The 47641-nt window shown below is 35.8% G+C and carries 51 protein-coding genes and 1 pseudogene; 23 read left to right on the top strand and 29 right to left on the bottom strand.

The features are described from left to right. The 11 genes from COU51_04995 to COU51_04945 all read right to left on the bottom strand — a co-directional run. The coding region (locus COU51_04995; protein ID PIR66284.1) for a formamidopyrimidine-DNA glycosylase at nt 1-542 on the bottom strand (542 nt) is incomplete at its 3' end. Between the two features lie 11 nt (nt 543-553). Beyond that, the gene (locus COU51_04990) at nt 554-2128 is read right to left on the bottom strand and encodes a 2,3-bisphosphoglycerate-independent phosphoglycerate mutase (GenBank protein ID PIR66283.1); all 1575 of its coding nucleotides are present in this window, start codon (nt 2126-2128) and stop codon (nt 554-556) included. 6 nt (nt 2129-2134) lie between these two features. Then, nucleotides 2135-3370: a phosphopyruvate hydratase gene (locus COU51_04985; protein PIR66282.1), complete on the bottom strand. Its 1236-nt coding sequence runs from the start codon at nt 3368-3370 to the stop codon at nt 2135-2137. Nucleotides 3371-3403: 33 nt separating this feature from the next. Next, nucleotides 3404-4186 carry a hypothetical protein gene (locus COU51_04980; protein ID PIR66281.1) on the bottom strand — a complete coding sequence of 261 codons (783 nt, stop codon included), beginning with the start codon at nt 4184-4186 and terminating at the stop codon, nt 3404-3406. 46 nt (nt 4187-4232) lie between these two features. Next, nucleotides 4233-5423, bottom strand: coding sequence for a phosphoglycerate kinase (pgk, locus tag COU51_04975; protein PIR66280.1), 1191 nt, complete (start codon nt 5421-5423; stop codon nt 4233-4235). Between the two features lies 1 nt (nt 5424). Continuing rightward, on the bottom strand, nt 5425-6432 hold the full coding sequence (gene gap / locus COU51_04970; GenBank protein PIR66279.1) for a type I glyceraldehyde-3-phosphate dehydrogenase: 1008 nt from the start codon (nt 6430-6432) through the stop codon (nt 5425-5427). Nucleotides 6433-7211: 779 nt separating this feature from the next. Next, nucleotides 7212-7898, bottom strand: a complete 687-nt coding sequence (locus tag COU51_04965) for a hypothetical protein (GenBank protein ID PIR66278.1) — start codon at nt 7896-7898, stop codon at nt 7212-7214. Beyond that, nucleotides 7891-8073 carry a hypothetical protein gene (locus COU51_04960; GenBank protein ID PIR66277.1) on the bottom strand — a complete coding sequence of 61 codons (183 nt, stop codon included), beginning with the start codon at nt 8071-8073 and terminating at the stop codon, nt 7891-7893. The genes COU51_04965 and COU51_04960 overlap by 8 nt, the downstream gene beginning before the upstream one ends. Continuing rightward, on the bottom strand, nt 8045-8626 hold the full coding sequence (tsf, locus tag COU51_04955; GenBank protein ID PIR66276.1) for an elongation factor Ts: 582 nt from the start codon (nt 8624-8626) through the stop codon (nt 8045-8047). Before tsf ends, COU51_04960 begins: the two co-directional genes overlap by 29 nt. Nucleotides 8627-8654: 28 nt before the next feature. Next, nucleotides 8655-9434, bottom strand: coding sequence for a 30S ribosomal protein S2 (gene rpsB, locus COU51_04950; GenBank protein PIR66275.1), 780 nt, complete (start codon nt 9432-9434; stop codon nt 8655-8657). Nucleotides 9435-9619: 185 nt separating this feature from the next. Then, entirely contained in the window at nt 9620-10000 is a 381-nt protein-coding gene (locus tag COU51_04945) for a hypothetical protein (GenBank protein PIR66274.1), read from the bottom strand. A gap of 117 nt (nt 10001-10117) precedes the next feature. Here COU51_04945 and COU51_04940 point away from each other — a divergent pair, with 117 nt between their 5' ends. The 4 genes from COU51_04940 (at nt 10118) to prmC (ending at nt 12997) form a co-directional block, all read left to right on the top strand. Next, the gene (locus tag COU51_04940) at nt 10118-10426 is read left to right on the top strand and encodes a 50S ribosomal protein L31 (protein ID PIR66273.1); all 309 of its coding nucleotides are present in this window, start codon (nt 10118-10120) and stop codon (nt 10424-10426) included. A gap of 84 nt (nt 10427-10510) precedes the next feature. Continuing rightward, nucleotides 10511-11536, top strand: a complete 1026-nt coding sequence (locus COU51_04935; GenBank protein ID PIR66272.1) for a peptide chain release factor 1 — start codon at nt 10511-10513, stop codon at nt 11534-11536. Nucleotides 11537-11539: 3 nt separating this feature from the next. Continuing rightward, nucleotides 11540-12127: a hypothetical protein gene (locus tag COU51_04930; GenBank protein ID PIR66271.1), complete on the top strand. Its 588-nt coding sequence runs from the start codon at nt 11540-11542 to the stop codon at nt 12125-12127. 45 nt (nt 12128-12172) lie between these two features. After that, entirely contained in the window at nt 12173-12997 is an 825-nt protein-coding gene (gene prmC, locus COU51_04925) for a peptide chain release factor N(5)-glutamine methyltransferase (GenBank protein ID PIR66270.1), read from the top strand. Between the two features lie 128 nt (nt 12998-13125). On the opposite strand, the gene COU51_04920 is transcribed toward prmC, so the two are convergent. From COU51_04920 to COU51_04905, 4 genes are all read right to left on the bottom strand, one after another. Then, nucleotides 13126-14187, bottom strand: coding sequence for a hypothetical protein (locus tag COU51_04920; GenBank protein ID PIR66269.1), 1062 nt, complete (start codon nt 14185-14187; stop codon nt 13126-13128). 46 nt (nt 14188-14233) lie between these two features. After that, a complete protein-coding gene (locus COU51_04915; protein PIR66268.1) occupies nt 14234-14896 on the bottom strand; it encodes a 50S ribosomal protein L25 in 663 nt (220 codons plus the stop codon). Nucleotides 14897-14965: 69 nt separating this feature from the next. Further along, nucleotides 14966-16057 carry a rod shape-determining protein RodA gene (locus COU51_04910; GenBank protein PIR66267.1) on the bottom strand — a complete coding sequence of 364 codons (1092 nt, stop codon included), beginning with the start codon at nt 16055-16057 and terminating at the stop codon, nt 14966-14968. A gap of 118 nt (nt 16058-16175) precedes the next feature. Beyond that, nucleotides 16176-17096 carry a hypothetical protein gene (locus tag COU51_04905; GenBank protein PIR66266.1) on the bottom strand — a complete coding sequence of 307 codons (921 nt, stop codon included), beginning with the start codon at nt 17094-17096 and terminating at the stop codon, nt 16176-16178. A 100-nt stretch (nt 17097-17196) separates the two neighbouring features. Here COU51_04905 and gyrB point away from each other — a divergent pair, with 100 nt between their 5' ends. After that, nucleotides 17197-19212, top strand: coding sequence for a DNA topoisomerase (ATP-hydrolyzing) subunit B (gene gyrB / locus COU51_04900; protein ID PIR66265.1), 2016 nt, complete (start codon nt 17197-17199; stop codon nt 19210-19212). A gap of 123 nt (nt 19213-19335) precedes the next feature. Here the strand turns inward: gyrB and COU51_04895 are convergent, their stop codons facing one another. From COU51_04895 to COU51_04885, 3 genes are all read right to left on the bottom strand, one after another. Then, on the bottom strand, nt 19336-19641 hold the full coding sequence (locus COU51_04895) for a hypothetical protein (GenBank protein ID PIR66264.1): 306 nt from the start codon (nt 19639-19641) through the stop codon (nt 19336-19338). Nucleotides 19642-19733: 92 nt separating this feature from the next. Further along, the gene (locus COU51_04890) at nt 19734-20006 is read right to left on the bottom strand and encodes a hypothetical protein (GenBank protein ID PIR66263.1); all 273 of its coding nucleotides are present in this window, start codon (nt 20004-20006) and stop codon (nt 19734-19736) included. After that, complete coding sequence (locus tag COU51_04885; protein PIR66262.1) at nt 20003-20224, bottom strand: hypothetical protein; 222 nt, start codon at nt 20222-20224, stop codon at nt 20003-20005. The genes COU51_04890 and COU51_04885 overlap by 4 nt, the downstream gene beginning before the upstream one ends. Before the next feature lie 155 nt (nt 20225-20379). Here COU51_04885 and COU51_04880 point away from each other — a divergent pair, with 155 nt between their 5' ends. The 8 genes and pseudogenes from COU51_04880 to COU51_04845 all read left to right on the top strand — a co-directional run bounded on the left by COU51_04880 (nt 20380) and on the right by COU51_04845 (nt 25196). Further along, nucleotides 20380-20562: a preprotein translocase subunit SecE gene (locus tag COU51_04880; GenBank protein PIR66261.1), complete on the top strand. Its 183-nt coding sequence runs from the start codon at nt 20380-20382 to the stop codon at nt 20560-20562. A 69-nt stretch (nt 20563-20631) separates the two neighbouring features. After that, the gene (locus tag COU51_04875; protein PIR66260.1) at nt 20632-21174 is read left to right on the top strand and encodes a transcription termination/antitermination protein NusG; all 543 of its coding nucleotides are present in this window, start codon (nt 20632-20634) and stop codon (nt 21172-21174) included. A gap of 62 nt (nt 21175-21236) precedes the next feature. Next, on the top strand, nt 21237-21659 hold the full coding sequence (rplK, locus tag COU51_04870) for a 50S ribosomal protein L11 (protein PIR66259.1): 423 nt from the start codon (nt 21237-21239) through the stop codon (nt 21657-21659). A gap of 66 nt (nt 21660-21725) precedes the next feature. Further along, on the top strand, nt 21726-22469 hold the full coding sequence (rplA, locus tag COU51_04865; GenBank protein PIR66286.1) for a 50S ribosomal protein L1: 744 nt from the start codon (nt 21726-21728) through the stop codon (nt 22467-22469). Between the two features lie 125 nt (nt 22470-22594). Then, nucleotides 22595-23173: a dCMP deaminase gene (locus COU51_04860; protein PIR66258.1), complete on the top strand. Its 579-nt coding sequence runs from the start codon at nt 22595-22597 to the stop codon at nt 23171-23173. Further along, nucleotides 23118-23741, top strand: coding sequence for a hypothetical protein (locus COU51_04855; GenBank protein ID PIR66257.1), 624 nt, complete (start codon nt 23118-23120; stop codon nt 23739-23741). Before COU51_04860 ends, COU51_04855 begins: the two co-directional genes overlap by 56 nt. 14 nt (nt 23742-23755) lie before the next feature. Further along, a pseudogene (locus COU51_04850) lies at nt 23756-24141 on the top strand (hypothetical protein). A gap of 5 nt (nt 24142-24146) precedes the next feature. Further along, a complete protein-coding gene (locus tag COU51_04845; protein PIR66256.1) occupies nt 24147-25196 on the top strand; it encodes a hypothetical protein in 1050 nt (349 codons plus the stop codon). Between the two features lie 41 nt (nt 25197-25237). On the opposite strand, the gene COU51_04840 is transcribed toward COU51_04845, so the two are convergent. From COU51_04840 to COU51_04830, 3 genes are all read right to left on the bottom strand, one after another. Next, nucleotides 25238-26002, bottom strand: a complete 765-nt coding sequence (locus COU51_04840) for a hypothetical protein (protein ID PIR66255.1) — start codon at nt 26000-26002, stop codon at nt 25238-25240. Then, on the bottom strand, nt 25989-26318 hold the full coding sequence (locus tag COU51_04835; protein ID PIR66254.1) for a hypothetical protein: 330 nt from the start codon (nt 26316-26318) through the stop codon (nt 25989-25991). Before COU51_04835 ends, COU51_04840 begins: the two co-directional genes overlap by 14 nt. A 105-nt stretch (nt 26319-26423) precedes the next feature. Continuing rightward, nucleotides 26424-27173, bottom strand: coding sequence for a hypothetical protein (locus COU51_04830; protein ID PIR66253.1), 750 nt, complete (start codon nt 27171-27173; stop codon nt 26424-26426). A gap of 83 nt (nt 27174-27256) precedes the next feature. On the opposite strand from COU51_04830, the gene COU51_04825 reads away from it, so the two are divergent. The 4 genes from COU51_04825 to COU51_04810 all read left to right on the top strand — a co-directional run bounded on the left by COU51_04825 (nt 27257) and on the right by COU51_04810 (nt 31769). Beyond that, nucleotides 27257-28666: a hypothetical protein gene (locus COU51_04825; protein ID PIR66252.1), complete on the top strand. Its 1410-nt coding sequence runs from the start codon at nt 27257-27259 to the stop codon at nt 28664-28666. Next, a complete protein-coding gene (locus COU51_04820) occupies nt 28632-29360 on the top strand; it encodes a thymidylate kinase (protein ID PIR66251.1) in 729 nt (242 codons plus the stop codon). Before COU51_04825 ends, COU51_04820 begins: the two co-directional genes overlap by 35 nt. A 30-nt stretch (nt 29361-29390) precedes the next feature. Then, nucleotides 29391-30113: a hypothetical protein gene (locus COU51_04815; GenBank protein PIR66250.1), complete on the top strand. Its 723-nt coding sequence runs from the start codon at nt 29391-29393 to the stop codon at nt 30111-30113. Between the two features lie 108 nt (nt 30114-30221). Next, nucleotides 30222-31769, top strand: coding sequence for an Asp-tRNA(Asn)/Glu-tRNA(Gln) amidotransferase subunit GatB (locus COU51_04810; GenBank protein PIR66249.1), 1548 nt, complete (start codon nt 30222-30224; stop codon nt 31767-31769). 46 nt (nt 31770-31815) lie between these two features. Here COU51_04810 and COU51_04805 read toward each other — a convergent pair whose 3' ends face one another. After that, nucleotides 31816-32712: a tRNA (adenosine(37)-N6)-dimethylallyltransferase MiaA gene (locus tag COU51_04805; protein PIR66248.1), complete on the bottom strand. Its 897-nt coding sequence runs from the start codon at nt 32710-32712 to the stop codon at nt 31816-31818. An 89-nt stretch (nt 32713-32801) separates the two neighbouring features. Between COU51_04805 and COU51_04800 the strand changes: the two genes are divergently transcribed. The 3 genes from COU51_04800 (at nt 32802) to COU51_04790 (ending at nt 35240) form a co-directional block, all read left to right on the top strand. Further along, complete coding sequence (locus COU51_04800) at nt 32802-34229, top strand: hypothetical protein (protein PIR66247.1); 1428 nt, start codon at nt 32802-32804, stop codon at nt 34227-34229. Nucleotide 34230: 1 nt separating this feature from the next. Further along, entirely contained in the window at nt 34231-34749 is a 519-nt protein-coding gene (locus tag COU51_04795; GenBank protein PIR66246.1) for a DNA topology modulation protein FlaR, read from the top strand. Nucleotides 34750-34811: 62 nt separating this feature from the next. Continuing rightward, nucleotides 34812-35240 (top strand): MarR family transcriptional regulator, encoded by a 429-nt coding sequence (locus COU51_04790; protein ID PIR66245.1) that lies wholly within the window; start codon nt 34812-34814, stop codon nt 35238-35240. A gap of 67 nt (nt 35241-35307) precedes the next feature. Here COU51_04790 and miaB read toward each other — a convergent pair whose 3' ends face one another. Beyond that, nucleotides 35308-36624, bottom strand: a complete 1317-nt coding sequence (miaB, locus tag COU51_04785; protein ID PIR66244.1) for a tRNA (N6-isopentenyl adenosine(37)-C2)-methylthiotransferase MiaB — start codon at nt 36622-36624, stop codon at nt 35308-35310. Between the two features lie 78 nt (nt 36625-36702). Here miaB and COU51_04780 point away from each other — a divergent pair, with 78 nt between their 5' ends. Next, nucleotides 36703-37674: a hypothetical protein gene (locus COU51_04780; protein PIR66243.1), complete on the top strand. Its 972-nt coding sequence runs from the start codon at nt 36703-36705 to the stop codon at nt 37672-37674. Between the two features lie 38 nt (nt 37675-37712). Here COU51_04780 and COU51_04775 read toward each other — a convergent pair whose 3' ends face one another. Beyond that, nucleotides 37713-39569, bottom strand: a complete 1857-nt coding sequence (locus tag COU51_04775; GenBank protein PIR66242.1) for a threonine--tRNA ligase — start codon at nt 39567-39569, stop codon at nt 37713-37715. A 68-nt stretch (nt 39570-39637) separates the two neighbouring features. Next, a complete protein-coding gene (locus COU51_04770; protein PIR66241.1) occupies nt 39638-40759 on the bottom strand; it encodes a hypothetical protein in 1122 nt (373 codons plus the stop codon). A gap of 158 nt (nt 40760-40917) precedes the next feature. Here COU51_04770 and COU51_04765 point away from each other — a divergent pair, with 158 nt between their 5' ends. Together COU51_04765 and COU51_04760 are read left to right on the top strand one after the other, a co-directional pair. Further along, nucleotides 40918-41946: a hypothetical protein gene (locus COU51_04765; protein ID PIR66240.1), complete on the top strand. Its 1029-nt coding sequence runs from the start codon at nt 40918-40920 to the stop codon at nt 41944-41946. 9 nt (nt 41947-41955) lie between these two features. After that, the gene (locus tag COU51_04760; GenBank protein ID PIR66239.1) at nt 41956-42756 is read left to right on the top strand and encodes a hypothetical protein; all 801 of its coding nucleotides are present in this window, start codon (nt 41956-41958) and stop codon (nt 42754-42756) included. Here COU51_04760 and COU51_04755 read toward each other — a convergent pair. The 4 genes from COU51_04755 to COU51_04740 form a co-directional block, all read right to left on the bottom strand. Continuing rightward, nucleotides 42749-46312, bottom strand: coding sequence for a DNA polymerase III subunit alpha (locus COU51_04755; protein PIR66238.1), 3564 nt, complete (start codon nt 46310-46312; stop codon nt 42749-42751). The two genes, COU51_04760 and COU51_04755, sit on opposite strands and share 8 nt — an antisense overlap. Before the next feature lie 155 nt (nt 46313-46467). Then, nucleotides 46468-46905, bottom strand: a complete 438-nt coding sequence (locus COU51_04750; GenBank protein PIR66237.1) for a hypothetical protein — start codon at nt 46903-46905, stop codon at nt 46468-46470. Nucleotides 46906-47071: 166 nt separating this feature from the next. Next, nucleotides 47072-47263: a hypothetical protein gene (locus COU51_04745; GenBank protein PIR66236.1), complete on the bottom strand. Its 192-nt coding sequence runs from the start codon at nt 47261-47263 to the stop codon at nt 47072-47074. Continuing rightward, a complete protein-coding gene (locus tag COU51_04740) occupies nt 47256-47468 on the bottom strand; it encodes a hypothetical protein (protein PIR66235.1) in 213 nt (70 codons plus the stop codon). The genes COU51_04745 and COU51_04740 overlap by 8 nt, the downstream gene beginning before the upstream one ends. Nucleotides 47469-47641 lie beyond the last annotated feature (173 nt).

Genomic DNA, 47641 nt, shown 5'->3' with positions numbered 1-47641 from the left:
ATTTCCGACGCATAAATATTACCAATTCCGGCAACGCAGGATTGCTCCATTAAAAGCGGTTTTATTTTTTTCGTTCTGTGCGCCAATAAACATAATTTCATTACTTTATAAGAAAAATTTGCAGATAACGGTTCCGGACCATATCCTTCTTTTTCAAAATATTTTTTCATTTCTTTTTCTGACAATAACATTATAAATCCAAACTTTCTATAATCTTCAAAAAAAAGATTACGCAAACCGGATAGCTCAAAAATAATATGCGTATGTTTTGTTGGCGCTTCTTTTTTCCCAACCAAAAGCATTCTGCCGGTCATTTTTAAATGAAAAATAATATTATTTTTGTTTGAAAGGTTTAATATCAAAAGTTTTGCCCTACGTTCTGTCCCTGATATTTTTGTGCTCTTAACTAATTTTATAAATTTTTTCTTAGAAACATTTTTTAATGGTTTTATGTTTCTTATTTTTATATCTTTAATAACCGCACCTTTTATGGTACGGTCCAACTGTCTTCTAATTGTTTCTACTTCTGGTAATTCTGGCATATGATAGTTATCTATATAAGCGAGTTGCCAGTCATTTTTTTTGGTTGTTTTATACCCAAAACATGTAAAATCGTCGGGGCAACATCTCCCAAAAACCCAACAGGAGGCACCAGAGACAAATCCGCTCCTACACCTTCAGGAAGACCCATACTCTGGCCTTCAAACTTCTCACCAACGATAATAAACGGAACTGGATTTGTAGTATGTTCCTTATCCATACGCCCAGTATGCAGATTTGCTATCTCTTCTGCATTCCCATGGTCTGCAGTGATAAAAACTACTCCCCCATAAAGAAGTGTTTGTTCGGCTATATCTCCAACACACTTGTCCAAAATCTCAATACCTTTTTTAGTTGCTTCAAAATTTCCCGTATGGCCAACCATATCGGCATTGGCAAAATTAACAACAATGAAATCATAATTCTCGGCTTTTATCTCTTTTATTACTCTTGTCGTAATCTCTCTTGCCGACATCTCTGGTTTTTTATCGTAAGAAGCAACATGTGGAGAAGGGATGACTACCCTATCTTCTCCTTGAAACTGTTCTTCTTGTTGTCCGTTTAAAAAAAATGTCACATGAGCATATTTTTCTGTTTCAGCTATATGGAGTTGTCTTAATCCATCATCCGAAAGCGCTCTTGCTAACGGCTCGGTAATTGCATCCCCAAAAAACGCAACCTCCAAAGGAAGTTCTTTTTCATATTCTGTCATTGCTACAAAAAAAATATTTTGTTTTTTTATCCGTTTAAATCCGCTAAAATTATCTAAAACAAAAGCATTAGTAAGCTGACGGCTTCTATCAGCTCGGAAATTAAAGAAAATAACAGCATCGCCATCTTCAACTTTTGCCAAAGGTTTTCCATTTCTATCCGTAATAAAAGTCGGAATAAATTCTTCATCAAATACACCTTCTTTATATGATTGTTCTATCGCCTTTAATGCATTGGTAGATTTTTTTCCTATTCCCTTCGCAATCGCAGAATATGCTTTTTCCGTTCTTTCAAAACGACCATCCCTATCCATAGCATAAAACCTGCCACTAAGAGTAGCTATTTTTCCAAGATTTAATTTTTTCATCTTATCTTGCAATTTTTCTATAAAGCCTTTTCCGGAATTATAAATAGTATCTTTGCCATCTAAGAAAGCGTGAACAAAAACTTTTTTTATCTTTTGGCTTTTTGCCAAATCTAAAAGAGCGTATAGGTGATCTTCGTGTGAATGAACCCCACCTGATGAGACAAGCCCCATAATATGAATATTACCTTTATTTTTTCGCGCATGTTCTATGGCTCCTAAAAATGCTTCATTTTTAAGAAAACTTTTATCCTCTATAGCCTTATTTATTCTTGGAAGAATCTGATAAAAGACACGGCCGGCGCCAATATTTAAATGACCAGTTTCACTATTCCCCGCCTCACCTACGCAAAGTCCGACTTCATTTCCTGAAGCTGTTAAAGTCATTGCCGGATAGCTTGTGATAAGCTTATCCATGTTTGGAGTTTTTGCTTTTGCTATTGGGTTTCCTTCTCCCGGAGGAGCGACCCCCCATCCGTCAAGAATAACTAAAATTGCTGGTTTTGGACGCATAAGAAATTATTTTATAATTTCCCCCTCTATTTCCATTAATCTATTATATTTTGACACGCGTTCAGAACGTGAAAGAGAACCGGTTTTTATATATTCCGCGCCTACTGCAACAGCTAGGTCAGCAATAAACGTATCACAAGTCGTACCGCTCCGATGCGAAATGATAATCTTGTATTTATTTTTTCTGGCGAGCTGTATCGCATCTATTGTTTCGGATAAAGTTCCAATCTGGTTAACTTTTATTAAAATCGCATTAGCGACCTTCATATCAATACCTTTTTGCAAGCGTTCCGTATTTGTCACAAAAATATCATCGCCAACTTGCATGGTGCCGGGCATTGCTAATCTCCATTTTTGCCAGGCAGACCAATCGTCTTCTGCAAAACCATCCTCAATTAAAATAAGCGGATATTTTTTTACTATTTTTTTATAATACACCAGGAGATCTTCTGCATTCAAAATCTTGCCGTCACGTTGTAGATTATATTTTTTATTTTTATAAAATTCGCTTGCTGCCGCGTCTATTGCCAAATTAACATTTTTTCCAGGTTGATATCCAGCTTTTTTTATTGCCTCCAAAATAAACTTAAAACCATCTTCATTAGAAGGAAGTAGAGGCGCAAACCCGCCCTCATCGCCAACTCCAACACTCATTTTCTTTTTCTTTAATATATCTTTTAACGCATGAAAAACCTCTGAACCGATACGAACTCTCTCAGAAAATTTGCTTGCTTTTGGCAAAATCATAAATTCCTGAAAATCAGCTGCAAAATTTGCATGTCTTCCACCATTTAAAATATTTATCATGGCTGTAGGCAAAGTCATTTTTCCAAAACTAAAAGTCTTATTTATATATTTATAAAGAGGTATCTTGTGAGCTTCTGCGCCAGCACGGGCACAGGCCAATGACACTGCCAGTATCGCATTTGCGCCAAGCGCAGACTTATTTTTTGTGTCATCCAGTTTTAACATCATTTCATCTATTTTTTTTTGATTACATACATCCATTCCCTTTAACTTTCGGGCAATTTTTATATTTATATTCTCTACTGCGCGCAAAACACCTTTACCATTATATCTTTTTCCACCGTCACGAAGCTCCAAAGCTTCATGCGTACCGGTTGATGCGCCGGACGAAACCATCGCTCTGCTAAAAGCGGTACCAATAAAAACTTTTGCTTCCACTGTTGGATTTCCCCGCGAGTCCAAAACCTCCCGGGCTTGTATTTTTGTTATTTTCATAGAAATTTTTATTACTTGTGCAGGTTAATTAGCTTACTTTATCTCAAATACCAAACTTACGTTAATTATCACCTCTTGACTACCGGCCTGTATATCAGGCGTCACGTCACCACCACCTATTCCATATGCCTCCATAGAACTTTTGGAATATGCCGACACAGAACCGTTTGTATATTCACTAAAAGAAACAACTCTCCCCAAATTTACACCCAATTCTTTCGCTAATATACTAGCTTTATCTTTTGCGTCTTTTATCGCCTTCTCTCTTGCTTCTGATTTTAATGATTCCGGCTTATCAATTGTGAACTCCACTCCTCCAACTTGGTTTACTCCCAATTCACCCGCTTTCCCCAAAATAGAACCAACTTTATCGAGTTCCCGTATTTTTAGTGTGACTGACTGGGAAACCGTATACCCGATAATATTACTTGTGCCCCTGGTTTGATCATAGCTGTACTTTGGATAAATATTATAATTTGTAGTTTGAATATCTTTGTCGACTACTCCCAAATCTTTTATCGCTTTTACAACATCGTTCATTTTTTTTGTATTGTCATCTTGCGCCTGCTTTACTGTTTTAGCTTCACTGGTTACGCCCAAATTTATCATCGCAATATCAGGGACAGAGCTAACCTTCCCCTCTCCGCTTATATTAATAGTATACTGACTGAGAGGAGCTCTGCCAATATAACCATACTGACGGATAGCGCTACGGGTTTGAAAAACCACAAAAATTGCAAGCACGACAAGCAATAATGTCATCGCGCCTTTAAATGCCCATTTTACAAAGCAATTTTCCTTAAGATACTTAAACATAGAACTTATAAATTAATTATAAAAAATTATTATTTTAATTTTCTCTTTATTTAACTATTTTTTTTAACCCTGGCATTGATTCACCCGCTAAAAATGCCAACATCGCTCCTCCGCCCGTTGAAATCCAATCAACATCTTCTTCCATTTCAGTGATATCAAGAGCAGAAATCGTTTCACCTCCGCCAACAACCGCATATGTTTTACCCTTTCCGCGTGAAGCAATAAGTCGCGCCAGGCTAAAAGTTCCATAAGCAAAAGCTGTATTTTCAAAATAACCTACCGGCCCGTTCCATACCAGTGTAGAAGCGCTTTTTATATATTTAGAAAATGATAGAACTGTCTCTGGACCAATATCCAGAATGCCTTCATTATTCTTACATAGTTTTTTTCCGTCTTTAAGTCGAACTATACACGCGCTTTGTGGTTCATCTTTTTTTCCAACTACAACATCTATTGGTAAAATTATTTTTTTATTTTTACAAATTTTTTCCACAACATTTTTTGATATTTTTTCTACAAATGTATTACCGATTGAATAACCTTGTAATTTTAAAATATTAGAAATAAGCGCGCCCCCTAAAAGAACAAAGTCCGTTGACTTTAATAAACTGCTAATCAAATTAATCTTTGTGGAAATTTTTGCTCCGCCCATTAGAGCTATATATGGCCTGTTTGATTTTTTTATATTTTTCGATAAAAGGCGGGACAAATTCTTTATCTCTTCTTCCAGATGAAGACCTGCATAACTTGGCAAAAAGTTTTGAATACAACATATAGACGCGTTGTTTCTATGAGAAACAGAAAATGCTTCATTTATAAAAATATCCCCCAGCTTTGCCAACTTTTCTGCAAATTCTTTACTGTCAGACTCTTCTTCTTTATAAAAACGAATATTTTCTAAAAGATTTATTCCCGGCTTAATTTTCTTGGAGATATTTTTTTTTGTTAAATCGTCTTTCATAAAATTAACCTTTAACAAAAGTTCTTTGCTTAAATATTTTGCAATCGGAGCAAGAGATAATGATTTTTCTCGCTTTTCCGGTCTTCCTAAGTGAGATATTAAAATGATTGTAGCATCTTTTTTCCATAAATATCTTATGGTTTCGAAACTTGCTCTTATTCGCAAATCTTCTTTAAAATCTAGCCTTCCCTTATTAATGGGTAAATTATAATCCACGCGAACCAATGCGCGTTTTCCTTTTAAATTTTTAATTTGTTTTATGCTCTTTATCTTCATTTTATTTTGCTATTTTTTTTACCATTTCTATAAGTCGATTAGAATATCCCCATTCATTGTCATACCAAGCCAAAACCTTTACCATATTTCCACCGATTACTTTTGTAAACGCCAAATCAATAATAGAAGAATGCGGATTACCTAATATATCAGACGAAACGATAGGCTCGTCTGTAACAGTTAGAATACCTTTATAGATCGGATTTTTTGCAGCTCGTTTAAATGCATTATTCACTTGCTCTATAGTAACATCTTTCTTAAGAAGACAGGTAAAATCGGAAATGGAACCCGCAGGAAGCGGTACGCGGATAGAAATTCCATCAAATTTTCCCACCAAGTCCGGAATTGTTTTTGTTGTAGCAATCGCCGCTCCGGTTGTCGTAGGAATCATATTTTGTCCTGCGGTTCGGCCTCTCCTATAATCCTTATGCGGAGCATCAACTAAGCGTTGGTCGGCTGTATAGCCGTGAACCGTTGTCATAAGCGCTTTTTCTACGCCAAAAGCAGCATGCAAAACAGCCATCGCCGGAGCAATGCAGTTTGTTGTACAAGAACCATTATCTATTACTTTTTCTTTTCCGTCATATTTATCCGAATTTACTCCCAAAATATACGTTCCGACACCCTCACCTTTTGACGGCGCGCTAATTATAACTTTTTTTGCTCCTGCTTTTATATGAGCGCCAGCAGATTCTTTATCACGAAAAATACCCGTGCATTCCAAGACAACATCAATTCTCAATTTTTTCCAAGGAAGTTTTGCTGGATCTTTTTCTGCAAAAACCAAAATCTTTTTTCCGTTGACTGTTAAATATTTATCACCATAACCAACCTTTTTATCATAATCGTGATAAACAGTGTCATGCTTTAAAAGGTAAGCTAAATTTGCCGGCTCTGTTAAATCATTTACCGCAACCCATTCAATATTTTTTAAATCAGCTCGGCCAAAACCGGCTTTAAAAGTATTTCGGCCGATTCGGCCAAAACCATTTATCACAACTCTTATCATAAAATTATTCAACTAATTAATAGTTAATTTACTTTTATATAATTATACCACCCTTGTAAATTTTATAAAAATAAATTAATGTTATAACAAAGGGGAGGAACGTGTGACACAAAAATCAGAATGGCAAATATTGTTTTATACTTGCGATTGCGAAGGCAATTTTATGAAATTAGGGAAAAAAATTGTTCTTCGTGATGGCGATGAAACAATCTTGGCGCGAAAACTTTTCATGGCGGTGGCGGGCTATTTGATGTTAAGCTGACCGTAAAAGGCGCGACCATTAAAGAATGCTGGGTTGAATCAATTGATTGTGGCGCTAATGCTCGGACAATTACTCCAGATAGAAAAACTATAAAGCTAGAACATAAAACATTGCTCAGAGCCAGTTCTGATAAAAAAGCCTAGAAAAACATGAAAAGACTGGCTGAAAAAATAAGATGCACAGAAAATAAAGGAGAAAAAATGGAAAGCCTTGAGTATCAAAAAAAAAGATCTCTTGGATAAACTCGCAAAAATAGACATCGAAATCTCAAAACTAAAAGGAGACGCAAAATGACAAAAAAAGAGCTCCTAGATAATGGCAAAAATGATCCCACTCTCTCATGCAACTACTCGTTGTTAATTTCATCTGCAGACGAGTAAAGTATGCACTCACAGTCGAACTAAATTCAAAAGCAATAAAAAATCTCAAAACACATAACTAAAAAACCGCCCAAAATTACGGGTGGTCTTTTTTAAATTTTACACATCCCCTAATGTGCAAAATCCAATTCTGCACATCAAATCAAACCTTTTATTTTCGCCAAGTCATCAACTGAATAACCATTCACAAACTTTTTATATTCTTTTGGCGTTTTATAATATTTTTCTAACAGTCCCAGATTAATAACGGAAGGAAAATTTTTAATGCCAATATAATCCTGATAACTGGACCATTTATACGTTTCCAAAAAAACATTTGTCTGTTTCCAATTAGTTATCCCCCTCTCTTTCCATTTCGGCTCTATAATTTTTATTGGATTTAAATGGATATATTGCGATAGATAAACCAAATACTGCTCGTTATTTATAATTTTATATTTATACTTGCCCTCAAACAAGGAACCCTTTCGTTCATTTTTTAAATTAAAATATAGCGTATAAGCGATACTAATTTTATGCATAAATTTAGATATTCCCCTATCAATATTTTGTCTTAATAATAAATGATAGTGATTAGGCATCAATGTAAGGCACAAGATATCTACCAATCTCTCACCTGTTCGTTCTCCAATGTTCAGAATTGGATTCTGCACATCTTTAATTGTACGTTTTAAATTTTTTGCAGTAAATTCCGTATCATTGCATACATACAAAGCATGAATAAATCTTGTATAATCCGCGCTTTCATTAAATATAATGCGCTTATCTACTCCTCTATTATAAATATGCGCATGATCATTTATTGATAATGTTGGTCTAGCCATAAATTTTTTTTATTTTTCTTATGTGCAGAATCCAATTCTGCACATAAATATCATAGCAGATGTGATGAATTTTATACAAATTAAAACCGCCTTTTTTGGCAGTCTTAATTATATCTGTGTTTTTTGTGTAATAAAATCCGTGGCGGTTATATTTCAAATCTCGCAAATTTTCCAATCTGGATATTCTCTCCGACTACGCCAACTTTTCCTTTCACCAATTCGTCTATAGTTATATCTTCATCTTTTATAAATCTCTGATTCAATAGACAGGTCTCTTCATAAAATTTGCTTAACTTTCCTTCAACGATTTTATCCACAACTTCCTGCGGTTTGCCACTGCCTGCAAATTCTTCCGCATAAATTTCTTTTTCTTTATTTAAAACTTCTTCCGGAACGTCTGCTTCGGATAAATATATTGGGCTCATTGCCACAATATGCATTGCAATATCATTAGCGAGCTCGCGGAATCCTTCATTCATTGCTACAAAATCCGTTTCTGATAAAAGCTCCAATAAAACTCCAATTCTATTATTTGAGTGAATATAGCTTACAACAAGCCCTTCACGAGTTTCGCGTTCTCCACGTTTTGCGGCTTTTGCAATCCCCTTTTTACGAAGCGCTTCTGCGGCTTTTTCCAAATCTTCGCCTACTTCTTCAAGCACGGCTTTACAATCCATCATTCCGCACCCGGTCATCCGACGAAGTTTGGTGATTAATTCTATATTCATATGCTTTGATTATAGATTTTTATATTTATTAAAATTGTTTTTTATCCTTTTTCTCTGCTGATTCTTTACCTGATTCTTTTTTCTTTTCTTCTTGAATTTTTTTCATCTGTTCTTTTGCCGGAGCAAGGTCTTTTCCTTCTTTAAACGCTTCTGCAATATACTCTATAATAATCTTTATTGATTTTAAAGCATCATCATTTGCAGGGATAGGATATTTAATTCCATCTGGATTAACATTGGTATCACAAACGGCAACAACCGGTATATTTTTTTTCTTAGCTTCACGCAAAGCCGTTTTTTCTGTTTTTACATCAAGAATAAATATTGCGTCAGGAAGTTTAGGAAGTCTTACGAGTCCGCCTATCCTTCTTCTTAACCCTTCTATCTCTTTACCAAAGTCATTTTGTTCTTTTTTGGTATATTTATCAAGTCCGCCTGTTTTCTGTTTATTTTCCAAATCAACAAAATGGTCAACTCTTTTTTTGATTGTTGGAAAATTGGTTAACGTTCCGCCAATCCAGCGTTCCTTTACATAAGGCATTTCGCATTTTGTCGCTGCTTCGCAAACAATATCTTGAGCTTGTTTTTTTGTTCCAACAAAAAGAAGAGTCCCGCCTTCCATTCCTAGATTTTTCAAAAATTCTCCGGCTTTTTCAAGCTGTTCCTGAGTTTTTTCCAGGTTAATGATGTGGACTCCATTTCTGTCCGTAAAAATGAATGGCTCCATATTAGGATGCCATTTTGATGTTCGGTGCCCAAAATGGGCGCCTGCTTTTAGCATTTCCAATAAAGCTGGAAGATTTGCCATATTATTTGACCTCCATCCTGCCGGTTGCCCTTAAATTTCTCATACGATTTAAGGAAATGCAAGATGTGTGGGATTATTTATTTATATTTTATAATAAATTATCATATTTGTAAATATCTGTCAACCCGACGGTTATTTTAGACAAAAAAAGCGCCTTGATGTTTATTAAGGCGCTAAATATGAGTCTATTCTTCTCTATCGAAAAGCGACCCTTTCTGGTGCTGAATAGCCGCTCCAAGGAGCTTTATTTGGTCTGTTCCATAAATATTCAAACGAGGGCTTTTTTGCTTATTGGTTGCTACAGAAATTCGCTCTGAGCCGTCATTATGCACAAGATATGTGACAACAGGGCTTTCATCTCTTACGATATAAGTGTAGACCGTTTTGACGAAATGGGTTTCCCGTTCCCGAATGATGCTAATACTCTTATGAAACAACTCTTGCTCAAGTTGTATCTTTTTCTCAACTTCAGCATTTTTCTTGGTTTGTCCGAGCAAAGACGCAAATTGCATCACAAAGATAGCAATAAGAAAAACAAAAATTAAAAAAAGCAGAAAATTGGTCATCTCGTCTCCTCTTTGTCCATAATATAGCACAATATTGACAATTTGTCAAGGATATGATAACATACATTTATATAGTTTAAAAAAACTAATCAAGCTAAAAGTTAAAAGCTAATTTTTATGAAAAAAGACATTCATCCAACTTATCACAAAAATGCAAAAATCACATGCGCTTGTGGCATGGAGTTTGTTATTGGTTCAACAGAACCGGAAATAAAAACAGAACTTTGCTCAAACTGTCATCCGTTTTATACTGGAAAGCAAAAGATAGTTGATACCGCAAGACGTGTAGAAAAATTTCAAGAAAAAATGGCTAAAAAAGAATCTGTCGGAAAAGATAGAAAAGGTAAAGCCGTAAAACGTAGAGCTCAAGCAAAAAAACGCGCAGAAAAAGTAAAAAAGGTAAAAACAGAAGAAACTGAAAAATAGTTAAATTTTTATTTTAAAGTCCGCCGCTGCTTTCCAGCTCGGCGGATTTTTGATTAAATTGTTAAATTATTATATTCTTAGATTATGAACAAAGAGAAATTACAAAAAATTGAACAGCGGGTTAAAGAACTGGAAAGTCAGTTATCTCTACCGACGATATTTTCTGATACAAAAAAATTCCAAAAACTTAATAAAGAATATACTGAATTAAAAGAAATATCCGATATTGCGGAAAAACTTGAGAAAATAAATCAAGATATAAAACTTGCGGAAACAGAACCCGGGTTAGAAGATGAGCTTCCAGAAGTTATCAAAGAAAAAGAAAAAATAGAAGCCGAGCTTCAAAATCTTCTTTCACCAAAAGATCCGGCGGATGAAAAATCCGTTATCCTGGAAATTCGTGCCGGAACAGGCGGAGATGAAGCCGCTTTATTTGCCGCCAACCTTTTTAGAATGTATTCGCGTTTTGCTGAAGATATGGGATGGAAAACAAACATTCTCTCTTCAAACCGCATTGGTATTGGTGGATTTAAAGAAATAATTGCCGAAATTAATGGCACTAGTGTTTATGGCTGGCTAAAATATGAAAGTGGCGTTCATCGTGTCCAAAGAATTCCGGAAACAGAAAAAAGCGGACGCATACATACTTCTGCCGCTACTGTTGCCGTAATGCCTGAAGTTGATGAAATAGAGCTAAAAATTAACCCAAAAGATCTAAAAGTAGAAACCTCCACATCACAAGGCGCAGGCGGACAATCCGTAAACACCACTTACTCTGCAATTCGTATTACACACCTTCCAACAGGACTGGTTGTCGCTTGTCAGGATGAACGAAGCCAACAACAAAACCGCGCTAAAGCAATGGAAATTTTGCGCGCTCGCCTTTTTACTCTTGAAGAAGAAAAACAGAAAAAAGAAGAAGCAGAAAAAAGGAAAAGTCAGGTTGGTTCTGGCGACCGAAGCGAAAAAATACGAACATACAATTATCCACAGGACAGAATAACAGACCATCGCATAAAAGAATCTTGGCATAATATGGAAAAAATATTAAATGGCGGGATAAAACCAATTATTGAAAAATTAAAAATAATGAACAAACAGGAAGGATAAATAATGAAAAGGTTATTCGTTCTTTTTATATTTCTTTTCACCTGCGAAAAGGATAATGATTGTTATGAAAATTACTATCAGACCATAACAGACTACTCTGTAAATCCGAATGCTACAACTCCAAAAGGTATCCAGGTTGATACAGGCGGATATCAAGTTGATTTAGCCAGAATTGATGGTAGAATTGATAAAATCTGGTCTTGCATCCAAGATGTTATGGCAATAAATCCCATACCTCAACCCGAATGGCAATGCCTTAAAACAAAATTTAGTCCGGACGAAAAACTAAAACGGGATTGCCTTGTTATAAAAATGGTAAAACCGTTTTATACCAATCTAAAATGCAGTGAAGAAAATTGGCAATTTATTGGATATGACGAAAAGTCTACAGAAGGACTGAAAGCTCCGGATGCGCTTTGTGAAGCAAAGGGACTAAAACCATCAAAGGAATGTCCGTGTATGTGGCGAACTGCTATCCAAAATGAAAATATCATTATTACTCCACCGGATATTTACCTTTGGGAAATCGGAAGGCTGACTTCTTGCAATAATGTTTGGCATTCGCCATTTGCAAAATGCCTTTCTTTTTAGACCTTAACTCCGAGTTTTTCGGAGCCTTTTTCTTTATAAAACAATATGACGATAAATGAAGCTCTTAAATGGGGCGCAAAAAAAATAAAATCAGACAGCGCGTTTTTGGATGCTGATATTTTGTTATCTTACACAATAAAAAAACCAAAAGAATTTTTATTTGCTCACCCTGATAAAAAAATAACCAAAACGCAACTTACAAAATATAAAAGCTTTATTAATCGCAGAGCGAAACACGAGCCCATAGCGTATATCACAGGGCATAAAGAATTTTATGGATATGATTTTTTAGTTTCTCCGGATGTCCTTATCCCCCGCCCTGAAACCGAGACTCTAATTGAACAAATAAAAAATCCGAAAAATATTATTGATATCGGATTAGGTAGCGGAGTTATTGCTATTACATTAAAAAAACTTTTCCCAAAAGCTCGGGTTTATGGAACAGAAATCAGCCCTCGTGCTATCGTCCTCGCTCGAAAAAATGCAAAAAAATTAAAAACAAATATCACACTCAAAAAGGGAAACTTACTATCACCTTTCAAAAAATTACCCGATAATATTATTATAACCGCAAATCTCCCCTATCTTTCCCAAAAAGAATGGCAAAGCTTAAAACCAAATGTAAAACATTATGAACCAAAATCCGCGCTTATAGGCGGAAAAATTGGCATAGAAATTTATGAAAAATTATTTCGGCAAATAAAAAAGCTGAACCCCAAAAATGCAACTTTGATAATAGAAATTGGCGCAAGACAAAAACCAGCAATAGAAAAATTGGCAATGAAAATTTTCCAGCCCAAAAAAATAGAATGCCATCGCGATCTCTCCGGTAAACGGCGAATAATAAAAATAACATTAACAAAATCATAAAAAAATTATTTACTATATAATAAGAAAGGGGGACAATACTAAAAATTTATATTCAAATTATCCAAGAAAAATTACTAAACAAAAAAGCAGAATAATTATCTGCTATTTTTATTAAAAAAATTAGAATTTTATTTTTCTGTTGCCTTGTCTACTCCCGAAACAATTTCTACCCAAGTTGTTCCGCGATTAAATTTTATTTCGTCTCCATTTTTATCAAAAAATCGTAGCCTACTCCACATATCATCTTTTTCCCAAACAGCTTCTACCTTTTTCCCATCCTGAAAAATCAATGCATCGCCCTTTCCAATCGTGGTAATTTTTCTTCGGCTCATTGAATCTATAATCAAAATATTAGTTTCAAGCACAGCAATATTTTTCGCAATAATCAAAGCTCCAGTATCTTCTTTTAAAGCCAATTCATCTCCCTCTCTTATGTAAATATTTTTATTTTTATCGTATCGCCATTTTGCATCATAAGCGGTATAGTTGCTAAACTCTACTGCAATAATTTTGCCGTCATCGCCTCTTTCGGATTCATAAGCATCTTCTTTAAACTGCCAAGCATCAAAATCAACTATTGGATCAGAAATTTTTGCTAATCTCGCCTTATCCAAACGTTCGCTTGAGGTATATACATTATGCGGAGCAATCCTATCCTGACTTCGCCAATAATAAAGACCGCCAAAATATTGATCCAAATCCAATTCTTTTATATCAGTATCTCCACTTATGATACCCAACGCTTCCGGAGAACCACCGACATGAAAAAGCATTGCGCCAAATTCCATCGCCCAATCAATAAAGTATGGACGAACGCTCCTCACCGGACCTATCTTATCAATCTCTCTATCAGTAGAAAAAACTGCTAAAAATCTAGTTATCCCTCCCTCAACCGGTGCCTCATAAACAAGCCCGGCAAAAGAAAGTCCTGACCATGGCCTGGCCTCATATTTATTATCTATCATAACAGTAATCGGATATTTCTCCGACTCTTCGTCCGCGAGACAAACCCCGTCAAGCAACCTATACTTAGTGCAAGATTTTGATTTTTCAGAAAAAATAATACTAAATTTTTCAGAAACAAAAAACGGCCGAAGTCCTTGCCATAAAATAAGACTTACAGCCGTCAAAGCTATGATACTAAATAAAACAAACGCAATAACTATTTTGATATCCGGATTCTTTTTCATCTTTAAATAGAATTATAATCAGGATTTATTTGTAAAAAAGAAGTACTTAGTTCTTGGAATCTTCCTTTTCTTCGTCACTATCTTCTTTCTTTTCTCCTGCGACTTCTACAGAAGCAACGCGTTCTGCTTCACTTTCCGGCGTAGGCTCCGCTACTTCCTCTTCTTGTGGTTCTGTTATAATAGCGACTAATGATTCTGGTGAATCCATTATTTCAATTCCAGGCGCTAATTTTATATCAGCTACGGTTATCTTATCTTCAAAAGTGGCAAGTCCGGAAATGTCAACTTCAATTTCGCTAATCAAGTCAGCCGGTAACGCCTTTATGGCAAGTGTATTTTTTGCAGGAATAAATGTTCCACCAAGACCCTTAACAGCCGGCGCTTCGCCAATAAATTTCAATTCAACGTCAGCTTCTATTTTTTCTTTCATAGAGACCTGACGTAAATCAACATTTATATATTTTCCGCTTATCGGGTGATACTGAACTTCAACAATCAAAACGTTTATGTCTGTGCCGTCCGGCGCTTTTACAACAACAAGAGACGATTCGCCTGCTTCATTGTAAACTTTATCAAATTCTTTATAATCCAAAAGAACGCTCTGATTTTTTATTTCAGGACCATAAAGTTCGGCAGTTATTTTGCCTTCGGCTCTTAAAGCTGAAATTGTTTTTTCTCCTCTTGCTTCTGAATTTAATATGACGGTCATATAACTTTTGATATTAGGTTTTTAGAATATATTTAATATAACATAAGTTGTGATTTTAGTCAATATTTATCAGCTTCTCACTCTCATACTCTCCAAAATACCTACCATAATAAAACTGGAAATAAGCGAACTACCTCCTAAACTTATAAATGGCAAAGCAATACCCGTTACCGGCATAAGACCGATATTCATACCTATATTTATTAGAGTTTCACATAAAAAAACCACTAAAAACCCAATTGCAACATAGGCGTTAAAGTCATTTTTGCTATCTTTTGCTATTTTCAAAATCCTATAAAAAAACAGCGTGTAAAGTCCGATTATAAAAAATACCATTACAAATCCCATTTCTTCCGCAATTAAAGCAAAAATAAAGTCCGTATGAGCTTCGGGCAAAAACCTAAGCTGGCTTTGAGAGCCAAAACCCAACCCCTTTCCGAATATGCCACCAGATCCAATAGCTATAATTGATTGTTTAATATTATATCCTGCACCCAAAGGATCAAGCTCTGGATTTGTAAAAACTGAAATACGATCCTTCTGAAAATCCTTTAATATAAAAAACCAGGAAACTAAGCTGACGGCAAAAAATGCAAAAAGAATAATGATAAGGTGTTTTTTTCTAACACGCGAAACAATAAGCATCCCAGCCCATGCTAAAAATAAAATTATTGATGAACCTAGGTCCGGCTGGTAAAGCACAAGGGCAATGAAAATTGCAACTGCGATTAAACTTTTTATAATATCCCAAAAAGAAAATAATCGTCTGCCTTCGCGCGCAAAATAATCAGCCAAAAAAATTACTAAAATTATTTTTATAATCTCAACCGGCTGAAAAGAAAATGGACCTAAATAAAACCAACCGGTCGTACCCCTGATATTTTTTCCAAAAATTAAGACACCTGCTAAAAGTAGAAATCCAATAAAGTATAATAAATTTTTCCCGTTTTTTAACTGGCGATAATTAAGCGCGGCTATAACAAAAACAAAAAAAATACCTACGGCAAAAGTTAAGAGCTGTTTTTTAAAATTGGCAAAATCAGCAGTCACCTCTCCCAAATCAGTAGAGTAAATCGCTACAAGACCTATTGCTCCCAAAAGAAAAACAGGCAAAAACAACATCCAATCAAATTTTTGTATAAAACCTTGTCGCAAATCCATATTTATATTTTATAATTCACGGCTAATAGTTATGAAGTATCTTATCACTTATCCACAACTCTTGTAAACAAAATACACGCCATAAGACGTATATTTTTCTTGTATTTAATGTTTTGCGTTATTTTATATATCCATCCTCATCAAAAATATTCAATTCCGGGACAATTTCATACTTTGATATTGCCGGAAGTCCTTCATAAAAATAAATTTCCAAGTCTCGCGCCTCGCCAGATGTAAGTTCTGGTACGCCAATATAATTTAATGCAACGAGCTGATCTCCACGATAAAGATAAGTATAAAATCCAACCAACCAATAATCATATGCGGTGTTATTTTTTGCAGTAAAACTCAGAAGCGCAATATTTTTTTTATTTTGTATTGCCCGCGGATCAAAATTTTTATCGCTTATAGGGATATCCATTCGTTCTTTTTTAAACTTGGCATAATCTGGTATTACGTGATTATCAATTCTGTGAAATTTTATATCTCTTGTTTCCAAACGAATATTGCGTGGACGGAAAGCGCGCTCTACTCCCAAATTTGTTATATACTTTGTTTCGCCAGGCAAAATAAAACCATTTCTCCAATCGCTTTCCAGCCCCTCTCCCACAAAACGATATTGAAATTCTACCCACCATTTAGCATTTTGATTTTTTACTTGACTGAAAATATCATACTGCCCTATTCCGCCGGCAAATATTTCCGCCTCGCCAAAATCCAATGGCACGGCAGATACGTTTGTGATTGCCTCCTGGCTTACCTTGATATCTAAAATCGTATTTAGATTAGCCCGTTCTTTGGGACCCGTTATAATCGCCCAATCCAAAAGCCAAATCAATGTATATGTCCACGGCGCGGCAACAATAATAATCACAATACCCATAAAAACCTTTTTTAAAAACGGCTTATTTCTAAAAAACCAATAGCTAAATTTAAAAGATGCTTTTAGTTCGCCTTCTTTGTCAGACGACTTTTTGGAAACGTTTGGTTCTTTCGTTTCGGTCTGGCTAATAGGTTGTTGATTTGGATTAAACGCCATAAATATTTTTTGTTATTTTAATTATATCATACCAGCTTGCAACATAATAAATAATATGCTAAAATATAATAGTAATTATTACTAAAAAAGTTAAAAACTTATGCCTAAAAAAATTGAAAAAGAGTCGAAAAAAGCAAGTAAACAAGCTTATGGCGCAGAACAAATTGCCGTTTTAGAAGGACTGGATCCGGTCCGCAAACGTCCGGGAATGTATATCGGCTCAACAGGTCCGCAAGGACTGCACCATTTAATTTGGGAGGTTGTGGACAACTCAATTGATGAAGCAATGGCTGGCTACTGTGACCACATCATAATCAATCTTCTTCCAGACAATATGGTTTCTGTTGAAGATAATGGCCGTGGCATTCCGGTTGACCAACATTCAAAGTTTAAGGTTTCTGCATTAGAGCTTGTAATGACAAAGCTTCATGCCGGCGGTAAATTCGGCGAAGGCGGATACAAAGTTTCGGGCGGACTTCACGGAGTCGGCGTTTCTGTTGTAAATGCTCTTTCAAGCTACACAAAAGCCGAAGTAATGAGAGAAGGCAAAGTTTGGGAACAAGAATATAAAATAGGAAAACCCGTAGGAAAAGTAAAACCAACGGGTACAACCCGCAAAACAGGAACAATAATAACTTTCAAACCTGATGCGTCAATCTTTGAAACAACAGAATTTACATGGAAAACAATCTTAGACCACATCCGCCAACAAGCATACCTTAATAAAGGCGTAAAAATCGGAATCTATGACAAACGTATCCGCGGAAAACATCAGGCATATAATTTTTATTTTAAAGGTGGTATCGCATCTTATGTAAAACACTTAAATCATAATAAAGACATAAAGCACCCGACTGTTTTTTATACCGATAGAATGCAAGATGAAGTAGGGGTAGAAATAGCCGTTCAATACACCGACGAATACAAGGATACTGTATTTGCTTTTGCAAACAATATTTACAATCCTGAAGGTGGAACCCATATGGTCGGTTTTAGAAGCGCGCTTACCCGCGTCTTAAACACATATGCCAGAAAACAAGGATTTTTAAAAGAAAAAGACGATAATTTATCCGGAGACGATGCCCGCGAAGGCCTTACAGCTGTAATTTCTGTAAAAGTAAAAGACCCTCAATTTGAAGGACAAACAAAAGCAAAACTTGGCAATTCGGAAGTACGTACTATAGTAGAATCTATTTTTGCCGAACAATTTACTATTTTTCTGGAAGAACACCCAAGAGAAGGCCAAGAAATTCTGGGAAAATGTATTTTGGCAGCGCGTGCCAGACTCGCAGCCCGCGCAGCGCGCGAAACTGTTCTTAGAAAAGGCGTGCTAGAAGGACTGACACTTCCCGGCAAGCTGGCTGACTGCTCTTCACGAAAACCAGCAGAATGCGAACTTTATATTGTTGAGGGAGATTCTGCCGGCGGTTCAAGTAAACAAGGACGCAATCGCCATTTTCAAGCAATCCTTCCGCTTCGTGGAAAAATCTTGAATGTGGAACGCGCTCGGCTTGATAAAATGCTTGCTAATACTGAAATAAAATCTTTAATAATCGCTCTTGGAACAAATATTGGCGAACAATTCAACATTGAATCTCTCCGTTATCACAGGGTAATCATTATGACAGATGCTGACGTAGATGGCGCGCATATTCGCACATTGCTCCTAACTTTATTTTATAGATATTTCCCAGAACTTGTCTTAAAAGGACATATCTTTATTGCTCAACCGCCTTTGTATCAAATAACCGTCGGCAAACAAAGTGAATATGCCTATTCTGATGAAGAAAAAGAAGAAATATTGGCAAGGTTTCAGGCAATTCCAAAGAAAAAAGATATGAAAAAGAAAACTAAGACAGAAAAACTGGAAGAAAATGAAGAATCAGGCACAGAAAAAAAAGCCAATATTCAACGCTATAAAGGTTTGGGAGAAATGAACCCGAAAGAACTTTGGAATACAACAATGGATCCGGCAAATAGAATTTTAAAACAAGTCACAGTTGAAGACGCCGAAAAAGCCGATGAAGTATTCACCGTCTTAATGGGTGGTGACGTTGCTCCCCGCAAAAGATTTATTCAGACTCATGCCAAAGGAGTAAAAAACTTGGATATATAAAAAAATCCACAAGCCATCCTATTATCCCGCACTTAATATAAAAAATACGTCTCATTTAGTGTGAGCCGTATTTTTTTCTCAAATAAAAAGTCCGAGCTTTTTTTGCCCAGACTTAAAGTCGGATTAAGCATCACTATGTCTGCTATGATTTTCTTTTTCTTCTGGCTTAGTATATACATTGTACTCTCCCGTGCAATACCTCCCCTTCATTAATTCCCTCATCCTCTCACAAGGAATTTTAATTTTGATAACACCGTTATACCGCTCTTGTTTGGTTTCGTAATTATGATAATAAACCAAATGGCATTCTGTAACTGATGGCGGAATTTTGCATTTTTCCATTGAAATATTTCTTGTCCGCATTGTCGCCATACATCCGGTTGCAAAAAAAGCAATCATCAAAATAAAAATTCCAAAAAGCTTTTTCATTGCTTCCTCCTCTTACAAAATTTTAACAATTTTTTTTAAAAAAGTCAATCTATAAATAAAGACCCGAATAATTCAGGTCTTTATTTTTCAGATTAATTATAGCAGTCTTTTTTACATTCGCTCTCGCGAGGATTAACAATTAGCGTCATTACTTTTTCCGTGCAAGGGACCATAGTCAAGTCTTGGCAAACACCTATTTGCCAACATCTAGTCGCAAAACAGATATCCGACCTATAGTCCTTAACGTAATGTATAGACCAAACCGAATGTCTTGCTCTTTTTATTATAACTTGTCTTTTCTCTTCTTTAGTCGCGCATCCTACAAAACAAAAAATAATTACCAAAACTGCAAATATCTTTTTCATCTTCCCTCTCCTTTCTTGTTTTTGAAAAGAGCTTTGAAGCCAATATTAAGCGTGCGAAACGGAAGTTTCAGCACCCAAATACAGAAATCTTTGGTTTTTCGAAGTGTCCAACGAAGTACAGGAAAATTCTTCTTTCCTATCGTATATGCCATTCCGTCAAGCATAAGAATCAAAACAAAGATATAAAGAACTACACGAAAAATTTGGTCTTTTTGCAAATATATCCTCCTTTCTGTACTAAATTTAGCACGAATATAGATTCAGGTCAAATATTTGACATAAAAATAATACTATGTTATATTATTATTATAAATTTAATAGACCTGCGGGTCTGTTTTTTAGAAAAGATAATGGATTATAAATATCCACATATATGAATAAAGTAATGAAATATATCCTGGAGTCAAAAGCAGAACTCAAAAAAGTGGTTTGGCCCAATAAAAAAGAAACTACCAATTACACAATCTTGGTAATCGAAATTTCTTTGGGCATTGCCCTCTTTTTCGGAGTTTTGGACTACTTTTTAACTTTAGGATTAGAAAACTTGATAAAATAAGGAGGAGGCAGGAAATGGTATCTTGTATACAAGTTTATACTCTATATCTTATTCCTATACCCTAATTTTATGGCAAAACAATTAGAACGCGGAAGGCAATGGTACGCTGTACACACTTATTCCGGATATGAAGAAAATGTTGCGGAAAACTTAAAACAACGCATCGATTCATACGATATGCATGATAAGATTTTTGATGTACTAATTCCAACCGAAAAAAAGATAAAAATTAGAAATGGAAAAAGAAAAGTGGTAACAGAAAAAATATTTCCCGGCTATGTCTTGATTGATATGATGGTGACTGACGATAGCTGGTATATGGTAAGAAACACTCCAAATGTAACGGGATTTATCGGCACAGGAACAATCCCTACACCGCTTTCTGAAGAGGAAATAAAAGCTCTGCAGAAAAGAATGGGCGTAGATGAACCACAATATAAAATGGATGTCGAAATCGGCGATCCAGTACGAATCACGGATGGCCCATTTAAAAATTCTGAAGGAAAAATTGATAATGTTGATAACGAACGCGGAAAGGTCAAAGTACTTGTAAATGTGTTCGGACGCGAAACACCCGTAGAATTAGACTTCCTTCAGGTGAAGAAACTCTAAATAATTTTTTTAGTGCCATTGTCTTTGACAGCTTCTATGGCATTAATAATAAAATAAATAGTATGGCAAAAAAAATAAAAACAGTTATAAAATTGCAAATCCCTGCCGGTGCAGCAAATCCGGCACCTCCGGTTGGTCCTGCATTGGGTCAGCACGGACTTAATATTTCAGAGTTTTGCGCAAAATACAATGACGCGACAAAAGATATGCGCGGAGAAATAATTCCTGTAGAAATTTATGTCTATGAAGACAGAAGTTATACCTTCAAATTAAAGACTCCTCCTGCATCAGAACTTTTGAAAAAAGCCGCCGGAGTTAAAAAAGGCTCTGGAAAACCGCTGACAGAAAAAGTTGGGAGTGTCACAAAAGCGCAAATAAAAGAAATTGCTGAGAAAAAAATGCCTGATTTAAATGCCAATAATATTGAAGCGGCAACGAAAATCATAGAAGGAACGGCAAGACAAATGGGAATTGAAGTAAAATAATAATTAAATTTGTGGGAGCTGGAGATAAAATAAACTTATCAATAGCATTTGTACCACGAAAAAAATATGGCAAAAAAAATAAAAAAGCAAAAAGATAAAAACGTATCAGTAAAGACAGAAAAACCAAATGAAGAAAAAAACGTCAAAAAACAGGAAGAAAATACAGGGTTTGATAAAAGCAAAACATACTCCGTTGAAAAAGCAGTAAAATTTGCAAGAGAAACCTCAAAAGTAAAATTTGACCCTTCTGTAGAACTTCACGCCCGCCTTGGAATTGATCCAAAAAAAGGCGAGGAGCAAGTTCGCGGAACAGTTGTTCTCCCTCATGGAACAGGAAAAACTCTTCGCATCGCAGTTTTTACAAGCGAAAAAAATGAAAAAGATGCAAAAGCAAGCGGTGCCGACATTGTCGGAGGCGAAGAACTCATCAATCAAATAAAACAATCGGGAAAAGTTGATTTTGACGTAGCGGTTGCAACACCTGATATAATGCCAAAAATGGCTCCTTTAGCAAAAGTCTTGGGGCCTAAGGGTATGATGCCTTCTCCTAAAAATGATACGATTACAACAAAGATAAAAGAAGCTGTAGAGCAATTAAAAAAAGGAAAGATTGTTTTTAAAAATGATGACACCGCCAATCTGCACGTTGCTCTTGGAAAATTATCATTTGACGACAACGCATTAAAAGAAAATATTGAAACATTTATTGCTGTTTTGAAAAAATCAAAACCAGCATCTTCAAAAGGAATATTTATTAAGGGCTTGGTTTTATCCACAAGTATGGGCCCTGGAATAAAATTGGAAATATAAACTTCAAATTTCATAACCAACCAAAAAATCCCGCTTCTGCGGGATTTTTTGAATTTTATATTATAAAACTTTGACTCCCTTGCCTCTATGTTTTAGAATATAGATAGCAATAAATAAAAAAATATATGGCTGAAAATTTTATCCGTCCGTCATGGGACGATTACTTCATGGCGATTGCGCGCATTATCGCCACCAGAAGCACTTGCGACAGACTTCGCGCTGGCGCGGTTTTAGTTAAAAATAAAAGAATAATATCCACAGGCTACAATGGTTCTCCGCCCGGGCTTCCGCATTGTGACAGCGAAGCAGGGCATCTTATGGAAGAAGGACACTGCGTCCGTACAATCCACGCCGAGCATAACACGATTTTACAAGCCGCCGTAACTGCCGGACAGACTACCGAAGGTGCCACTCTCTATGCTCTTTATTCACCCTGTATTCATTGTTGCAAATATATCGTTGCTGCCGGAATTAAAAGAATTGTTATTGAAACAATTTATCGCAACTCGCAAGCAATGGATTACTTAAAACAAGCTGGATTAGAAGTTGTCTTTTACGTACCCAATCAAGAATGGAACGAAAATATAAAAAACTTATTTGAAAACAATGTAAAGAAAGTAAATGAAAAAGAAGTTATACTAGAAGAAAATGCAGAACTTCAGCAAGAATATCCCCCGATTAATACTTTCAGACAAATATACTAATATGATTATAGGAGTTACGGGCACACTTGGCGCAGGAAAAGATACGGTTGCAGAATACCTTGAACAAAAAGGATTTATTCATTTTTCTTTATCAGACGCTATAAGAGAAGAGTGCGATAATCAAGGCCTGCCAAAAGATCGCGACACACTTACCTCTCTTGCAAATAAGTTACGCGCCACAGAAGGTTATGATGTTTTGGCAAAACGCATAATAAAAAAAATAAACATTGAAAATAGAAAAAAATATATAATAACCAGCATCAGAAACCCAAAAGAAGCTGAATATCTTAAAAACCAAGATAATTTTATTTTTGTCGCAGTAGATGCGCCGATTGAACTTCGCTATGAACGAATAAAAAATAGACAACGCGAAGGCGATGAAATATCTTTTGAAAAATTTAGATTGCAAGAAGAACGAGAAATGGAAGGTGGTGAAGGAAAACAAAACCTTGCTCCACTGATTAAAATGGCCGATTATACAATAATAAATGACGGAAACATAGAACAATTAAAAGAAAAAGTTGACGAATTTATAAATAGTCTCCTCCCTTTCGTAAAGGGGGATTAAGGGGAATTTTAGATATGTTGCCAAAATATCAATCATATCTTAAAAAATATTCGCGCAAATTAAGAAAGGAAATGATAGACACGGAAAGAATTTTTTGGGAACATATCAGAAAAAAACAAATTAAAAATTTGCAATTCTACAGACAAAAACCAATTAGCAATTATATAGTTGATTTTTATTGTCCTGCTAAAAAAATAATAATTGAGATAGATGGCGGACAACATTTTGAAAAAAATATTTAGTAAAAAATAAAATAAGAGATAAATATCTATCAAGCTTGGGGTTTAAGATTTTTAGATTCAATGACCGAGAACTCCTAAAAAATATTGAAGGTGTGATAGAATATATTTTAGATGAAATAAAATCCCTCCCAACCTCCCTTTACAAAAGGGGCGGGTAAAAAATATGCAAGAAAAAATGCGACAAATGATACAAGACATCCCTTCTCTTTTATCCCAATACGAATTGGGAACATTCTCCAACCTAAGCCGGGCAGAAGGTGGTTTTACGAATGATAACTATATTATAGAAACGAGCAAAGGAAAATTCTTTTTGAAAAAATATCTACGCGAAACTAATGAGCGTATTTCGCGCGAACATCAGTTGCTAGCATATTTGAAAGATCAAAAGTTTCCTATTCCCGGACTCATAAAAAATAATGAAGACAATGCGCTAACGGAAATAGACAACAAGCGCTTTACCTTTTTTGATTATATTGCCGGCCATACAAGAGTAGCGACAAACAGCGTAACTGACGAAGAACTAATAAATATTGCAAAAACTTTGGCGCGCTATCATTATTTGGCAAAAAATATTCCTTTAGACCTGGAACCAATAGTGCCTATTTGGAGCCGAGGAGCGCTAGACCATCTTTATTCGGACGTAATTAGACACTTGTCAAAAAAATCATTTTTTGATGATTTTGATAGAGAAATAAATAGTATATTAACCCATAAAATCAACGAACTGCATCTAGCGCCAAAAATTGATACAGATGAACTGCCCTCTCTTCTTATTCATGGCGATTTTCATGCTGCTAATATGCTATTTAACGAAAAGGGAGAAGTTTCCGCAGTTGTTGATTGGGAGTTGGCAAAGCACCAACCAAGAATATGGGAAGTTATCTGCGCAATGGTTTTTGCCTGCAAAACAGATTGGACATGGAATTTTCATACCCCATTAAATTTTGAAAGGGCAGAAGTATTTTTAAGTATATACCATGACATTAACCCTCTAACACAAAAAGAATTGGAAATTGTACCCGATATGCTCCGACTTGCATCAGCAGATCTGACCTGGCCGTTGAAAGAACATTACTTGCATAAAAATTTTTCTTCAGACAGATTTTTGCCAAAATCCGCAGAAAACTGGTTTTTTTGGGACAATGAAAATATCTCCCAATTTAAAATATCAATCCTCACAAAGTTATCCTCTCTCCAAAAACCATTGTTATAATAAAATATTTTGTATTATATAATCCTGACTAATTGTCAGGATTATTTTTGATGACGCCACGGCGCATCTTTATATTTTTCTCTGAAGTCCTCCATAAATTCCAAATGCGGTTCAATAAGAGATCTAAACGATTCAAACTTTTTAATATAATATTCAACTTTTTCCCATTGATCATAAAAAACATTCACAAAAGGCAAATTTCCTGCCCGCACTTCATAAAGCGCGCGGGAAACATATCCAGCATTTTCTACCGCATTAAAAAACTGTGCGGTTAGACCTACTTTTTCCGGCGTCTCCCCTCTTCGCCAAATTGGCGGAACCGTTTCAACCATAAGAGTCGCTTTTCTAATTTCATTCGCCAGAGCAGGATGAAGCACTGAAAACAATAACTCCAAAGCTTCTTCTTCTTCTCTTTCAACCGCGCTATCTTTATTTATAAAATCAACATCACCCTTCAAACTAATACCTTCGGCAAAATCATGAACAAAAAATGCAAGTTGCAATAAAGAGCTATCTAAAAAATTATATTCTGCAGTTTCTTTGTACTTTTCAATCGCTAACATCATATTCCCCAAAAAAGGCGTATCAAATGCAGTGTGAGTCAAAACTGCTTCCGGCAAAACCTCACCTGATTCTGAAAAATTATATTTCCTGCTAATGCCCGCCAATAATTCGTATCTTTTTTCTTCTGCCAATGAATTAGTAAACGATCGGCAAAATGCAGTAAATTCCATTAAGTCTATTTTCCTTCCAGCATCTCTCAAGGCAAATAAATAATCTCTAAACAACTTTCTATTTGGTTTCATCTTCACCCTCCTTTATCGCAAAGCTGGCATGCTCTGGAATTAAAATATACCATCTATTAGTATTCTCGCCTCTTCTTATTCCCACAATACCTTGCAGAATCATTATATCCAAAAGTGTTTTTATGGTTCTGGTCGGAAGATTTTTATAAATTCTTGTTAAATAATCTTCACACAAAACAAGGCGAATCTTCATAAAGCCATCACGCACTTCAATACCCTCTTCTCGACAAAACATTACCAAATCGTCTCTAATCTTTTGTTTGTCATGCGTAAGTGGACTATATGTTTTATCTTGATAGCTGTCTGCTTCGTCCATTTTTCCCTCCTTAAAAAAAGAACTTACTTTCAAGTTTAGTCCTCTTTTTTATTAGTGTAAACCCAAAAGTTATCCACAGTTAAAAAATCCCCATAAAAATGAGGATTATTCAGCCCAACGCGGATAGCTATCCATATATCCCTTGATTTCCGATAAAATCGGCGAAACCTTAATTCTAAAAGAATAAAACTCTCTCATTAAAGGCTCAATATCTTCCCAAACGTTATGAAAAGTATTTGCAAAGGCAAGCTGACCACGCCTTACTTCATAAAGCGATTTGTCCAAAAACGTTGCTACAACAATCGCCCACAAAAATCTTCCGGTTACAGAAATACTATCCAAGTTTTTGCCGGCCAAAATCGCCCTATCTCTTTCCTGTGAAAGCTCGTATGCTCTTCTAAACGGTCCATGCGCTACTTCCGGATATTTTCTAAGAAAATTCATGAAAGTATTATCTTCCTGTGCCAAGTCATACGCATTTTTATCCATTAAGGATATTTCACCATGAGCCGCCATAGCCAAGCTATACATAAAAAAAGACAAATAAAGCTGGCGACGCCTGATTTCTAAACTCTTATGTCCACCATACCCCTTTTCAATTGCTACCATCTCAGAAGCAACCATAAACTTATGTAACATATGATCCAATAAAGTTTCCGGCATTTCCTGACCTTCGCCACCGCCCTGAACGCTACGGTTTTTCATAGCGTATTTTTTCCATCTGTATTCTGTTTTTAATATCTTCACTAATTTTTGGAAAAAACTATAATGCAGTCCAAGCTCAAAGCCGTCTTCATTTTCCGGAAACTCTTCGATGCATTTCAAAAAATCTTTTCTCGCCTCATTTTCAAGCATTTTGACCCTCCTTGCGCGCTCCACCGCTTTGTTATAAACTGATAAAAAGAACTCCTACTATAATTTATAACTCTAACACCTTTATGTCAAATAAGCTTCGTATATATACATTGGAGGGATTAACACCGGAGATAAAAGCGGTTTGTTTTGCAAAATGTTCACGCTCCCCAGAACCTTTTGATGAAATAGCAAAAGAACTGACCGAAGAAAAATCAAGCGAATTTCATGAAAAATGGGTCGTAGGCTATGGCCACTCATCTGTTGCAGAACACGCCGTTCTTTCTATTGCGGTAGAAAACCTATCAATTTTGGCAACAAAAGTACTGGAAGATAACCGCCTTGCATCTTATACTGAAAAATCAACCCGTTATCAAATTTTTGATAAAAACACATATTACAAGCCGGAACGAATTATAAATTCTCCTTTTGCGGAGACATACGAACGAACAGGCGATTACCTTTTTCAAGTTTATGAAGCCCTGACAGAACCAATGATGAATTTTGTAAAGAAAAAATATCCAAAACCGGAAAATATGGGCGAAAAGCTTTATGAATCAGTAAGTAAAGCGCGTGCCTGTGATAATATCCGCTATCTTTTACCAACAGCAACCCAAACAAATCTCGGACTTACTATGAACGCAAGAGCTTTGGAATGGGCAATTGCCAAACTACTCTCGCATCCTTTGGAAGAAATGCAAGAAATCGGACGCGAAATAAAAAATGTTGGACAAAAAATAACTCCTACCCTGATAAAATATGCAGAGCCAAATGAATATCTGCAAAAAACAGACCAAGAACTCCGCAAATTAAATGAATGGATTTTTGGTATTCAGCCGGCAAATTCCAATATTGCCGTAAAACTTGTTAATTATGACAAATCGGCGGATAATAAATTGATTGCTTCGCTTCTTTATAAAACTAGCACTCTCCCCTATTCACAGATAAAAGATAATATAGAACGCATGCCGATGGCAATAAAAGAAGCAATTATAAATGAGGCTTTAAAGTATAAAAAGCCGTATGACAGGCCTTTGCGCGAGCTTGAGCATATTTATTACACTTTTGATATTCTAATGGACTACGGGGCTTTTCGTGACATCCAGCGCCATAGAATGGCAACCCAGACCAACCAAGCCGTTACAACTGTGCATGGATATTCCATACCGGATGAAATAATAGAAGCTGGTTATGAAACGGGATTTAAAAATGCTATGGCCGTAGCAGAAGAAGCTTATCAAAAACTAATAAAAGAATTTCCAGAAGAAGCGCAATATATCGTGCCACTGGCATATAAAAAACGCACTCTAATTACTTGGAATTTGCGCGAGCTTCATCATTTTATACCTTTACGCTCCGGTAAAAAAGGACATATATCTTATCGCCGTATCGCACAAGAATGCTGGCGTGAAGTGGAAAGCGTTCATCCGTTATTGGCAAAATATATTGCCGTGGATATGGATGATACAACATTTTCTACCGTTGGAAATAAATAAATTAAAAATTTCTATGCCTTTGGGTAAACTAATAGTTATTGACGGGACTGATGGTTCTGGCAAAGCGACACAAACAAAAAAACTTATAGAGCGGTTTGTTGACGAAGGACGTAAAGTAGAGACATTGGATTTCCCGCAATATTACAATAATCATTTTGGAAATATTATTGGTTGTTTTTTACGCGGAGATTTTGGCGACCCAACAAAGTTTAACCCATATCTTGCATCTGTCCTTTATGCTGCCGACAGATATGAATCAAGCGAAAAAATACGCCAGTGGCTGGCGGAAGAAAAAATTATCCTTTTAGACAGATATGTGAGTGGAAACCAGATTCATCAAGGCGGAAAAATAAAAGATGAAGAAAAACGTAAAACATTTTTGAATTGGCTAGATAAAATTGAACATGGAGTATTTGGAATCCCCCGCCCTGACCTCATTTTATACCTTGACGTTCAACCAAAAACATCGCAAATTCTTATTGAAAAAAAAGCCTCGCGCAATTATACCGGTGGCGCGAAAAAAGACGGCGTGGAATCCAGTGTAGAACATCAAACCGATTCGCACGAACAGTCTCTTCGTCTTGTTTCGGAAATGAATAACTGGGTACGGATAAAATGCGAAGAAAACGGCGAACTTCTTTCTATAGACCTTATCCACGAAAAAATTTGGGCAATTGTTTCGGAAATGATATAATATATAGTATTAAAATTAATACTGTGTCTTATGTTAAAAATTGCTGAAATTATACGTCTTTCCTGGGAGACATATACTTCAAAATTTAAACAATACATCCCATTTTTGGGAGCTATTTTTATTCTTTCCGCTTTAACAAGTTTGAGTGCGGTTCTTATTGACCAACTCTTAACTCTGCCTAGTAACGTAGAGTTTTTAATTTCCAGCGCTATCTCTTTCTTGGCGTATCTTGCAAATTTTGTCGTGCTTATCGCGATTATATATTATACGGATAAATTTTTAAGCAACAAAAAACCGGATATCAAACTAAAAGATATTTTTACAGTATATTGGCCTGCGATTCTTATCAGTGTTTTAGCGGGATTTATTACAGTCGGCGGATTTATATTATTTATTATTCCGGGTATAATTTTCACTGTCTGGTATGCTTTTGCAATGTATCTTGCGATACTGCAAAAGAAAAAAGGGTTGGAACTTTTAAAAGAAAGCCGAGAACTCTCACGTGGAAAATTTTGGCCTGTATTTGGCCGGCTAGTTGTGCCAAATATTTTTTGGGGAATTATCGCCTATCTTGCCTTAGTAGGAATTTTCAATCTTATCGGACTTATTATTGGACAATCAGTAATAAACCTAAGCGAAACGGGGCTTGGGCTAAATCTGGTTATCTTGTTTGTTTCAGATTTAATTGTGGCTTTTTTTGCTCCACTTTATGCCATTGTCGGAACGATTGTATTTAGGGAAGTTAGAAAATAATTATCAATTTTCAATTACGAATTACGAATAAAAGTCTCGCTCACGCGAGACTTTTTGACAAATCCTCCCAAAACCCATAAAATTATACTATAACTTAAAATTCAACTTATGAAATTAGAACCGGTCATTGGCTTGGAAATACATGTCCAGCTAAAAACAAAATCAAAAATGTTCTGCGGATGTTCAAACCGTGGAGAGTTTGAGGCGCCAAATGCAACCATCTGTCCTGTTTGCACAGGTCAGCCGGGCGTTTTGCCAGTTATAAATAAAGAAGCAATAAAAATGGGAGTTCTCGCCTCCCTTGCTCTAAATTGCAAAATAAATGAACATTCAAAATTTGACCGTAAACATTATTTTTATCCCGACCTACCAAAAGGATATCAAATATCACAGTTTGATTTGCCGGTTGGAGAAAAAGGATTCTTAGAGATAGATGTGCCAACAAAAGAAGGTATAAGAACAGCGCGCGTTGGCATCACTCGCCTGCATATGGAAGAAGATGCGGCAAAAAATACCCACAGCGATGACAAAACCGCAACTCTTGTTGATTATAACCGTGGGGGAACTCCTCTTGCGGAAATCGTTAGCGAACCTGATATAAAATCACCACAAGAAGCAAAAATATTCTTACAAGAACTGCGAAAAATTATGCGTTATCTCGGTGTATCTGACGCTGATATGGAAAAAGGACAGCTCCGCTGTGATGCAAATATTTCTATGCGCGAATATGTGGAAGGAGCTGCGCCGGATGAAAACTGGGCCATACAATTAAATCCAAAAACAGAAATAAAAAATATAAACTCTTTTCGCGCGGTTGAACGCGCCTTAGAATATGAAATTGCGCGACAGACAAAACATTGGGAAGAAACCGGCTCACCAAACACCGTGCAGGCAACTCGCGGATGGGATGATACAAAAGGTGTTACAACAGAACAAAGAACAAAAGAAGGTTCCAGCGACTATAGATATTTTCCAGAACCAGACCTTCCACCGATGGAACTTGTAGAAATACGCGACAAACAAAAAGAAATGCTTCCCGAGCTTCCTCGCGCGCGCAAATATCGATTTATGGATCAATATGGTTTTTCTATGGCTGATGCAGAAATTTTGACTGATGACCCATATAAAGCGGAATATACCGAGCGCGCTTTATCAGAACTCGTTTCGTGGCTTTTGTCTTTACCTGAAATAGAAGGAACAGAAACCGAAATTTGGGATAACTATGGAGAAAAGATGGCAAAACTTTATTCCGGATGGTTTATCAACAAGCTTGGCGGAATTATGGCACAAAATGCAATAGATATACGAATTTTAAAAATAACTCCGGAAAATTTTGCCGAGTTTATAACTTTGGTTTACGAAAATAAAATTTCCGGTCCCAATGCCTTAAAACTTTTAGAATTAATGATAGGAGCCGGAGGAGATCCGTCCCAGCTTTTAGATGAGCATGACTTGGGCGCAATGAAAGAAGATAAAGATGAAATGGATAAAATAATAGAAAAGGTAATCAATGAACATCAGGTAGCAGTAAGCGACTATAAAGCCGGAAAGCAAACGGCAATTATGTTTTTAATCGGTCAGGTAATGAAGGAATCAAAAGGAAAAGCAAACCCTGAAACAGCAAAAGAAATGCTTATTGAAAAACTTGAAAAATAGCATTTAGCAATTAGCATTTAATTATTGCGCCTTTTGGCGTGATTTTTTATTTTTTTAGAAAACCCTTTATTTTATTGCTTGCATCTTGCAAGTTCTTCACCCATTTAATATTTTTATCCTGACGAAAAGTATTTATCTGATACCTTGCAAACCTTCGCGTGTTCTTTGCCAGAAGAAAAAACGCATCTTCTTTGGAAAGCTCGCCTTTTATATATTTTATCATTTCCGGATAACCCAAGCTGGACATCGCCGGCAAGTTTGAGCTATATTTTTTTAAAAGACGGCGGATCTCACGAATTAATGCATCCCCCATTTTTATCTTTATTCTTTTCTTTACTCTCTTCTCCACCTCGTCCAAATCTCTTTTTATTCCAATTTTCAAAACATTAAAAATCGGTTTGCCCTTTTTCTGTTGTTTTGATATTGGCTGTCCACTGAAATGAATTACTTCAAGAGCGCGAATAATTCTGCGCTTATCATTTTGATGAATTCGTTCTGCTGCCGATAAATCCAATCTTTGCAATTTTTTGTAAAGCGTTTCCGATTGAAATTTCTCCTGTGCCTTGCGCCAGGATTTATTTGGTTTTACATTTGGGATTTCTAAATTATCCGTAATTGCAGAAATATAAAGCCATGTTCCGCCTACCAAAAAAGGCTGTTTTCCCCGACGCAAAATATCATTTATCTTACCCACGGCTAGTTGTTTATATTCTGCTAAATTAAAATCCTTGTCCGGCAGGAGAAAACCAACAAGATGATGACGCACGCCACCTTCATTTTTTTCTGGTCTATCGGTACCCACTTTCATATCGCGATAAATCGCCCGCGAATCAGCATTAACAATCTCGCCATTAAATTTCTTTGCTAGTTTTATAGCGAGTTCTGTCTTACCGCTCGCAGTTGGCCCAAGCACAACAATTAATTTTTGTAATTTATTTTTCATAATAAACTTGAAAATAGTATATTTTTAGAATAAACTATAATTAAAGGTGTGTAAAGCAAAAGACTACACTAACAATTTATTTATCTAAAATGAACTCAATAATAATAAAAAAAGCCAACATCCATAATCTAAAAAATATTTCTATAGCAATTCCACTGCATAAATTGGTGGTGGTGACAGGTCCCAGTGGAAGCGGAAAAACTTCTCTTATCTATGATATTTTATATAAATTTTCTCAAGGTGAAAAAGTTGGGTGTAGCATTTCAACAACTCCAAAAACATACGCAGTAGGACAAAAAGTAATCATTCCCAAAAATATAAAATTAAGCCTCGGGGAATACAACCTTCAAAGATTGGATAAAGCCATATCCAACCTGAAAAAAAATGAATTATTAATTGTTGATGAGCCTTGCGCAGGACTAACGATAGAAGAAAGCACTAACGTGTTAAACAAGCTCAAAAAATTGATAAAAGAAGGTAAATCGGTTATCACCATAGAACATTCAAAAGAAATAATCGCAGGCGCAGATTATATAATTGAGTTTGGTCCAAAATCCGGAAAATACGGAGGAAAAATAATCTTTCAAGGAGATTTGAATCAATTTAAAAAATCCAAAAGCATTACTGCCGATTATGTGTTTTCTAATAAAGCAGAGATTGTCCATTATAAAAGAAATCTGAGTAAAAAAGCAAAAACAATGCAGAAAAAAAACGTTATTTTGCAAAATATTAATAAAAATAATTTAAAAAACTATACTTTCAGCTTCCCTCTTTCTTCTCTGACGTGTATTTACGGTAATACCGGATCAGGTAAATCAACAACCCTAAATGTCGTCTATTCTGCACTGTTTAAAGGCCGAAACGCTTGGAAAATTAGAGAACAAAACGGAGTCAGTAATATCATCGGGAAACAATACGTCAGAAGAACGTATTCAGTAGAGCAAACTTCTATCGCCGACCATCCTACGAGCCGGCCGGTTACATATCTCAATATTTGGAATAGTATCAGAAATATTTATGCTGACCTCCCTGCCTCAAAAAAAGCAAAACTAAAATCATCGGATTTTATAGTAAACAAAAAAATAATTGAGGATGAAGAAAATTTTTCACCAAAAATACTTTCGGTAAAATATAAAGGGGCAAATATTGATGACATCTTAAATATGACGATTGATGAAGCAATCAAAATATTTTCAGATTCAAAATTAATAAAAAGAAAGCTAAGGTTTTTACAAGAAGTGGGGCTGGGGTATCTAACATTACGGCAAAAATCAGATTCTTTAAGCGGAGGCGAAGCGCAAAGAGTCCGGTTGGCAAAAGTTCTTTCCAAAAAATTAGGCGACAGATGCGTTTATATTTTAGATACGCCGACAAAAGGACTTCATCTCTCTGATTTACCCGTTTTGGTTACTGTTTTACAAAAAATAATAGACAAGAATAATACAGTATTGGTTACTGATAATAAAATAGAAATAATAAACAACTCTGATTATACCGTTGATATGAATAAAAAATAACATGTCGTTAAAAGGGAACAAAATATTTATAGTCGGCATGCCGGCATCAGGAAAATCAACTCTGGCAAAAAAATTGTCAGATATTTTAAATATAGAAAAATACGATTTTGACGATATCAAATTTGAAAAAAAATTTGATATAGAACGCACCGAGAATAAACAAGTAGAAATAATTAAAGAAATATTAGGTAAAGATTCCTGGATAGTTGAAGGCGCATTGCGCGAACCGGCCTTGCCTTTTTGGAAGAATGCTGACTTAGTAATATTTCTACAAATCTCAGAATTTACGCCTTATAAAAGAATTATATTCAGATATTTAAAAAAATTACTTTCTACAAAAGAAAAAACCGTAGGAAGCGATTTTATACTTTTGAAACGGATTTATAACTATTTTCACAAACCAAATAACTTTTTATCTTTAAAAAAATATCAGGAATACTTAAAAAAATACGCAAAAAACTATATAATCATAAAAAACAATAAAGATATTCAAGACCTACTAAAAGATACTCCTATTTGACATATTTATCTAGTTGATATATACTTGATATATAAAGTAATTATTAACTATATTTCAACATTATGGAATCAATAAACCCCTCACTAAAAATATTCATTAATCTCTCAAAAATCCTTACAGAAAATAGCCGTCGCTTTAATGGCGGTTTAGATGGACTTGGATTTAACGAATTCGTGATTTTATTCCACACCAATCTATCTCACGATAAAAAAATACGCAGAACTGATTTAGCTGAAAAAATGGGTCTTACCGCTTCGGGAGTAACGAGAATATTAGCTCCAATGGAAAAAATTGGCCTAATAAAAAGAGAAGTTGCTCCACGCGATGCGCGAGTAAGCTACGTTGCAATAACGGCAAGTGGCGGGCGTAATTTGGCTGAAACGCTTGAAAAGGCAGAATTATTTTCTGAGGAAGTATTTCCTCCCACTAAACTTAAAAAATTAACAGGCCTCTCGGATTTACTCATTGAGCTTGGCGGAACTATTAAATAAAGCTCGCAAACATTAAGCTACCAAAAAATCCGCTCTTTGCGGATTTTTGCTTTGTAATCTTTACTTTCTATAATTCCCCTTCCAGCTCCCATTCTTTTGTTTTATTTATTTTTACGTTCAAAATCTTACCGATTAAAAATTTGTCGCCCTTAAAAACTACTCGTTTATATTCTCGCGATAGACCGTAACACTTCCCTGCTCTACACCCATCAACTAATACTTCAACAATTTTCCCAAAGTATTTTTTATTTTTCCGTAATATATTTTTTTCCATCAATTCCTGCAAAATCCGCCACCTCCGACGTTTTTCTTCCCGAGAAACATCATCACGAAGCGCACGATATGCAGATGTGCCTGTACGTGGAGAATACATCGCATTATAACTCAAATCAAAGTCACACTTTTTATATAAACTAACCGTATCTTGAAACTGCTTGCGCGTTTCCCCTGAAAAACCAACAATAATATCTGTCGCAAGAGCAATATTCGGACGCGCCTTGCGAACGCGCTCAATAATTTTTATATATTTCTCGCAAGTATAATTACGATTCATCCGACGCAAGATATCATTATTCCCCGACTGAAGAGGCAAATGTAAATAATTTACCATTTTTGGCAATGCCAATGCCTTTATAATTTCCGGCGTCATATGCATCGGGTGAGCAGATGCAAAACTAATGCGGTTTACACCTTCCAGCTGATTTATTTCTTTTAATATTTCTGCAAATTTTGGATGACTGTTTACCGCTTGCCCAAGCAAAATTATCTCTTTTGCTCCTTTTTTAACCAATGCGCGAGCTTCTTTCAAAATCGCGTTAACCGACCTGTTCTTCTCTGTTCCACGCGCATACGGAACAACACAATATGTACAATATTTAGAGCATCCCGTCTGAATCACAACACTTCCTCTCCACCACTCAGCCGGCTTAGGCGCAATACTCAAATAATTTGAACTATAAGGCTTTTGGGTATTTTTAACTTTATTTTTCCATTTTTTACTTATCATTTCCGGCAACTTAGCTAAATCATTAATTTCAAAAAATAAATCTATTGGACCTCCTTTTATTCCTCCATTCTGAAGAGCGGAAAATAATTTTTTACGAATTATGCCATTCTTATCTCTTCCTGCCATACAGCCCGTCACACCAAGTAATAAATGGGGTTTCTTCCTCTTTAATTTAGAAAAGTTATAAAGAGCTCCGTATATCCGGTCTTCTGCCGTTTGCCGAACAGAACAAGTATTGAGCAAAATTAAATCAGCATCTTCTGCTTTAGAAGCGCGTTTAAAACCACTCGATTCCAATAGTGCCTCAATTCTCTCGCTGTCTGATTTATTCATCTGGCATCCATAAGTAGCAATATAATATTTTGTATCCTTCGGCATATTCGCTTATATTATAACAAATTATGCGAAATATCAAGAATAAGGTATAATATAATTAATAATATTAACTCTTATACTATGTCTAAAAATTTCAGCCCAATACAAGGAGAATTTAGAAAAAAATTAGAAGGTAGTCCTCTTCTCGAACTTGCTCGAGAATTAACCAAAGAAGCCGAAAGCAAAAGACCCAAAAAAAATCGGATTGAAGAAATAAAAGATAGACTTTTGGAAGAAGTCCTAAAAGAAAGCAAAAAAGAATCTCTCGCTAAAAAAAGAATAGATATCTTGCGAGAAGCCTTAAGCGAACCGGAAGAAAAGCTTGAAGTAACCGATGATATGATAATAGGTTCCGAAGATATTGAAGACGAAAAAACAAGGAAAGATAATCTATCAAAAAAACGAACAGAAATATTGCAAGCCTCTCTAAAAAAACCCGAGAAACAACCTTTAAAAAAATCGGCTGAATCAATTGATAGTAATTTTGATTTTAGCGAAACAGATATAGACGACGAATATGAATGGTTTAGCCCGGGCGAAGTTCCTTCGCAGAAAGATAATATTTTGGCAAAATTAGAAAAACTCTGGGTAAGACCAAATAAAGAAACCAATCCTCAAAAAATGCTGGCAGATTTAAATAAGCTGGATGTGGATGAAAAAAAAGAAGTTATTGAGGTTCAAGGAAGAATTATTGATAACTCACTTAAAAAAAATATGGAAAGAGATGGTGTTTCTTATGAAGACTATGAATCGTCTTCGCAGAACTTAGCAATTATGGATCAACGTCTTCAAAGGATTGAAAACACCTTACTTTCCAAATATGGATTTGATGTAATAAAAGGTGGATTGTTTAAAAAGTTTAATATTAGAAGAAAGCTGGACCCGGCAGATACTGAAGAATTTGATGTGCTTTTAAAACAATATAAAACGACAGATACGGCCTATAAAACACATCTTAAAAAACATAACAAGAAATATGCCGAGGTAGTAGACAGACTTTTCCCAAAAGATACAACAAGAATATATCTTGGCGGATTCTCAATAAAAAAATAACAAGAAATAAAAAATACCCCGATTAATCGGGGTATTTTTTATTTCTTGTTATTTATATCCTTTGAAATATTTTTTATAAACTCATCTGTTTTTAGTTCTATCGTATCTTTCTTTCCTCTTTCACGCACCGAAACCTTTTTCAAATCTTTTTCTTTATCTCCTATAACAATCATGTATGGAATCTTTTCTTTTTCTGCTTTTCTTATTTTGTAGCCAACCGTTTCATCCGACTCATCAACAAATACACGAATACCCGCTTCTCTAAACTTTTCTGCCAATTCCCGACATGGTTTTTTGTGTGTGCCGCCTACTGGCACAATCTGCACCTGAACAGGGCTGATCCATAATGGAAAGGCTCCGGCATAATGCTCAATTAAAAGCCCGATAAAACGCTCAAAAGATCCGAATAAAGCACGATGAAGCATATATGGCCGTTCATCCTTGCCTTTGTCATTTGTAAACGTCATATCGAAACGTTCTGGCAAATTAAAATCAAACTGCAGGGTTGAACATTGCCATTCTCTTCCCAAAACATCTTTTATCTTGAAATCAAGCTTTGGACCATAAAAAGCAGCCTCACCCTCTTCTTTTACATAATCAAGTTTTTCATTTTTTGCTACACGCTCCAATAATTTTTCGGTAAAATCCCAACCCTTGTCATTTCCGGCATATTTTTTCTTATTTTTAGAATCACGTAAAGATAAATATATCTTATATTCCTTAAATCCAAAAGTGCTAAATATATTTTTTATAAATTTTATAACTCTTTTAAGTTCTGCCTCTACTTGTTCTTCAGTACAAATTATATGCGCATCATCTTGTGTAAATCCTCTTACACGAGTAAGCCCTGATATTTCTCCGGATTTTTCATAACGATAAACCGTTCCGCATTCAGCCCAACGTAATGGTAAATCACGATATGACCACGGTTTTGATTTATAGATTCTTACATGAAATGGGCAATTCATCGGTTTTATTAAATATTCTTCTGATTTGCCCTCTCCTTTTCTGCCTTTTTTGAGATCTTCCAAGCTTTTATTAATTTCCATAGGCGGATACATACTATCGCTATAAAAATTCCAATGACCGGACGTTTCCCAAAGCGCGCGATGACCGATATGCGGAGTTCTTGTTAAACTATAACCGTTTTTCAAATGTTCTTCATACCAAAAGTCTTCTATTGTTCTCCATATCAATGCGCCTTTTGGATACCACATTGGGAGCCCAAGTCCAACAATCGGGTCAATCAAAAATAGTTCTAATTCTTTTCCCAATTTTCTGTGATCCCGACGTTCCGCTTCTACCAACATTTTCAAATAGTCTTCCATCTCTTTTTCAGTTAAAAAAGATAGTCCGTAGACGCGTGCCAACATTTTATTTTTTTCATTTCCTCGCCAATAAGCGCCAGCGAGTTTTTGCAGTTTAAAAATTTTTATTTCTTTGGTTGAGGCGACATGCGGACCTCGGCACAAATCAACGAAATCTCCAAGTTGATAAATAGACACCTTTCCGTTTTTTGCAAGTCCCACCTGTCCTTCAGAGTCTTCGTGAAGCAGTGTTGTCCCCTTTTTCTTTAAATCATTCAGAAGCTCAACCTTGTATATCTGCCCCATTTTTTTAAACATTGTAATTGCCGCCTGAATCCCCATTTCTTTACGAACAAACTTTTGTCCTTGAGCTTTCATTTTCTTCATTTGTTTTTCTATTTTTTTCAAATCAGACTCGTTAAGCACGGCTTCCTTTCCGTCCCTATCTTTTACTTCCATATCATAATAGAATCCATTATCAACAGTAGGACCTACTCCGAAAAGGGTTTTTGGATATAATTTTTGCACAGCTGCAGCCAAAAGATGCGCCGAACTATGACGAATTGTTTCTATATTTTCTTTAGTCATATTTTATAATGTGTCAATATCTGTTTTTATCATACTAACTTGTCGTAAAGCAATATAATTGCTGAACATTATTTAACGACAACTTTTATATGATCTCGAAGTTTTGGCACTTTATTAAGCCAAAAAGGAAAAAACTTTATCTCAATACTATTTATTCCAGCATACTGATTTAGGTAGTTTTTTACTTCTTCTGCGGTTTTTCCTGCCATCTTTTCTTTATCAAAAATTTGGCTATTAGAATTAATGATTGTTTTTCCCTCTATCCCGACTTTCAGGGTTGCAACCCCTGCACCAACATTAATCGTTTCTACTTTTGGTTCCAAATTCAGCAAGTTTGATGATATAAGCTTTCTGTCGGAATAAACTATTCCTGCCAAAGTTTTTGCCGCCTGGTCCTCCAGGTCTTTATTATATGCAATACCCACAACCTCCATCGTCATATTGATTTTGAAACTATCCACAGAGTCGCCCGGCTTTGCGCTTATCTTGCTATCTTTTGCGCTTCCTGTATAAACGACTCCAACAAAAGTACTGTCTATACCAACCTTATCTTTTAATTTTTCTTTTCCTTCGATTATTAAAGTTGATTTTAAGTTCTCAACTGCCTCATCAATATCTTGTTGTGTTAAAACCGCAACCTTCTTCATTCCGCCTGTCATTGCTTTTTCATTTTCTGCATAAATATATTTCTGTAAATCTTTGCTTAATCCGGGTATTGCAAAACTGGTTGGTTCCAGCTCCCCTTCTTTTCCTTCCTTATCTGCCTTTATAACCGCGGTAACGCTTTTTCCAGCCGGAACCAATATTCCGCTTACCAATCGAAACAAAACTCCGCTTTCAGATAAAAATCTTGTGGTTGCAATAAGCTGTTGATCTTTGCTGTATTTATTGTAAATAATGACTTCACCCTCAGCCTTGGCTGGAATTTCACGGTCGTTTCCGCTTACCGTAAAAGATGCTTCACGGGATAAGGTTGTTGTTGCCATTTTACCCAAAATCTCTCCTTTTTTTAGGTCAACCGACTTTACGGTTACAATTAAATCTGCGCTTATCGTTTCTTCTTTCGGCTCGATAACAACCGTCGCACGCGATAACGCCATATACATAACAACAAAAAATAGCACCAAAATAGAGCTTGCGAATAAAATTCCTATCTTTTTGAATATCCCTCCCTTTTTCTGCGTTAACATATTATATAACCATTTTATCAAAGCTCGTCGCTTTGTGCAAGAAGCAAAAAATTTGCCGTATTTTAGAAAAAAATGGTAAAATTTAAACTATGGAAAACTTGACAAATCCCCTAAAATATGCTATAATAATGTTAACTTAATTCCTCATAAATACTCATATGGAAAATACTCAACCTCAAAAAAAACAAAGAGTGCCGGAAGCTTATGAAGAAACAGCTTTTTCTATACCAGAAACTCATAAAAAAAACTTCAGCATAGCAATATCAAAACAACTTGAAAATGAATCCGCTCCTTATGAAGACGTGCTTTTTGATAATATGTTCCATGTTTTATCCGAAGGTACCGATAAACATATTGATGAAAAAAAATTTAAAGAGCTTATATCGCCTGAAATGGAAACATCGCTAAAAATAAAAAAAATATTAAGCGCTTTTGATATACAGGAACCGGAAAGTCATAAAATGAAGGAAGACCTCAAGATGCGCTTGCTCTACATCATAGAAGACCTTTTGTCAGAAACTCACAGAAAAGAAGCTTTAGAATTAAGCCAAGGAAAAAATATAGCTACTCTTTCTGACAAAGAAAAAGAAGAATTACTGAATAATCTTGAAAACCTGGAAAAAGATTATGAAAAACAAAAAGAAGAAATGATAGACTATTTGGATTTAAAAGAAAAAGCAAAAGAAAAAGACAGTTATATCGGTATGAGACTCCAAAATTCTCCGGAAACAGCGGAAGAAAGAAAAATAAAGGAAGAAAGTTTTTTGGAAGATTTTGCCACAACGCTCAGTATAGTATCAGAAACCCCGATGTCTGAAGATGACTTTCAAAAACTTATTGAAGAAAAAACAGAGCTGAGACATAAAATACAAATCATTCTAAACAAATACCTCGGGGATAGCGATGAAGCGATTCAAAGCATCCTACCTGCCATGCGAAAACAACTCTTGCTGATAGCTTCGGGAGCTTTGGATGAAGCAAAAAACTATGAGCTTCTTGTAAAAAATAAACAAACGGGTAAAATTGATATTGAGAGCTGGAATAAACTCAATAAAAAATATGCTGAAATAAAAAAAGATTTGATAGAATATTTGTGGATAGATCCTAAGCATGTTTCTCCGGGATATGAGGTGGAAGATACGGGTCTTGAAAATTTTGAAAATCCAAAATTAAAACTTAAAAAATAATCATTAAATATGAACAACGAACAAAAAACAGAAGAAAAAAAGTCAGCTAAACATGAAAAGACTCCTCCACCAGCAACTCATACTCAAATAGATAATTTATTAAAATACAGTATTGTGGATCGCTTTAAAACAGTAGATCTTCGTGATGCTGAGGGTAAAAAAATTGATTTTGACCCGGAAGCAAAATATAGAACTCATATTGACGAGCAAGGAAATCTTAATCTTTATAAAAAACTTGATAAAGCGGAAGAAAATGCCATTGTGTTTGACGAAAAAACCACAGAAATGCTCTTAGCCGATAAAGACGGTATTGCTGAGAAGTTTAAAAATATGGATGAGGAAACCCAAGAAAAATTTTTAGGTGAGTTGGAAAACGCCCAACTATCTCTTGATGACCAGATTGATGTGTTGCGTGAAGCAGACGAAAATGATGTTGAAGATAAAATAAAAGAGTTGAAAGAAAAAAGAAATTCTCTTTCAAAACTCGTCAACTCTTTAGCTGAAGATAAAGTTGAAACAATATCTACAGAAGAACTCGCAAACTTAAGACGCGGATTAGCAGAATTTATTACGGTTCCTGACGAAGAATTAAAAAATGCCTTTCTAAAACTTCGGCCGGAACAGCAACAAATATACTTAGATGGTTTGGAAGATGCGATTGATTTGGGAGAAAAAATAATTATTGACTATAAAGAAGTACTGGAAAATGATGATGCGACCGAAAAAGAAAAAGAAGAGGCTAAAAGACACATCAAAGAAGAGGAATCTGAAATTGAAGTAACGAAGAAGTATCTGGCAAAATTTAGATAAACCTTTCTGAATCAATCTTAAAACTCGTTTTAATTGCCGGCTTATCCGGCAAAGCAAAAAACACTTGGGTAGTCCCCGGGTGTTTTTGTAAAAGGGATTTCATATGTTCTACCTGTGCTTTTTTCATCTTTTTTGGTAAGGAAATATATAATCCATCATCCTTTAGCGCAATATTGCCATTAAAAAATTGTTTAATATCCGAATTATCGTTTCCACGAAAACCAGCGCCTTCTGATTCCTGCTTGAAATTCGGCGCGGGAGTATTATTTTTAGTTTTAAAATTTTGTTGGGGTTTAAAATTAGAAACTTGTGGTTTCTCTGATTTTCCATCGGCAAATTGCGTTTTTATTTTTTCCATATTATCAACACTAACAACCTCTACTTTATTTGCCAGCACTTTTATCTCTCCATCTTTAAAAGAAAGACGTCCTCCGACAATCACAATATTATCTTCCTGCCATATCGTCCTCGTTGATTCCAATATACTGGGGAAAACAATTATCTCAAAAGAGGACATCCCGTCTTCTATGGTAACAAAACACATTGGCTCATTCTTTTTTGTCCTAATACTATGAATTTTTGTTATTACGCCGGCAACATTTACCCAATTTCCATCTTTCATTTCTTTTAATTCATCAACACTTTTTATTAAATCCGCTATTAACGGTTTTATATCTAGAAACGGATGAGCACTTATATAAAGTCCGAGAAGCTCCTTTTCCCAAGCTAAAATTTCTTTTTTCTCTATCGGTTCAGCCGGCTCCATCTGCAAAGTCGGTTTGGAAAGAATATTTTTACCAAAAAGCCCAACCGGCTGTTCGGATGAAGCGCGAACTTCTCTATTAAAATCCAACATCTTCTGCATATTATGTAGCATCTCCGCTCTCGCGCCCAAAGCATCCATTGCCCCGCACTTTACAAGCGCGTCCAAAACTTTTTTATTCAAATTTTTATGGTTTACTCGTTCCAAAAAGTCCTCCAATGACTCAAACTTTCCATTTTCTTTGCGTTCTTTGATTATTGCATCCGCAATATCGCTTCCGACATTTTTTATTGCCAAAAGGCCAAAACGGATTTTATTTGTTTTTGGCACAACGGAAAATTTTGAATATGAATCATTAATATCCGGTGGAAGAACCTCGAGCCCCAATAATTTACATTCCTCCACTTCTATTGTAATGCGGTCAAGATTTCCATAATCGCTATTCATTAAAGCCGCCATAAAACAATTTGGCCAATTTGCTTTTAAATATGCCGTGCGATAAGCAATCATTGCATAGCAGGCCGCATGAGAACGATTAAAGCCATAAGCGGCAAAATCTTCCAACGTCTGAAAAACTTCTGTCGCCAGCTGTTTTGAAATACCTTGTGTTGTTGCTCCGGCAATAAATTTTGCGCGCATCTTCGCCATCAGCTCGGCAATCTTCTTTCCCATTGCTTTACGCAAAGTGTCCGCCTCTCCGCCGGTAAATCCTGCCATATCTTTTGATATTTGCATAACCTGCTCCTGATAAACAGGAATGCCATAAGTATTTTTTAAGGCATTCTCCATAGAGGGATGCATATACTCTATTTTTTCTCTGCCATGCTTTCTATTGATAAAAGACTCAATAAACTGCATTGGACCCGGACGATACAAAGCTACCATAGCGATGATATCTTCTATATCCGTTGGTTGTAAATCTTTTATATATCGCTTCATTCCGCTTGACTCAAGCTGAAAAACACCGGTTGTCTCTGCCCGCGATAAAATATTAAATGTTTTTTTATCATCAAGCGGTATTTTTTCTATATCAATTTTTGTTGCTTCGCCTGTTTCTGTTTTGCTCACCGCTTCAACAATTTCAATCGTATCCTGAATAATAGAAAGGTTAGCCAAACCCAAAAAGTCCATTTTAAGCAAACCAACATCTTCAATCGGCTTCATTGAATATTGGGTTACGCTTTCTACATCCCCTCCCTGCGCCTTTTGTATTGCCGTATATTCCATAAGCGGTTTATCAGCAATTACCACAGCGCAAGCGTGCTGTGAGGCGTGGCGGACAGTTCCTTCCATTTTTATAGATAAATCTAAAAGCCGTTTTATATCCGGATTGTCATTATATAGATCGCGGAGCTCTTTTACTTCTTCAACATGGCTTGATAAAGGTGTATGCCTGCCTTGCACCGGAGTTGGAATCATTTTTGCAATCCGGTCCACTTCTCCATATGGCAAACCCATTACTCTGCCCACATCACGCACTGCCGCGCGCGCCATCATTGTCCCAAATGTAATAATACCAGCCACCTTGTCCCGCCCATATTTTTCCATAACATATTCAATAACCTTGTGACGTTTTATATCGGCAAAATCCATATCAATATCAGGCATTGATATTCTATCCGGGTTTAAAAATCTTTCAAAAAGTAATTTGTAATGTATTGGGTCAAGATCGGTCACTCCAAGAACATAAGAAACAATAGAGCCGGCTGCAGATCCACGGCCGGGACCCACAACTATCCCCTCACCTTTTGCATATTTTACAAAATCCGCAACTATCAAAAAGTATGAAGCAAACCCCATTTTATTTATAGTATCAAGCTCCCATTCCAAACGCTCACGAACTTCTGGCGTTATTTCTTTATATCTTCTCTTAATACCGTCTTCGCAAAGTTCGCGCAAATAATCCACGTCCGATTTTCCGTTGGGTGTTTTAAATTTTGGTAAAATATTCACACCAAGGGTGAGCTCAACGTCACACGCCTCGGCTATTTTCACTGTATTATCTATTGCCTCAGGCGTATCGGAAAACCATGCGCGCATATCACCTTCCGTAGAAAACGAACAGTCAATATCCATCATACTTAGCCGGTCGGGGTTATCTAACGTAGTGCCCGTCTGAATGCATAAAAGAGCGTCCTGTGCCTCTTTATCGTCAAAGTTTATATAATGCACATCTTTTGTAGCAACAAGGGGCGTATTGGTCTTTTTTGCAAGCTCTATAAGACGCGCATTGGCAAGCGACTGGTCATTGTTTTTTGTGGCGGTCTGAGGCTGAAGTTCTAAATAAAAGTTTCCTTCGCCAAAAATTTCTTTATACTCGGAAAGTGCCCGTTCGGCTGTTTCCATATTATCGGAAAGTGCTGCGCGCGATATTTCACCATTCAAACAAGCGGACAGCCCAATTATTCCTTTGCTATATTTTTTCAAAAGCTCTTTATCTACTCGAGGTTTATAATAAAAACCGTCAAGATGGGCAATTGATGTAAGGCGTAATATATTCTCATACCCCTCTTTATTTTTTGCCAAAAGCACAAGATGATATGGCTTAGTGTCCACTCCGGGTTCTTTGTCAGTATGCCCTCTTCTTGCTACGTAAGCCTCTACTCCTAAGATTGGTTTTATTTCTGCTTTTTTACAAGCCTTATAAAACTCAATAAGACCATAGGTTGTTCCATGGTCAGTAAGGGCGACTGCTGTCATTCCGAGCTCTTTCGCTCGATTGACAATATCCGGAATCTTCGGCAGTCCGTCTAACAGTGAATAGTGGGAATGATTGTGGAGATGGATGAACATAATAATAGCGTATAGCAATTAGCGGTTAGCGTTTAAGGGAGGTGTCCCTGCGAAACATTTCCTAATTGCCTCATAACATATGAGGCAATTAAATTTTGTTATTGCGAGTGAAGTATGACAATCTATATTTCAATCTAACAAAAACAATAACCTTTTTATTTTATTAATCCTGCTTTTTTCATCCCTAAATAACTTTTTAAAACCGGGAGGATGTTTGGCGCAAATTCTTCGCCATATTCGCCGTTTAAGATTTTTTCAATTTCAAATTCTCTAAATTCATCAATATCGCCCGGCTTTATTTCTCCGATTTTTTTCGCCAAAAAATGAATCAGAACTACATATGTATCTTCCGAACCCGGCTTTGGCACCATCATCGGCTTTAACGGACTAATAATTTCTATATCAAATCCATTTTCTTCTTTTACTTCTCTTCTGCAGGCTTCTTCCAATGACATCTCGGAATTTGAAAAATCCCGTTCTTCAACTTTTCCGCCCAAAAATTTCCAAAACTTATCTTCCCCGTGCTTATTTAAAAATACCTTACCCTCTTTAATAATAACGGCTCCCGAAGCCACAATAACGTTTTTTATCATATTTTTTGTATTTAATTATCTATTCTATTTTACTACCCTTGGGCAAGGAGGGCAAATTAGTAGTTCCTGACTTATCCACAGAACCAATGAACGTATCACATAGTATGTTCATTGCTCATTTTTTCGGCAATAAAAAAACAATGGGCATTGCCATTGTTAAATATTATTATTCTTTTTTTGCTTCAACGAGCTCTTTCTTCTTTGTTTCAATGATCTTTAATGCTTCTTTTTTACATTCATCAGTTAATCCTAATTCCCCGCTTTCTATCTGTTTTTTAATATGGTCAAGTTCTGACGGATGAGCTTGAGCAATTAGAGCAAGCATGCTTAATTGCCGAAGGCGTTCGTGATCAATCATTTTTTTCCTCCAAATCTACTCTTTTCAAAAGCAAATCAGCCTCTGCTTTATTCTTTTCTATTTTTTGTTTCAAGGTTTTTCTGGTACCGATGATTGATGGCATTTCTGTACTTATCATTTCAGCCGATTCTCTATCCTTATGCCATCGTCCAACAGAAAACCCCAAAATCAATCCACCTAAAGCAGAAAGCAGATACCAAACCATCTCCACCTCCTTCCTAAAACAAAATTACCACAAACCCAAATTTTTGTCAAATAGACTGAGACTACTTTTCTATCTTTTAAGAAAATATTTAATTTTAGTTAAAATATAAATAATCAAGTTAACAATGCACCACTTTGTTAATTACTTCGTTAGGAGATAAGTAGTTTAAACAC

The organism is Parcubacteria group bacterium CG10_big_fil_rev_8_21_14_0_10_36_14 (genome assembly GCA_002772895.1).
Classification (GTDB): Bacteria; Patescibacteriota; Patescibacteriia.
Note: the sequence above shows the minus strand (reverse complement) of the source record. Positions and strands in the feature narration are given on the sequence as shown.

Coding starts and splice junctions, on each gene's coding strand:
- COU51_04985 (PIR66282.1), bottom strand. CDS start 3,370: ATGAAAATAACAAAAATACAAGCCCGGGAGGTTTTGGACTCGCGGGGA.
- pgk (PIR66280.1), bottom strand. CDS start 5,423: ATGAAGATAAAGAGCATAAAACAAATTAAAAATTTAAAAGGAAAACGC.
- COU51_04915 (PIR66268.1), bottom strand. CDS start 14,896: ATGACCGTCATATTAAATTCAGAAGCAAGAGGAGAAAAAACAATTTCA.
- COU51_04775 (PIR66242.1), bottom strand. CDS start 39,569: ATGACTAAAGAAAATATAGAAACAATTCGTCATAGTTCGGCGCATCTT.
- COU51_04845 (PIR66256.1), top strand. CDS start 24,147: ATGCAAGAAAAAATGCGACAAATGATACAAGACATCCCTTCTCTTTTA.
- gyrB (PIR66265.1), top strand. CDS start 17,197: ATGCCTAAAAAAATTGAAAAAGAGTCGAAAAAAGCAAGTAAACAAGCT.
- COU51_04860 (PIR66258.1), top strand. CDS start 22,595: ATGGCTGAAAATTTTATCCGTCCGTCATGGGACGATTACTTCATGGCG.
- rplA (PIR66286.1), top strand. CDS start 21,726: ATGGCAAAAAAAATAAAAAAGCAAAAAGATAAAAACGTATCAGTAAAG.
- COU51_04810 (PIR66249.1), top strand. CDS start 30,222: ATGAAATTAGAACCGGTCATTGGCTTGGAAATACATGTCCAGCTAAAA.
- COU51_04930 (PIR66271.1), top strand. CDS start 11,540: ATGAAAAGGTTATTCGTTCTTTTTATATTTCTTTTCACCTGCGAAAAG.
- COU51_04855 (PIR66257.1), top strand. CDS start 23,118: ATGCAGAACTTCAGCAAGAATATCCCCCGATTAATACTTTCAGACAAA.
- COU51_04780 (PIR66243.1), top strand. CDS start 36,703: ATGTCTAAAAATTTCAGCCCAATACAAGGAGAATTTAGAAAAAAATTA.
- tsf (PIR66276.1), bottom strand. CDS start 8,626: ATGAATATAGAATTAATCACCAAACTTCGTCGGATGACCGGGTGCGGA.
- rpsB (PIR66275.1), bottom strand. CDS start 9,434: ATGGCAAATCTTCCAGCTTTATTGGAAATGCTAAAAGCAGGCGCCCAT.
- miaB (PIR66244.1), bottom strand. CDS start 36,624: ATGCCGAAGGATACAAAATATTATATTGCTACTTATGGATGCCAGATG.
- COU51_04840 (PIR66255.1), bottom strand. CDS start 26,002: ATGAAACCAAATAGAAAGTTGTTTAGAGATTATTTATTTGCCTTGAGA.
- COU51_04740 (PIR66235.1), bottom strand. CDS start 47,468: ATGGTTTGGTATCTGCTTTCTGCTTTAGGTGGATTGATTTTGGGGTTT.
- COU51_04890 (PIR66263.1), bottom strand. CDS start 20,006: ATGAAAAAGATATTTGCAGTTTTGGTAATTATTTTTTGTTTTGTAGGA.
- COU51_04750 (PIR66237.1), bottom strand. CDS start 46,905: ATGATAAAAAACGTTATTGTGGCTTCGGGAGCCGTTATTATTAAAGAG.
- COU51_04745 (PIR66236.1), bottom strand. CDS start 47,263: ATGATTGATCACGAACGCCTTCGGCAATTAAGCATGCTTGCTCTAATT.
- COU51_04790 (PIR66245.1), top strand. CDS start 34,812: ATGGAATCAATAAACCCCTCACTAAAAATATTCATTAATCTCTCAAAA.
- COU51_04880 (PIR66261.1), top strand. CDS start 20,380: ATGAATAAAGTAATGAAATATATCCTGGAGTCAAAAGCAGAACTCAAA.
- COU51_04980 (PIR66281.1), bottom strand. CDS start 4,186: ATGTTTAAGTATCTTAAGGAAAATTGCTTTGTAAAATGGGCATTTAAA.
- COU51_04940 (PIR66273.1), top strand. CDS start 10,118: ATGAAAAAAGACATTCATCCAACTTATCACAAAAATGCAAAAATCACA.
- COU51_04830 (PIR66253.1), bottom strand. CDS start 27,173: ATGCTTGAAAATGAGGCGAGAAAAGATTTTTTGAAATGCATCGAAGAG.
- COU51_04755 (PIR66238.1), bottom strand. CDS start 46,312: ATGTTCATCCATCTCCACAATCATTCCCACTATTCACTGTTAGACGGA.
- COU51_04935 (PIR66272.1), top strand. CDS start 10,511: ATGAACAAAGAGAAATTACAAAAAATTGAACAGCGGGTTAAAGAACTG.
- COU51_04910 (PIR66267.1), bottom strand. CDS start 16,057: ATGGATTTGCGACAAGGTTTTATACAAAAATTTGATTGGATGTTGTTT.
- rplK (PIR66259.1), top strand. CDS start 21,237: ATGGCAAAAAAAATAAAAACAGTTATAAAATTGCAAATCCCTGCCGGT.
- COU51_04905 (PIR66266.1), bottom strand. CDS start 17,096: ATGGCGTTTAATCCAAATCAACAACCTATTAGCCAGACCGAAACGAAA.
- COU51_04945 (PIR66274.1), bottom strand. CDS start 10,000: ATGACCAATTTTCTGCTTTTTTTAATTTTTGTTTTTCTTATTGCTATC.
- COU51_04990 (PIR66283.1), bottom strand. CDS start 2,128: ATGCGTCCAAAACCAGCAATTTTAGTTATTCTTGACGGATGGGGGGTC.
- COU51_04795 (PIR66246.1), top strand. CDS start 34,231: ATGTCGTTAAAAGGGAACAAAATATTTATAGTCGGCATGCCGGCATCA.
- COU51_04800 (PIR66247.1), top strand. CDS start 32,802: ATGAACTCAATAATAATAAAAAAAGCCAACATCCATAATCTAAAAAAT.
- COU51_04835 (PIR66254.1), bottom strand. CDS start 26,318: ATGGACGAAGCAGACAGCTATCAAGATAAAACATATAGTCCACTTACG.
- COU51_04805 (PIR66248.1), bottom strand. CDS start 32,712: ATGAAAAATAAATTACAAAAATTAATTGTTGTGCTTGGGCCAACTGCG.
- COU51_04815 (PIR66250.1), top strand. CDS start 29,391: ATGTTAAAAATTGCTGAAATTATACGTCTTTCCTGGGAGACATATACT.
- COU51_04770 (PIR66241.1), bottom strand. CDS start 40,759: ATGTTAACGCAGAAAAAGGGAGGGATATTCAAAAAGATAGGAATTTTA.
- gap (PIR66279.1), bottom strand. CDS start 6,432: ATGATAAGAGTTGTGATAAATGGTTTTGGCCGAATCGGCCGAAATACT.
- COU51_04760 (PIR66239.1), top strand. CDS start 41,956: ATGAACAACGAACAAAAAACAGAAGAAAAAAAGTCAGCTAAACATGAA.
- COU51_04920 (PIR66269.1), bottom strand. CDS start 14,187: ATGAAAAAGAATCCGGATATCAAAATAGTTATTGCGTTTGTTTTATTT.
- COU51_04825 (PIR66252.1), top strand. CDS start 27,257: ATGTCAAATAAGCTTCGTATATATACATTGGAGGGATTAACACCGGAG.
- COU51_04875 (PIR66260.1), top strand. CDS start 20,632: ATGGCAAAACAATTAGAACGCGGAAGGCAATGGTACGCTGTACACACT.
- COU51_04765 (PIR66240.1), top strand. CDS start 40,918: ATGGAAAATACTCAACCTCAAAAAAAACAAAGAGTGCCGGAAGCTTAT.
- COU51_04895 (PIR66264.1), bottom strand. CDS start 19,641: ATGAAAAAGCTTTTTGGAATTTTTATTTTGATGATTGCTTTTTTTGCA.
- prmC (PIR66270.1), top strand. CDS start 12,173: ATGACGATAAATGAAGCTCTTAAATGGGGCGCAAAAAAAATAAAATCA.
- COU51_04820 (PIR66251.1), top strand. CDS start 28,632: ATGATACAACATTTTCTACCGTTGGAAATAAATAAATTAAAAATTTCT.
- COU51_04965 (PIR66278.1), bottom strand. CDS start 7,898: ATGGCTAGACCAACATTATCAATAAATGATCATGCGCATATTTATAAT.